This window comes from Microcoleus sp. AT8-B5, assembly GCF_036705565.1.
Classification (GTDB): domain Bacteria; phylum Cyanobacteriota; class Cyanobacteriia; order Cyanobacteriales; family Microcoleaceae; genus Microcoleus.
This window is the reverse complement of record NZ_JAUBUY010000006.1, coordinates 115344-173014: the sequence shown is the minus strand read 5'-3', so window position 1 is coordinate 173014 and position 57671 is coordinate 115344. Positions and strand designations below refer to the sequence as shown.

The following is a 57671-nucleotide window of genomic DNA, read 5'->3' as shown; positions in this document are numbered from 1 at the left end:
CTGGTTGTTGACATCAATGGTGGGCAATGCCCACCATAAAATTAATTTTGACTAGCTAGAGAAGTCGGCGCTATTTCGCTCTTTTCTTCCTCTTGTTTCGATTCTGCCAACTTGTCCAAAATCTCCACAACTTCTCTTTCAAAAGTCACCTGAGCGCGATTTGTGCGCCCGCCGACGTATAGTTTGCCGTCCTTTTCCAAAGCCCAAATCTGCGAGTGAGACAGATAGCTCATCAGCACACTAAGCATTAGCAACCCGAAGCCAGTATAAACGATCGGAATACCAGGATCGGCTTTAATTTGCAATCCCGTACTGCCTACAACTTCGTCAATTGTCAGCATGACTCCGTTAACTTCCACCGCCGTGCCGGCGCGAACTGTAGTTAACAATTTGCCATCCGTACCGTACACTAAAATCGTTCCTTGCAAGTCTTTTGCTAGCAGAGAAACTCCCGCACTCAAATCTGGTTTTGTGGGAATCCAAGCACCCCAAATTCGGCCTTTACCTTGGGTGTCTAGCTGAGCCATTGGCAATTGTAAAACCGGGCTTTTGTTGAGGCGAACTCGCACGGCGGCTATTGCCCAATCTGCTTGATAAAATGTGACTCCCCGATATCTGAGGGGCTCGTTAACGTGAATGGTTTTACGATCGACCTCTTGGCCTGTTTTGTCCAAAACTGACAGATCAGAGTAAAATTGGTCGATCGCACCGCTCGGACTATAATCAATCCAGAACCGATTAACTCGCATCGACCAATCCTTCGGTATTTGCGGCCCCGCCCAAGGCCCCGCATCCAAGATATTCTGCACCTGAAATGTTTCGCCGCTGGCAACCATTTCTTGACCGAGAAATCCCGTCATTGCGCCCCATATCGACCCAGTTAAAATAATTAGCATACTGGCGTGAACAATAATCGGGCCGACTTTGCCAATTATTCCCTTGCGGGCATAAACTTTTTCGCCTTCTCGAAATATGCGGTAGTTTTTTTGCTGCAAAAGTGGTTCTAACGAAGTTAAAGCAACTGTTTCTAATTCCGCACTGAGAGCTAATTTTTCAAACTGCTTTGGTTCTTCATAAAATTTCCAGCGGCGGGCGGCTTTTAGTGCGGGAAATTGTCGGGTAAATGTACAAGCTGTTAAGCTGCTGCCAAACAAAATTAGGATTGACAAAAACCACCAAGTGCGGTATACGTGGTCAAGTCCTGCAATTAGCACAACTTTCCAAGTTAGGAAGCCGAACAAAGCAGGGTGTTCTGGATAGTTAGATTGGTAAAAGGGTACTGATTGGCCTTGTTCGATGACAGTGCCGGAAATGCTGAAAAATGCGATCGTCAGCAGCAAGATAATGGCCAGCCGCAAATCTGCGAGCACCGGCAAGATTTCTCGCTTGAAAAACTTTTGAGGGGCAGTCGCCCAGCTTGAGAGTTTTGATAGAAATACTTCTTTTGATGTCATTGGTAATTATGGAGGAAGTTCGGCAACGAGCAATGTACGGGATGTAACGGATGTCAGCAAGTTCGGCAACCAGCACTGTACGAGATGTAACGGATGGAAGAAGGGAGAAGGAAGAGAAAGGAGGGAAAAAAAAGATGAACAAAATATTATTATGTTTATTGAAAAAGTCTCAATCAATTTTGAATTCTTTCTCTTTTCTTTCTTTCTTCCTTCGTGTTCTAGCGCTTACGCGCGGCTTCGCCTAACGCGTCTTCGCGGTTCGTTAAAAAAAACTTAATTCACGCATTCCATAGTGATTGCTATATCTCTCAATAAGGACTGAATTCCTGAGAACGAAAGTTACGCGGGAAGGATGCGGGAAAGCAGAGAGAAAACGCCAAATCCTACTAGCAAAACGCCGCTAACAGGCGTAATCCAACTCGACCACCGACGTAATTCTAACAGCTTTTTTATGCTAGCAGTGAAAGTGCCTGCTATGATTAGCGGAGCGACGTAGCCAGCAGCGTAAAACAGCAGTAACACACCACCTAAAACTGTATCTCCCGTTTTGGAAACCCAAGCTAAGAGTGTAGCTAAAACCGGCGTGCTGCAGGGAGAGGCTACTAAACCAAAAGTTAAGCCCAATAAGTACGATCGCACACCCGCCGGCAAATCTTTCGGCACCCACCCCACAGCGTCGAAAGACGGCATTTGTAAGGGTAAAGCTTCGAGTAAATTCAGCCCCATTAGAATAGCAATAATGCTGACAAGAATCGGTAAACCCAGGCCAATTTTGCCGTAAACTTGTCCGGCAAATGATGCTACAATGCCTAAACCCGCAAGGGTAGTGGCCAATCCCAGGGAAAACCACGCAGACTGGGCTGCTGCTTGCAGGCGACTTTTTGCTTCGTATCCACCGATGTAGCCGATCGTGATCGGCAACATTGAAAGCATACAGGGCGTTAAGCTCGTTAGCAACCCTGCCAGAAAGATGACTCCGACGCTGACTAAACTGAGGTTTGTCAGTTGCGTATTTACTAAATTATTAGCAAATTGTGCGAGTTCGTAAAGTTGAGTTTGCAGGGTTTCCATCAGTCGATTCTAGATTTTAGATTTTAGATTTTAAATTTTAGATTGAGTCCACAGCCCATCGATTTTAGATTTTAGAGAGACTCTACAGATGAATTTGGGAGTTTAAACTAAATATCTAATATTTTTGTTATTCACGACTCCTGTCGGGGGCTGGTATCCCTAGGCAGGCGACTTCAGGTTCGGGGCTGTTCTGGCTTTGTTGAAAATTGTAACAGATGCGCGCAGGTTCGGTTTGAGATTTAAGATTTTAGCGAGATTTACTGGTTGGGAGTTAAAAGGTCGATCGCACCCTGGTTTAAATTGATATCTTGACCGCAAGCATCCAGGATACCCGCCACGTGATTCATTCCTTCGGAGACTCAGGAGGGAGAAATAAAAACCTGTATCCGATGAAACTTGCCGAACGTATTTATCTCGCGCAAGTCAAGGCTTCAATCTAAAATCTAAAATCTAAAATCTAAAATCGATTGACAGCATCCTCAACAAGCTGTTGGCAATGGGCGCAGCTACACCCGATAATGCGAAATCAGCCCGAAAGCCTGTTGTTGAAATTATTCAAGCAGACTTTAATTTTACTCTACTGTAAATTAAACCCACTTTCTTCATTAATAGACCCGTCCGGCATTATTGCCCCAGCCAGCACCGCACCTCTGAGATTTGCTCCCGTTAAAGTAGCGCCTTCTAAATTAGCATTGCTCAAATTTGTGACTTGTTTGGAACCTCGGAAAAAGAAGCTGTGCAAGTCAGCACCTGTTAAATTAGTGTCTGCCAAATTAGCATATTGCAAGTCAGCACCGTGCAGCGTCGCATCCGTTAAGTTAGCTTGGGTAAGATTGCTTCCCCAAAGTCGAGAATCTAAGACATTAGCATCTTGTAAATTGGCGCGGCTCAGATTTGCCAAAGTCAGATTAGCATCCCACAACTTGGTACCGTTGAAATTAGCTTCTGTCAAATTGGCTCGACTGAGATCCGTGCCTAGAATATCAGCATTTGCTAAATTAGCGCCGGTGAGGTCTGCGCCAGAAAGATCCGCATTTTTTAAGTTAGCACCGGACAAATTAGCGCCGGACAAATTAGCGCCGCTCAAATTGGCTTCTTGGAGATTAGCGCCCCGCAAATCGACAGCGCTCAAATCGCATTGCTTCCACAAAAAACTGACGCACCAATTATCCTTTAATAGGTGACTCAAATCCTCCCCATTCGCTGCCATCACAGGAGGAGTTAAGTAGAGAGTGAACAGGACGATCGCCAACAATGCAGCGAAGAAAATTTTCAACCTCATAACTTTTTTCATTGACACTAATTTGTGCCATAAATTATTGATGTCTAATCAAAGCATAGCAAATAATCGGCAACTTTCCTCAGCAATATTACTCAAAAATATTAGTAATTTGTGGAACAGGCCGTCGGGCCTGTTAAGCGAGAATGGTGCTCGGGGCGTGAGTAAAAACCGGGTTTAAGATGGCCGTGTCCGATGGACAAATCCCGATCGAATATCGCTACAAAGTAATACTTGCTGCCGACAGTTGCGATCGCTCTCCCAGGGGCATACCTGCCAATAATCCCGGTAGGAACTGCTCAATATGGGAAGAAAGAAACCGCCAATCTAGGCGGAAAACCTTATATTTAAAGGGTTCTAGACGCATTTGTTCTGAAGTGCGATCGGCATCACTAACTAAGCCCAACTTTCATCACACAAGTCAATGCCCCAGCATCACCAAATCTCATCAAAGTTATCACGTTCCTGACACTACGGATATCACTGTCAGTAGCTGAAGTATGGAGGAAAATGACAGCATACAGTTGAACACCACTCCTCCCATGCCTACTATCCCCCTTCTCCCAACCCAATTAGTTGTCACAACTATTTTCAATTCAATCGAATCTTTGGGATTCACTAATATTTCCGGGGTATTTTCGGGGGAGCAAGCTGAATCCCGACAAGAGGCAAATTTAAAAGTTAGTACCAAAAAGTTTTACACTCAGGGTTTAAGAAATCTCGAACAACAAAACTTGGACGGCGCTATTAAAAATTTTACTGCCACAATTAACATTAATCCGCAATTCGCGTCAGCTTACAACGATCGCGGTGTGGCCCGCTACAAATTAGGCTATAAGCAATCGGCGATCGAAGATTTAACTACAGCCATCGAACTCAATCCTTACCGAGCCAAGTATTACAGCAATCGGGGGTTTATGCTGACTCGTTTAAAACATTATACTGCGGCGATCGCAGATTACAACTCGGCACTCCTGCTCAACCCTAATCTAGCTCAATCTTACTTTGACCGAGGTGCTATCCGCCTGCAAATGGAGAATTCCCTAGCAGCACTAGCTGATTTTGAGTCAGCAATTCGCCTCAATAACGATTTTGCTAAAGCTTACTTTAACCGAGGAGTGATTAGATATAAATTGAGAGAGGTTCATGGAGCATTTGAGGATTTCCAGAAGGCAGCAGGGCTTTTTAAGCAGCAGGGGAGAATGGATTCTTATCAAGATGCGGTTTCTAAAATTAGTCAGCTATGGTATTAGTTGAATTTGGAAATTGGGAATTGATAATCAGGTAAGGTGCACCGAAGAGCACCCTACACCTATAATTAGGGCGTGAGTCTTGTTAAAGTTAGCCAACTCTCAAGGCGGCGTCTCCGGGGGGCAAGTTATCGACAAGGAAAGCAGTAGAAAAGTTAATTGCAAAAGCAGCATTTTGAACTGCTGCAGGGGCGGCATTTTGAACCACAGCCAAAGTCACTCCTCCAAATTGAATGAGTGTGTTGCTGCCTGATTGGGTGAATGAGGTGTTGGATAAAGGGCTGGTTAAGCCAATACGATCGCCCTCTCCAGGCCTAAAATCAAGAATTATATCGCTCGCCCCATCCAACTCCAGATTTTCACCCGTAACCAGAACAAACGTATCAGTACCGCCACCACCAGTGAGAGTATCGCTGCCAGTATCGCCAATCAAAAAATCGTTACCATCGCCACCGATTAAAACATCGTTTCCTCTGCCGCCTCGCAAAAAGTCGTTACCAGCATCGGCATTGATAATATCGTCGCCGAGATTTCCGTTGATAATATCGTCGCCAACACCTCCGCTAATGGAGTCGTTACCTTTGCCGCCTCTAAGAAAGTCGTCACCCGCTTCGCCCGTGATAGTATCGTTGCCTTGGCTGCCGTTAATTGCATCATCAGTCGGTGAACCGATGATGCGATCGTTTGCACTACCTCCCAGTACACCGCTGGGATTTTGCTGAGAGTCTTGGGAAGTGACTTGATAGTTGTTGGGGGTGTTTGGCAATCTGAGCGCTCCCAAAGATAGATTTACGAAATTGGTACTATTGATTAAAGCGTTGAGCGCATTAACATCGCTAACTATGCTAGAAACCCGACTGGGAACGATTCCTTGAACGACTTTTGCAGTTGAAATGCGATCGCCCTGCTGCACCGCATTCACCGTTTCAAAACCTTGAATAACGTTACCAAAAACAGCATAATTACCATCCAAAAATGGCAAATCATCCAAAGCAAAATAAAACTGCGAAGAAGCCGAATCCAAAGCATTAGAACGAGCCATTGCCACAGCCCCTCGATTATGCTGCAACTGCGGCGTCTGGGTTACAACTTGGCTGTAAACAGGTTGCGCGGCCCCTTGCGGCGTAATTTCCAAAGGAATAAAACGCGCCTGATTGGTATCAGGGTCAATAAAACTACCCGTTCCCAATTGACTCGCTGGAATTGTCCTATCTCTGCTGCGCGGATCGCCTCCTTGCACTACAAAAGGCTCTGGCTGGCGCACAACTCGGTGAAACATCACCCCGTCGTAAATGCCTCGTTCAACTAAGTCAACAAAATTTCCCCCAGTAATCGGGGCATTAGTGCCGTCTACTTCGATCGTAACGGGTTGACCGTTAATTATCTGGACTACTATAGCTTTGCCTGTTAACGGGAGTGCAGCGCTCATGGGTAAATTGCTATTTGAGTGAGTGATCGTTGGGTTTTAGAAGCAATCCGCGAATTGCCCCTACCCATTTAATCAGAAAACTGTAAACTTGTGTTAAGTACAGTTCTACTTCTAAATTTATGATGCCCCGTCGCAAGTTTTTTACCACTTTATTGGCAATTTGTCTAGTTTTTCTAAGTTTCAATTTTGCCACACCTGCATTTGCCCTAGGTGGCAAGCTTCCGGCGGTGAATCAACCAGCCCCGGATTTTAGTTTGCCGACAAACAGCGGCGACGGACAAGTGTCCCTGTCCGATTATCGCGGTAAGTGGCTGGTAGTCTATTTTTATCCGAAAGACTTTACTTCGGGATGTACGATCGAAGCGCGTCGATTTCAGGAAGACTTGCCGAAATACTTGGCAAAAAATACTCAAATTATCGGTATTAGCGCTGATGATGTCAACTCGCACGCGGAATTTTGCGATTCGGAAGGTTTGAAGTTTCCACTGTTAGCTGATACCGACGGTAAAGTGAGTAAAGCTTACGGTTCTTGGATGAGTTTTATCTCCGCGCGACACAGTTTTATTATTGACCCTGAAGGTATTTTGCGGGAAACTTTTGTGAAGATTAATCCGGCGATTCACTCTAAAGAAGTGTTTGCCCGCTTGCAGGAATTGCAGGCTAACGGGTAATACCATTTTAGATTTTAGATTTGAGATTTTAGATTTGAATAATTGGGAATGACTGATGAACCTTGTCTTGGTAGTGAAGACTACATTCCTCTGAAAATACAGAGGAATGTAGTCTTCACTGCCAACGTTATCAGGTTGATTTGAACTCACATCTTGCACCATTCTCAATAATTCTTTTTTGGGTGGATTCTCCTGCCCAACCCCTACTCCCCACAAGAAAATCTACTCTTTGTGGAACGGGCCCCAGAGCCCGTTCTTGACAATGGTGCAAAATCTCAGTTTTACGCGAAATGATAGCTGTAACGTGACAAGCGATAAAAGACTAAATCTAAAATCTAAAATCTAAAATCGCCTGTCATGACATATTCAATGAGAATTAAACTTGCTATTGACTGCAACAGATGCGACAGAAGATTCATTGTCTGAAAAATTTTTCTTTCTGCTAGCCATGCGACGTTCCGGGTCAATTCCCTCGAAGGTTGGCGGCAACCAAACTCGGACTACCAACAACACTGCCAAAACCAGCAAAAATGCGCCTGTTGATAATATTTGAACCGAGGGAGTTTCCAGCACTCCCCGCACTATCACTTCTCGCAAAACTGATACAATACAAACTTCCACAGCTACGCCGATCGAAACTCTTTTTTCTTGCAAGTAAATAATTAGCAGCCGAAATAATTCCACTAAAACTAATAGAAATAAAATATCTGCCGTGACTTCCTGGAAATTCAAAGGAGGTAGCAGCGAGAAGAACATTTCTCGCAGTTCTAGCACCATGAAACAAAACAAACCAATACATAGGGAAATTACAATTAAGTCTTGGACTGTTTCCAGACCGGTGACGATTAATTGCAAATTCAACCATTGAGGGGGGTTACTCGACGAGTTGTTTAAACGCTTTTCCATTGACATATGCTGCAACTTGTTTGGCTTTCTTACAGCTTAATTGAACTTAGGTTAATCTATGGCAATTTACAGGTTTAATCTCTTTATCAGTCTCATAAAATTTCGATTGGTTGACAATTTCACACACACTTTTATTTGCCACCCAGGTGGCTTGACATTTAGTGATAGTTTATGCTATGTGAATGCTGCAATAAGTAGCTTTGATATCTAAAAAATACAAGTCTGAATGCTGAAATGCCCCAACTGCTATAAAATATGAAAATTGTAAAGAATTATTTACCACAGCTTGATAAACTCAAGCTAGGGACTCTCGGCTTTAATCATACAAAAGCCGGAAAGTTAGCCCAAAAACCAAAAGTAATCCAGAGAGGATTGAACACAATGGCATTTGAACTTGCACCGTTACCCTTCGCCGCTGACGCCCTAGAGCCAGCTCATATGTCGGCCAACACTTTTTCGTTCCACCACGACAAGCACCACGCTGCTTACGTGACCAATCTGAATAAACTGATTGAAGGAACTGAAATGGCGAGCAAATCCCTTGAAGAAATTGTCAAGGAATCTGCTAAAGACCCATCCAAAGCCGGCATTTTCAACAATGCAGGTCAAGTTTGGAACCACAATTTTTTCTGGAATTCCCTCGCACCGGGCGGCGGTGGCACTCCGACAGGAGCTTTAGCTGAGAAAATCAACGCCGACTTCGGCAGCTTCGACAAATTCAAAGAAGAATTCAAGACTGCTGCGACAACTCAGTTCGGTAGCGGCTGGGCTTGGCTGGTTTTGGACAACGGCACTTTGAAAGTTACCAAAACTGCTAACGCTGACACCCCGGTAGCACACGGCCAAACTCCGTTGCTGACTTTGGATGTGTGGGAACACGCTTATTATTTGGATTTCCAAAACCGCCGTCCCGACTACATTACTAATTTCTTGGATAATTTGGCTAACTGGGAGTTTGCAGCAGCAAATTTGGCTGCGGCTTAGTAGCATCTTAGTTTGAGGACTAAAGTCCTCACTACAAACTTTATCGGTTTGTAGTGAGGACTTTAGTGGTGATGAATGAGAATTATTTAACCTGACATCTTGCAGCAATATCAATAAGAGGATTTTTCGTGGGGTCGGGCGGGTTTATAGAACCTATTTGCAAGCTTTAAGGCTGTTGGCGAACCCGCCCCTAGGGCTAATTGAGAATGGTGCAAGATATCAGTTTAACCACACTTGCTATTAAGGATCGCGAATTAAATAACTTACAATTTTAATTGTTATTGTGGGATGGGCCTAAGAGCCCGTCCTTTTTGGACGGGCTCTTAGGCCCATCCCACTTTCAAGAGTGGAAGTTATTTAATTCTCATTCCTAAGCTGTTCGGCATTTAAAAGACGATTGTAGGGTGCCCAGCGTACAGAAGTGTTTCCCGCATAAGCGCGTAAGTGTTCACTCCTGACGCACCATACAAGCCTCGTTAGTGGTTTAAATGCTCCACAGCTTAGCAGACAAAAACAGCTTTCAACATTCCTTCGTCTCGGTCTGGGTGGAGTTCAAATCCTAGTTTTTTACAGAGGCTCTGCATCTTGTAGTTGCTATTAAGAATGTAGCCAACGATCGCCTCTAATTTCTCTTCCTGACCAATTTGCAACATCCGCCTCAATAATTCTGTTCCCAAACCGCGCTGCTGATAGCTATCGCTAACGATGAGGGCAAATTCGGCTTGGTTTGTGCCGTGGAGTTTGCTCAGACGCGCTATTCCCAAAATCCGGTGTGCTGAGGTTTCCGGGTCTGGACGATCGGCTACTAACACCATTTCGCGATCGTAGTCAATAAAACAAATCCGGGTCAAACGTTCGTGAGCAATGCGGTGCTTTAACTTTACCATGTGAGCGTAGCGCAAATACACGCTCTCTTCGGAAAGTTCTTTGTGGAAGAGCACCATCAGCGGCTCATCTTCTGGGCGAATCGGACGGATGGTGATGGGACGATCGCCCTCCGTTGACCATTTTTGAACGTATTGCGTAGGATAGGGGCGAATCGCCGTTGAAATGGGGTTTTCCGTTGTTTGCAGAACAACACGGGCATCAAGAGCGATCGCACCTTCAGGAGAAACCAACAGCGGATTAATATCAATCTCGGCAATTTGAGGTTGCTCTACAATCAGTTGACTGAAACGAACTAATAACTGTTCGAGTTGTACCAGGTCAATTGCCGATCTGCCGCGCACTCCTTGCAAAGCTTTATAGATGCGAGTTTGCTCCATCATCCGCCGCGCTAAGGTGGTATTTAAAGGCGGAAGTGCGAGCGATCGATCTTGAAAGACTTCCACTAATTGTCCGCCGGAACCAAACAGCATCACCGGCCCAAATTGTGGGTCAATACTGCTACCCAAAATTAGTTCATAGCCTTCCAAATGCACCATCGCCTGCACGGTTACGCCAAGAAACGCTGCAGGATCGATCGCCCGTACCCGCTGGGCGATCGCCTCAAAGGCACTAATTACAGCCTTAGCATCGCCTAAATTTAGTTGGACGCCCCCCACATCGGTTTTGTGAGTAATCGTCTCAGAATGGAGTTTTAGCACCACTGGATAACCGAGGATCTCGGCAATTTCCACAGCTTCGGCCGCACTCGCTGCAATTTCTGTCGCTACGGTGGGAATCCCGTAAGCTGCTAGCAACTGTTTTGATTCGTACTCGGTTAATAGAGTGCGATTGTTTTGACGGGCGGCAGTCAAAATCTTCGCAGCAGTAGCACACCCGGAAGTATCGAGTTCGCAATCAGCGGGGAGAGATGGCGTTTCGTAGATAGCGCGCAGGTTGTATGTGTACCGCCACATATAGTTGAATAACCTGACGGCGGTATCGGGATAAGGGAAAGTCGGAATATTTGCCTGATTGAGAATTTGCGTTCCCGCTGACACTTCCACACCGCCCATCCAGCTTGCTAATAAGGGCTTTCCGAGTTTGCTGTAAGACTTAAGTTTTTCTGCGGTTTGGGTGGGATTTGTCATCGCTTGTGGCGTCAGGATGACCAGCAATCCGTCACTATTGGGATCGGGAGCGACAACTTCTAAAGTTTTGGCGTAAAGATCGCTACTAGCATCGCCCAAAATATCGATCGGGTTGTGATGACTCCACTGAGGTGGCAAAAACTCATCAAGTCGCTGCAGCGTCTCCGGTGCCAAATCTGCCAGGGCACCGCCGTCGCTAATTAAGGCATCAGTGGCGATCGCCCCTGGGCCTCCGGCATTGGTGACGATCGATAGGCGGTTGCCCTGCGGTCGCGGTTGCTTGGCCAGAATTTCTGCCATGTCGAACAAATCGGAAATCGTATGTACGCGCAACGTGCCACAGCGGCGGAAAGCAGCGTTAAGCACGTCATCGCTGCCGGTCAAAGCTCCCGTATGGGAAGCGGCGGCTTGGGCGGCGGCGGCGGTACGTCCTACCTTGAGAATGATGATCGGTTTGTCGATCGCCACTGGGCGGGCGGCGGACAGGAACGAACGAGCATCACCCATAGATTCCATGTACAAAACGATACTGTGAGTATGGGGATCGTCCCCGAAATACTCGATCAGATCGCCCCAACCGACATCGAGCATAGAGCCGATCGATACAAAGGCGCTAAAACCGACATTTTCCCCCAAACTCCAGTCGAGAATCGAAGTACAGAGGGCGCCGCTTTGACTGATGAAAGCGACATTACCCGGACGGGCGATCGTACCTGCAAAAGTAGCATTGAGCCCAACCACAGGATTCATCACACCGAGGCAATTTGGGCCGATAATCCGCATTCCGCCCAGACGCGCTTGGGCGAGAACTTGCTGTTCTAAAGCCTCCCCAGCCGCACCAATCTCTTTAAAGCCTGCAGAAACAATAATTGCTCCTTTCACCCCAGCAGCGATACATTCGCGGATCACTTGCGGCACCCCAGCAGCCGGCGTAGCAATCACCGCCAGATCCACTACTTCCGGGACGCTAGCAATGTCAGGATAAGACTTGAGCCCCAAGACGCTGTGGCGCTGCGGATTCACTGGAAAAACTGTGCCGCCAAACGGATTCCGAATCAAGTTCCACAGGAGAGTTCGTCCAACGCTTCCTTCTCTCTCTGTTGCGCCGATTACAGCCACGGAGCGAGGCCGAAAAATCCGATCGAGCGGATGACGCTGTTCTTTCCAAATATCGTGAGCCCGATCGCTCGCAGTGCTTTGATTCATTGAATTTATCTGCATAGTACCCTACTTCAATTAATCAGCAATTAATATTGCTCTGCTTTCGATAACTATCACCGAATCAAATCCGAACTCTTTTTCTGCTTTTTTTCTGCTTTTTCTTCATCTTCTTCGGGTGTTTGCGGTTCCTGAAAAAAAAAATCTCATTGCCCGTTTCCGACACGCCCGCCCTTAAACAACATTTGGGTTGTCTAAGTGTTAGTTCGGGAACCCCTTTGGTCAGAGCTTCCTCAACAATTCACGAGGAGGTTCTGCCTACTATCTATCTTAATTCTTCCCACCAAATTAGCAAGTCAACTTTTGTAACAAATAGCGAACCGGGTATTTAAAATATTGAAATTAAATATATACTAGATATAGTGGTCGAAGCAAAAAAGATCGATCGCTAATAAAAAATTGAGGTGAAAGCAAGCTATGTTTGCAGAATGGCACGGCTTTACTGAAGGCAACTGGACAAACGAAGTCAACGTCAGAGACTTCATCCAAAAGAATTACACCCCCTACGAAGGGAATGCAGAATTTCTCACAGCACCAACCGAAAAAACCCAGCAACTTTGGCAAAAAGTTCTGGAATTAATGAAGCAAGAGCGCGAAAAAGGTGTATTGGATGTTGATACAAAAGTTCCCACATCGATCACGGCTCATGCAGCAGGATACATCGATCGCGACTTAGAACAAATAGTAGGTTTGCAAACAGATCGACCTTTGAAACGCGCGATTATGCCCTTGGGCGGGATTCGCGTTGTCAAGGCCGGTTTAGAAGCTTACGGCTATCAGCTCGACCCGCAAACTGAAGAAATATTTACGAAATATCGCAAAACTCATAACGATGGTGTATTCGATGCTTACACGCGCTCGATGCGTCTGGCGAGACGTTCGGGTATCATCACAGGTTTGCCAGATGCCTACGGACGCGGGCGGATAATTGGTGACTATCGGCGCGTTGCTTTGTACGGTGTCGATCGCCTAATTGAGGATAAAAAAACACAGCAAGAATCACTCGAACTAGACGCGATGGACGAGGGAACAATTCGCTTGCGCGAAGAGTTATCCGAGCAAATTCGGGCATTGTTTGAGTTAAAAGAAATGGCTGCTAGCTACGGCTTTGATATTAGCCGTCCGGCAGCAAATGCACGAGAAGCTGTCCAGTGGCTGTATTTTGGCTACTTGGGAGCAGTGAAAGAACAAAACGGGGCAGCGATGTCTCTCGGCCGCGTATCGACGTTTTTAGACATTTATTTCGAGCGCGATTTACAAAGTGGCGCGAGTTCCGAAGTGGAATTGCAAGAACTGATCGACCATTTTGTAATGAAACTCCGCATGGTGCGGTTTTTGCGAACTCCCGACTATAACGCTCTGTTTTCTGGCGATCCAACTTGGGTAACAGAGGCGATCGGCGGTATCAGCGATGACGGTAGAACATTGGTAACTCGTAACAGTTTCCGATTCTTGCACACCCTGTCAAACCTCGGTACTGCACCCGAACCAAATCTCACCGTTTTGTGGTCGGAAAACTTGCCGGAAAACTTCAAAGAATTCTGTGCGAAGGTATCCAGCGACACAAGTTCTATTCAGTACGAAAACGACGATTTGATGCGTCCTCAATACGGCGATGATTACGCGATCGCCTGTTGTGTTTCCGCCATGCGAATTGGCAAGCAAATGCAGTTTTTCGGCGCGCGAGTTAACTTAGCTAAGACTTTGCTCTATGCGATTAACGGCGGTAAAGATGAGAAGTCCGGCGACCAAATCGCGCCGCAGTTCCCACCGATTACTACCGAATATCTCGATTATGACGAGGTAAGAGCCAGGTTCCGCGACATGATGGCGTGGTTGGCAAAAACGTATATCAATACGTTGAATGTCATTCACTATATGCACGACAAATACTGCTACGAACGCCTGGAAATGGCACTGCACGATCGCGATGTTTACCGGACAATGGCCTGCGGAATTGCCGGATTGTCGGTGGTGGCGGACTCCCTGTCGGCGATTAAAAACGCTAAAGTTAAGGTGATTCGCAACGAGCAAGGTTTGGCAGTGGATTACTCGATCGAAGGAGAATATCCCAAATATGGCAATAATGACGATCGCGTAGACAGTATAGCCATCGAACTTGTGCAAAGCTTCATGAACGAAATTCGCCAGCACAAAACCTACCGCGGCGCTGTAGCGACTCAATCGGTACTCACAATTACCTCTAACGTAGTTTACGGCAAAAAAACTGGTAGCACTCCCGACGGACGTAAAGCCGGCGAACCCTTTGCTCCCGGTGCTAACCCGATGCACGGCCGAGATTCCTGTGGGGCGATCGCATCCTTATCTTCTGTAGCCAAACTGCCTTACAGTGATTGTCAAGATGGCATATCGAATACTTTTTCGATTCTACCGCAAGCCTTGGGCAGAATGGAGAGCGATCGGACTAACAACCTAGTTAGTCTTATAGACGGTTACTTCCACGATGGCGGCCATCACATCAATGTTAACGCCCTCGATCGGCAAACATTACTAGATGCGATGGAACATCCAGAAAACTATCCCCAGCTAACAATTCGCGTCTCCGGTTATGCGGTTAATTTCATCAAACTTACCCGCGAACAGCAATTAGATGTGATTAAACGGACTTTCCACGAACGCGTCTAAATCCCAGCAGAAAAAACTCGGCGATTGAAACCGCTCAAGAGTCAAACGAAGTCCGAGCTGAGGGGGACTCAAGAAGCGCCTACATAATTGGTTCTGCATAAGTCTTTTTTCGTCTAGTTTCGCTGTTAAACCATGAGGCCAGATCCCCCCTAACCCCCCTTAAGAAGGGGGGAACAAGAGTATTCTTGAATTCCCCAGACTATCTGGGGATTCAAGGGGAACCGTCCACTTCTCAAAGTCAACCCCTACTCCCCTTTTTAAGGGGGATTTAGGGGGATCGAGCCTCAGCAACCAAACGAACAATCCGCAAGTTTCCCGGCTTAAGTTAACACCGAGATTCCCTCATCTCAAATCCGTTAGCATCGTCCTGTATTCATCTCTCTCTTCTCTTCCTCTGCGTTCTCTGCGTACTCTGCGGTTTAATCATTCCAATGCAACCGGAATTGATATCATCCCTACTCTCAAAATCCTTACCAACAAACAGCAAATTAAATGTCTGGAATTGGTCGCATTCACTCAATCGAAACATTTGGTACAGTAGACGGCCCCGGAATCCGGTTTATCGTCTTCACCCAAGGCTGTCCGTTACGCTGTCTGTACTGTCACAATCCCGACTGTCGCAATTCCCACGATGGTAAAGAAGTAACCGTCGATTATTTAATCGAGCAAATTATAAAATGTAAATCCTACCTACGGAAAGGAGGCGTTACCGTCAGCGGCGGCGAACCATTGATGCAGCCGGATTTTGTCAAAGAAATCTTTACCCGCTGTCATCAAATGGGTTTGCATACAGCGCTGGACACATCAGGCTTCTGTGTTTTAGACGTTGCTAAACCGGTTCTGGAAATGACCGATCTGGTTTTGTTGGACATCAAATCCTACATTCCCGAACTCTATTACAAAGTCACCAATGTTTCCATCGAGCCTACTTTAGCAATGGCCAAATATCTCAGCGAAATTGGCAAACCGACGTGGATTCGCTTCGTTCTAGTTCCTCACCTCACCGATCACATCGAAAACGTAGAAAAATTAGCGGAGTTTATTGCCAATCTGAACAATGTGGAAAAAGTCGAAGTATTACCATTTCATAAAATGGGAGAATACAAATGGGAGCAATTAAAATTGGATTACGAACTCAAGGATACACCTCCAGCTTCACCGGAACTCGTGCAACAAACAGTTGATATTTTTCGCAGTCGCGGGGTCAATGCGATCGGAGCTAGCGGTATATAATAATTAAAAGGCCACGTTCACAAGTCACCCACAATCTTGAAATTATCTGCGTCGATCTGCAGGTTCCCTACCAATCAAAGATTGAGGCAATAATTTTTCCGAAATCCACATCACGAAAAATCACATGAAAGTTACCAATTTAGAAGAATTAGAAGTCCTAATTCAAAAAGTAAAAGCAGCCCAAGCTGAGTTTGCCACCTACACTCAAGAACAAGTCGATCGCATATTCAAGCAAGTAGCTTTAGCCGCTAATGCCGCCCGCATTCCCTTAGCCAAAGCAGCAGTCAAAGAATCGGGAATGGGAGTCATCGAAGATAAGGCAATCAAAAATCATTTTGCCTCGGAAATGATTTACAACAAATATAAAAACGACAAGACTTGTGGTATCATCGAGTCCGATCGGCATTTTGGCTACGAACGCATTGCCGAACCAGTGGGATTGCTAGCGGGAATCGTTCCTGTAACTAACCCGACTTCCACCACCATCTTTAAGTCATTAATCGTGCTCAAGACGAGAAATGGCATTATATTTTCGCCCCATCCCCGCGCCAAATCCTGCACGGCTGCGGCGGCAAAAATCCTCCTCGATGCTGCTGTAGCAGCCGGCGCACCACCGGATATTATTGGGTGGATTGATGAGCCAACTGTGCCACTTTCCCAAGCTTTGATGCAGCACCCCGATATCAAACTAATTTTGGCAACTGGCGGGCCGGGAATGGTAAAAGCTGCCTACTCTTCAGGACATCCCTCCCTCGGTGTCGGCGCTGGAAATACTCCCGCCATCATCGATGAAACCGCTCACATCCAAATGGCTGTCAGCTCAATTTTGCTCAGCAAAACTTTCGACAACGGCACGATTTGTGCTTCGGAACAATCGGTAGTTGTTGTGGATGAGGTGTACGATGCCGTGCAACTGGAATTTATCAAGCGCGGTGCTTATTTCCTGAATGCTGAAGAACGAGAAAAAGTGCGGCGGGTAATCTTAATTGATGGTCGATTGAATGCCGAAATAGTCGGACAATCGGTGCAAAAGGTGGCGCAGATTGCGGGTTTTGTAGTGCCGTCAAACATCAGGGTTTTGATTGGAGAAGTGGATACGATAGGTAAAGAAGAACCCTTTGCTTGTGAAAAACTTTCGCCGATTCTCGCCATGTACCGCGCCAAGGACTTTACTGAAGCAGTAGACAAAGCTGAAGCGCTGATAATTTTTGGCGGACACGGACATACTTCTGTACTCTACACCGCCCCCCACAATCAGGAACACATTCGTTATTTTGAAAGCAAATTAGAGACTTCGCGGGTGCTGATTAATACGCCTTCTTCTCAAGGTGCGATCGGCGATTTGTACAATTTCCGCCTCGATCCCTCCCTTACCCTCGGTTGCGGTAGCTGGGGCGATAATTCGATTTCTGTCAACGTGACACCCCATCACCTGCTCAATATCAAAACCGTAGCAGAGCGACGCGAGAATATGCTCTGGTTCCGCATTCCTCCCAAGATTTATTTTAAGTCGGGTTGTCTTCCTGTAGCTTTGAGGGATCTTGCAGGTAAGAAACGTGCTTTGATTGTGACGGATAAACCATTGTTTGAATTGGGATTGACTAAGGAAGTCACAGAGAGTTTGGAAGAAATCGGCATCGATCACTACACATTTTACGATGTGGAACCCGATCCTTCGCTGGCTACTGTTCGCAAAGGTTTAGAAATCTGCAATAGTTTCCATCCAGATGTGATTATTGCTTTTGGTGGTGGCTCGCCGATGGATGCTGCTAAAGTAATGTGGCTGATGTATGAGCATCCAGAAATTGAGTTTGAAGGATTGGCGATGCGGTTTATGGATATCCGCAAGCGGGTATACGAACTGCCGCCTTTGGGTTCAAAGGCAATTATGGTGGCAATTCCAACTACTTCGGGAACGGGTTCGGAAGTCACGCCTTTTGCGGTTGTTACGGATGAACGATCGGGGATTAAGTATCCGCTGGCAGATTATGCTCTGACTCCGAGTATGGCGATCGTCGATCCAGAACTTACGCTGAATATGCCCCGGAAACTGACTGCTTACGGCGGCATTGATGCGCTAACCCACGCTTTAGAAGCTTATGTTTCTGTGTTGGCTTCTGAGTATACAAATGGTTTGGCTTTAGAAGCGATTCGTTTGCTGTTTAAATACCTGCCCAGCGCTTACAAAAATGGTGCCAACGATCCGAAAGCGCGGGAGAAAGTACATTATGCTGCTACGATCGCCGGCATGGCATTTGCCAACTCTTTTCTGGGGGTTTGTCACTCAATGGCTCACCAATTAGGTGCAACTTGCCACGTCCCTCACGGTTTAGCGAATGCGCTGATGATTTCTCACGTAATTCGCTACAATGCAACGGATGTTCCGTTCAAACAAGCCATTTTTTCTCAAAACAAGTATCCTAACAGCAAGTGGCGTTATGCTCGAATTGCAGACTATCTGAATTTGGGTGGGGATACAGAAGATGAAAAAGTGGAGAAGTTGATCGCAGCGGTGGAAGATCTGAAGCGTGAGGTAGATATTCCTAGCACGATTCAGGAGGCGATCGCCAGTCAGGGAATGAGTGATGATTTCTTTTTTGCTCGCGTTGAGGAAATGGCCGATCACGCTTTTGACGATCAGTGTACCGGAGCGAACCCCCGCTATCCGCTGATTGAAGATTTAAAGCAACTTCTGCTGCAAGCGTATTCTGACGGCGACACTTCTGATCTCAATCGAGTGTTAACTTTAGTGTAATCGGCGCGGTGCCATAGATTTCTCCTCAAAAGCCTGTCAATGGGGGGCAGGATACCTAACTCCTACTCCCCACAGTTTCTGGAGAAATCTAACGCAGGGCCCGGTGGTGAAAATAAACCCCGAAGCGGATCAAAATACCAAGTAGGGGTTGAAAAAATATGAAATTGTGTTATAATTTTAGAGGTAACTTTTTTACGAATTTTGTAGTTTTAGTGGCTGTTCGCGCGATGACCTCTTCACCAACCATAGCACCCGTTCGATCGAGTCAAGTTACCCGCAAACCTTATCCCAACTATCGGGTAATAGTCCTCAACGACGATTTCAACACATTTCAGCACGTTGTGGAATGTTTGACGAAATACATTCCAGGGATGACGAGCGATCGAGCTTGGAAACTCGCCAACCAAATCCACCACGAAGGCCAAGCCACCGTGTGGGTTGGCCCGCAAGAGCAAGCAGAACTTTATCATATGCAATTGAGCCGTGCTGGACTGACAATGGCTCCGCTAGAGTCTACTTGAAAAGTGTCTAGAGGGCCGAAAGTTCGATGAATTTTCGGTAATTAATCTGAAATTGAACGCAGATTGGGATTTAAGAGGCGATCGTGATTTTGCCAATCATCCCCGCCTCTGTATGTCCGGCTACCGTACAGCGCAGGTTGTAGGTTCCCGATTTCATCGGCACAAACACCCATTCTGCCATAGCGCCCGGTTTAAGTTCTAGTTCGTGAATCGCTCCTTTAATTTCCACTTTCCCAGCTTCAACTTTTTGAGTCCAACTCGCATCAGCAAAGTTTTTAGCAGTAAAATAATGTTTCTGCGAACTGGGATTTTTTAGCACTAATTTATAGCGCTTGCCCGATTCAAATTCTAGCAGATTGGGAAAGAATTTGAGTTCCCCAGCTTCGTTACCTAAACTAACAGTAATTTCGGTAACAGGTTGGCGAGACAAATCACCGGCAGCACTAGCAATTGTCGCTGGCATCAAGATTGTGCTCAAACATAAAATTAGTCCCAAAATCACCTTGAAAGTTTTTTGTAACCCCTGGCTGCGGTAGAATTTGCCTAATTGCCAACCGAGTAAATTGATCATGGCTGTTCTGACTACTGTTAACTATTAACTGACTAATGACTAATGACAACTGACAACTGACTACTGACTACTGACTACTGACTACTGACTACTGACTAATGACTTAATTCGATCGCCAAACTTCATCCCAAGGCCCGCCCCCAACTTCCAAACCCGATAAAGAGCTTTGAGCCTCTAAGATAATTCTAGAACGCTGCTTGCCATTTTTTTCCACATTTCCCCCCAACAACTCTCGCAGTTGCAAGCGCAATTCACCGTGCGTCGTATCCCGGCAGCAAAAAGCCATGCCTTTTTCGGTAGGAGTTCGCACATAACTACCAGGAATGTTTGTAGTGCCAATCAACTCAACTTCAAACTGACTGTTTCTAGCCTGCATTTTCCAGCTTCCCCAAGGTTCAATAGTCCAACTAACTTGCGAATTCCAAGGCACAAATTCGTAAAATTTGCCTCGGTAATGCAGACCAATCATTGCTACCGATTCCATCCACCACAGCACGCCCCGCTTGCCACCACCTGCGGTTAAAGCTAAATCATTTTCGCCTTGAAAACAATTGCAATTAATCCAAAACCACTTTTGCGGAAAAGCACCGCCCCAGTTTTTTTCGCTGTAAGCGGGAGCATCTTTAAATTCGTAGCGATCGCCATTCCAATCGATCCAGCCCGTGGCTAAACCGTGAGCCATTAAAATTTGCCATCCAGGCTCAAAAACGGGCAGTAAAGATAGCATTCCTGCGGTAGATTTCTGGATTTCTTCAGAGTTTCCCCAGCCATAGATAGGTTGAATTTCGTACTGCCAAAAACAGTGGCTGCCGCTTCCCGGATCGTGCAAATAACCTTGATTTAAAGTAGCAGTAGCTTGATAGCCTTCTTCGACGCTGCTGTCGAATACTGCCGGCTCTAAATATTGGGGTTTAATTTGTAAATCTGTTTTGCCCCAATGTCCGAAACCTAAGCTTTCTCTGTGCGCCCAAAACTTATTTACATCTGGAAAGGTGCGACACAAATAGCTATCTTTCGGACCGAGAATCTGAGCTGCACCGCCACTGTAAGGTTGACCGCCTCTGGGGTCTTCGATGGAATACATGAATGCAAAGGATTGTCCGTGAATCGGTAATGTTATTCGGTAGTACCAGCCTTCAAAAAAGCGGCGTGAACTACCGTCCCAGTGGTAGCCACTGTGGGGAGTTTCAAGAGTTTTGAGTTTTGAGAGTGAATTTGACATAGAATTACCAATAGCATGACAGGGAATTCACGGATAACTGTTTCTTCCTTCTTCCTTCTTCCTTCTTCCTTCCTTTATGTCTCTAGCACTTTGGCGATCGCCCTTAGCTCGTGCCCTCCACCGCAACCGCAGTCTTGCTTTTGCCCGTTACTTGCAACTAGCAACTGTTCGGGCTACCGGGCGTCCGGCTAACCGCACTGTGGTGTTTCGAGGCTTTTTAGCAGATACTAATCAGTTAAAGTTTATTACAGATATTCGCAGTGAAAAGGCTGAGGAGATTAATCTCTATCCTTGGGGGGAAATTTGCTGGTATTTCCCGAAAACTCGCGAACAATTTCGGATTGCTGGAAAGCTAGTTTTGGTAGGGGCAGATTATCCAGATGCCCAGTTGTGTTCATCGCGGTGCACAACTTGGCAGGAGCTTTCTGAGGCGGCTAGATCGCAGTTTGCTTGGCCTCATCCGGGGGATGACAAAGCCGAGGCTAGTGCTTTTGATTCTGCTTCCCCAGATGCGATCGAGCCGCTGCCTAATTTTTGCTTGCTGTTGTTGGAACCGGAAACGGTGGATTTGTTGGAGTTGCGGGGGGAACCGCAAAACCGATCGCTTTATCGGCGCGACGGGGAGGGAAATTGGTCTGTGCGATCGGTTAATCCTTGAAAAAGAAGTCAACCGATTTTAGATTTTAGATTTTAGATTTTAGATTGAAGAAAGCGACTCCACTGATAAATCTGGGTAGTCATTAGTCAGTGATTATTGGTTATTGGTTATTTGTTACCAATAACCTTCCAGGCCCCATTGCCAATTCCCTGTTTGGCCAATTCCCTGTTTGGCCAATTCAAATTTTAGATGCCGCTGCCGTCGAAAAATTCTTGAATTGCTTTATCTTTTAACTTGCAGCTAGGGGTTGTAACTAGCTGTGTTTTTTCGGCTACGGCTACATTGCTGGCTTGGTTTAAAGCTTCTGATACTGAGTGGAAATTGTGGGAAGTGGGATCAGAAGTTAAGGAGACAGATGGTTGAGGAACCAAACTTTTTACTTGCTGTTCGAGGGATTCGATACGATCGAGCAAAGAGCGAATTACCACAGCTTCCGAATCCGGCAAACTGCCGTGTTCTAGGGGATTGACGCGCACTCCCGATCGATAGACGATGCGGCCGGGAATCCCTACCACTGTGCAGTCAGATGGTACGTCGCGGAGTACGACGGAACCGGCGCCGATGCGGACGTTATTGCCAATTTGCAGATTGCCGAGTACCTTGGCGCCGGCACCGACAACTACGTTTTCGCCGACTGTAGGGTGACGCTTGCCGCTTTGTTTGCCAGTACCGCCTAGGGTGACACCTTGGTAAATTAGGGCAAAATCGCCGATAATCGCTGTTTCGCCGATCACAACCCCCATACCGTGGTCGATGAATACGCTTTTGCCGATGGTTGCCCCTGGGTGGATTTCAATTCCGGTCAAAAAGCGAGCTATGTGGGAAATCAAGCGGGGGATGAAGGGAAGTCCCAACACGTAAAGCCAGTGTGCGAGGCGGTGCAGCACTAGGGCTTGAAGACCGGGGTAGCAAAACAAAACTTCCAGCCAGTTGCGAGCTGCAGGGTCGCGATCGAAAATTATACTGAAGTCAGCTCTAAGAGTCTTTAGCACTTTCGGAGTTACCTATTTTGGTTAAACACGCCACTTTCGATTTTACATTTTACTGGATGGGGAAGTGAGCGGTCGATCGGGAGATTGGGGGATATGACGGAGTGGAACCGTGGGAGAGTGGGAGATTGGGGGAGAATTTGATGATATTTTATTGTCTCCATCCAACAGCGCCGCTGCGTTCTATTCCTGTACTGAGATTGTATAGTTAGACTTGACTCCGGGTTCGACAGTACCTACCCAAATCCTGTAAGAGCCTGCTTGCCAGTCAGAATCAAGTATGCCAGCATCTTTATTCTGACCTATATCGTCTCCGCAGCGCACCGCATTACCGGGGCCTTGTACGAGTAAGGTTGTGTCCTTGCCTCCGCTGTTGATTTGGAGTGTGAGTTTTGAAAAGTTTTGCTGCAAGACTATGATGTGGTCGGGAGTTGGGGTGGCAAAACCCAAACATTTGTTTTTGTGGCGATCGGCGTTGGCTATGGCAGATAGAGAGTAGGATCCGCCTGTGGAACCTCTCAAAACTGCTGTTGGGGCTGCAAAACCTCGCGATAAACTTAAAGTGCCGAAATTGGCTGTTTCTGCTAAAACTGGTAGGGCGACGATCGCCGCGATCGCACCCAAGAGCGCACCGTTTTTGAAATTGGCTCCCTGATTAAACAACATGGCCATACTCCTGGCGTCACAACTTAAAATCACAACTCAGAATTTACCCATCGCAGCCCCTGGAATACAAACTATGGAGGAAGAATAATTTTTTTTAAATTAGTTCAACACCTCCTGGCTTATCTTCCTTATGTCTATCAGGACAATCCCTCTACGATCGCGCTCGCTTGTGCCACTCGGATTTCTGCCACAGGCGATCGACTCATATCCGAAATTGTACGGTGTCAAGATGATAAATTTGATACTTTTAGCCTTGCTGTTGGCCCTCGGTTCCCTATTGACACAGGTCTTGGTATTGTTACCTATAGGTCTATCTGGCTGGCTCCACCTGCCTAATTGGCTGAGCCTGACCTTGATTTTTCTGGCTATTTCTTGGTGCTTGGGGGATTAGTAAGCAGTCATGAGTTAATTAGTGATTAGTCAATAGCTAACGCTCAATCATTCCGCTTCCCCCAAGGGTCAAGGCCCGATCGCCCCGGTCTGATGATGTATACTTCACAATTGACAATTCAAGAATCTAAAATCTAGGATTTGACATCTACCTATAGAATGATGCAACGACAAGTTTATTCGATCTCAGCATTTCACTCTCCTGACAAAAGCCTGGGGGAAACTCCTAAAAAACAGGATCGTCCGATACACCGGGCGATCGTGTTAATGCTGGTGGCAACAGGTTTGCTGGGCCTGCACGCTAGTCGGCTGGTGGAATTGCAACTGATACAAGGGAAGCAACACCGGGAACGAGCCGAAAACAATCGCGTTCGCCTAGTGCCCATGCCGGCGAATCGCGGACACATTATCGATCGCAAAGGCAAGTTGCTAGCTGCAAACAATTTAGCTCGATCGGTATATTTGTGGCCGAAAGAACAAACGCCGGAACAGTGGAAAGTGACAGCAGAAAAGTTGAGTCCGCTGGTTAAAATTCCAGCAAAAGAAATTTTAAAAAAAATAAAAGAGGTCGATCCTCAATCCTATAGACCGGTGCGGCTCAAGCAAGCAATGCCGCCAGAGGTGTTCGTGCCACTAGCAGAAGAGGTGGGACAAATGCGGGGAGTGGAAGTGCGGCCAGAAGCGAACCGCTACTATCCCGAAGGCAGTTTGGCATCTCACGCGATCGGATATATCGGCGAAGCTACCGCAGCCGACTTGGAAGCTCATCCTGAATATCCGATGGGGATGATTGTCGGTCAAATGGGCATAGAAGCGAGCTCTAACGAGAAGATTGCGGGAGTGTGGGGCGATCGGCTGATCGAAGTAAATGCCCAAAATGAAGAATTGCGGCTGATGGGAGAGACACCGCCCAAACCCGGTGAGGCGGTGCAGCTAACCATAGACTTGTCCATGCAAAAAGCAGCCGAAAAAGCCCTGGGGAACCGCCGGGGAGCAGTAGTGGCGCTGGATGTCAACACCGGGGCGGTATTAGTTATGGCCAGCCACCCGACTTTTGACCCCAATCTGTTTACGCGAAAAATCACTAAGGATGAGTGGAAAACTCTTCAAGATCCGGAAAATCCATTTTTGAATCGGGCCACGCAGGGCTATCCCCCCGGTAGCACCTTTAAAATTGTGACTTCCGTCGCGGCCCTGGAGTCGGGCAAATTTTCGCCGGACTCAATTCTCGGTACTTCGTCTTACATTACTGTGGGGGGAATTGATTTTAACGAACACAGTGGCGGTTTCGGCGACATCGGCTTTCGGGATGCTTTGGCTTTCAGCAGCAATACGTTTTTTTATCAATTGGGGATTAGTACCGGGCCGGAGCAAATTTCTAAGTGGGGACAGCGCTTGGGAATTGGCAAGGATACGGATTTGAATCTTTTGGGGCTAGGCGGTGGCGATTACGGTCAAATCCCGACGCCGGAGGAGAAGGAGAAACTTTATAAAGAACCTTGGTATGCGGGTGATACGGTAACGATGTCGATCGGGCAGGGGTTGGTGTTGATGACTCCTTTGGAGGGGGCGGTAATGGTGAGTTCGATCGCTAATGGGGGTTATCGCGTGAAGCCTCATCTTTTGACTTCTATGACCGGCACAGCGGAGACTCAACGGGTACATACGGGGATGAAACCTTCAACAGTTCAGGTGATTAAGGAAGGACTGATCGCGGTAGTTGCCGAGGGTACTGGACAGGGATTGAATGACGGTTCGATTCCGCTGACGGCGGGCAAAACAGGGACTTCGGAGGTCATCGGACAGGAGGATCACTCTTTGTATGTCGCCTTCGGGCCCGCCCAGAAGCCGGAAATTGCGATCGCCGTGGTTGTGGAAAATGGCGGTTATGGTTCTGTTGCCGCCGCCCCGATCGCCAAAGAGGTATTTCAAGCTTATTTTGGGCCACAGAAAAATGTGAAGCAGCCAGTAGTTATTAGTCCTTAGTCCTTAGTCCTTAGTCAGTAGTCATTAGTCATTAGTCCTTAGTTATTGGGAATGGGGAATTGGGCATAATGTCTTGTTTTTCTTCTGACTTCTGACTACTGACTAATGACTACTGACTACTGACTACTAACTAATTGAGCCGCATAAATATAGTAGCTTTGCGAATTCCTGTTATTTCTCCCGTACTGGTGACAGTTAGCGATCGCAAGTGATCGAACAATGGTCTTGCCGAAAGTTCAATTAACCTCAACAGCGGGATTTGTTTTTCCCAAATTGCCCTGCTGGAGGGCCAGTCTAAATAAAAATAGCCGTCGTTAGAGGGCGGAAGCGGTTCAATGCTGGTTTGAAAATCTTGATTGGCAACTAAAGAGACTGTTTCTGCTGCTTCTAGTGCTGCGTCCATTGCTTCTACTGAAGTGGTGAAAATTTCGTATTTGCCGACGGTGGCTCGGACTCCTTTTGCCTCGGTTTCGATCGCACTTTTTCTATTATTTTCTTTACCATAATTCTGGCTAGTTGTCAACTGCGTCCAAGCGGTAATTTTCTGGTTTCTCAGAGTGAAGCTGCCGATGCTGTACTCTTTGCTGCGGGCAATTTCATCGAGTTTGTCGATCGCCTTTTGGGAATCAGCAGAGTTTTCGGCGGCAAAAATCCAGTCGGCACCATTTGACGAATTCGGAAGCACTGCTAAAGCGTATTCTCCTTGTACCCAGTCAAATATATCCTGCGGCAGGTTGACGCCCCAAAGTTGCTGAATATCTCCCAGGGTGCGATCGACTAAATTTGAGACTTCTGGATTAGTAGAAACCGCCGATGACAAATCAGCCCAAAAATTCCTTAAGTCGGTGCTGGCGACCGCGAAAGGACTCGCTGAGGGAATGTATTGCAAGGCTTGCACAGGTTCGGAAAGCGTTGGAGAAGCTGTGTTTTCTCGCGATGTCACTAAAGCAGTTTGAGCCAGCAATCCCCGTCGGTTGACTCCGACAGCAACTGCGAGGGAATTAAGAGAAACTTGGGGATTTTGCTCGGTTGCTGATTGCGGGAGATTGACAAATGCTAAAGCGATTCTGCCTTGAGTTAGCTGCTGCAAAGCTTTTTGATATTCCGGGGTATTGTTGAGATTTAGGTTTGCTGTTTCAAGGTTATTAATTGCATCTCGAATCACAATCGGGCTATTGGAAAATAAAACAAAACTTTGATTATTCCCAGAATTAAAATTACCGCCGATGGCTGCTGTTGCGAAGCTGGATGGCAACTTGGAAGTCGGCAGAGAAAACGGATTAAAAGGCGAAAGCGAAGCAGATTTTTTCTGGGATTTTGGTGCTTGTTTATAATTAATTCTCACGCCTTTATATATTTCCGACTGCACTGTTTTATCGCCACGAGATTGTTGGCGCCAGTAGGAGTCAAGAAATTTTTGGCTGCGATCGACCTTTTGGGAGGAAACGGCCAGCAAAAACCCGGCTTGTTGGCCGTTGCTGCTGTCGCCATCGAAATCTGGCGTTGTGACGGCGAGGGTAATTTCGTCACCTATCCAAGGTTGGATATCTCGACTGTAATCGAGGCCTGTATTGCCGAGGAAACTTTTTTTGATTTGCTCAAATTCTGCGTGCGATCGACTTCTTTCTTCGGGAGTGGCAAAAACTTGTCGCAATGCTTCGAGGCGATCGGGATTTACCAGCATTGATGCTAACAAAGGTGCTTGTTTCGAGACAAACACAGCCGCAGCCGGAGTAGTTGTCGGCCCGCCAGCGAGCAAATTCAGGGGAGTGTGAGTTGTCAGCCAGTAAAAACCACCGGCACTCAAGCCTAAGAGTGCCAAGACGCCAGCAAGGAGGAAAGAAAAGAACGATCGCAACTTCATACAACAAGGACTAATGACCACAGTCTATTATTAACTAGAGTAGCGCATGACCGTAGCTGTCGGCAGATACTTTTTGTGCTGTTCGCAAAAAAAAAGAATCAATTAAAATATTCTCAAGCTCTAAAACTCAAGTAAAATGCTAACAATATCAACGCCCCCCGAACAGCGAGTTTTACTGCAAAATATCAGTTGGCAGTTATATGAAAGCCTGCTAGCGGAACTGGGCAACCAACGTTCCACCAGAATTGCTTATCATCAAGGTCAATTAGAAATTATGGTGCCGCTACCGGAACATGAAAATCGCAACAGGCTGATCGATCGCTTAATTGTAACTCTCATAGAAGAACTCAATCTAGAGTACAACCCCTTTGGCTCGATGACGATCAAAAAACGCAAAAAAGCAGCGGGTAAAGAACCAGATTCCTGTTATTATATCCAGAATGAAGCACTGGTCAGAGGGAGAACAGAATTAGACTTTGCTCAAGATCCGCCGCCCGATTTAGCACTGGAAATTGATATTACCAGCAGTTCCTTAAATCAATTCGATTTATATGCAGATTTAGGCGTACCCGAAATTTGGCGGTACGATGGACGAAGCATCAAGTTTTATCAATTGCAAAATGGCGAATATGCCGAGTGCAATTTTTCGCGGGCTTTCCCGATGCTACCTACTGCAAAAGTTGAGGAATTTATCGATCGCACTCAAACTACAGGCGCAACCACAGCAGTGCGAGAATTACGGGAATGGGTCAATCGATTTTAGATTTTAGATTTTAGATTTTAGATTTTAGAATTGAAGCATTCACCCCACGAATAAATACGTTCGGCAAGTTTCATCGGATACAGGTTTTTTATTTTTCCACGGATGAATCCGGGGGCTTGTATCCTGGATGCTTTCGGTAAAAAATCAAAAAAATCAGTAATTGTGCAGTCTACCACGGCACTCCTCGCGCATCGGAAAAATCTGCATCTAGAACCACCCCCGCATCGAATACAGCATCAGTTAAATCAGCTTTTCTAAACGACGTTATCGACAATTTTTCTATCTGTTCAACAGCGATAAAAAAGCCGATCGCAGTTAACCCCAGAATTACCCCAGAAACCAAAAATAAGACAATTCCCCTGAGAGTATCTCCGCCCAAAAATGTCACAATACCGCTAGCGCCGATCGCAGCAGCAGCCCCAGCCACAGCCCCCGCCACAATCCCAGCCTCGCACCGAGTCGCAGCAATCGCCGTCGCAGCGGTTCCAGCCACAGCCACAGCCCCCGCATCCGCCCCGGCTATCAGTCCCGTCAAAGCCCCAGCAGCCGTCACTGTCACCGCTGTCACCCCAGCCCTAGCAATCAAATTTCTCACCCGCCTGCGGCTTTGTCCGGTTCTGACACCCTGAAAATTTGCCCCCCTCAAAATCGCCCCGGTGAAATTGCAGCCTCGAATGTCGCAACCGCTGAAATTCGCCCCAGATAAGTCAAGCCCTTTAAAAGAACGGTTCCGCAAGTTTTGGTTAGCAAAATTGAGATTTTGAGGTAAAGTCATTCGATTTTAGATTTTAGATTTTAGATTTTAGATTAACCAAGCAAGGATCTGGGTTTTTAGATTTTAGATTATAGATTTTAGATTAACCAAGCACAGGGCATTTAGAATAAAGCCTGTGGTTTATAACGAGTTTCCATGTCTCCCATCTCCGAATCCCCATTTTCCCCCGAACAAATTGCTGCTGAAAGACTCAAACCAGAAGAATATCAAGAAATCGTTCAGCGTCTTGGCCGCCATCCTAATAAAGCTGAATTGGGAATGTTCGGCGTCATGTGGAGCGAACACTGCTGTTACAAAAATTCGCGGCCACTATTAAAACAGTTTCCCACAGAGGGCGATCGAATTCTCGTCGGGCCCGGAGAAAATGCCGGCGTCGTAGACTTGGGAGAAGGCTTGCAACTCGCCTTCAAAATTGAATCCCACAACCACCCCTCAGCAGTCGAACCTTTCCAAGGTGCAGCAACCGGTGTCGGGGGGATTCTCCGCGATATCTTCACAATGGGTGCTCGCCCGATCGCACTTTTAAATTCCCTGCGTTTTGGCAACTTAGACGATGCTAAAACTCAGAGATTGTTCAAAGGCGTAGTATCAGGAATTTCCCATTATGGAAATTGCATCGGCGTACCCACAGTAGGCGGCGAAGTTTACTTCGATCCTGCTTATTCCGGCAACCCATTAGTTAACGTCATGGCCTTGGGTTTAATGGAAACTCAAGAAATCGTTAAATCCGGGGCATCCGGCATCGGAAATCCCGTGCTTTATGTCGGTTCAACTACCGGGCGAGATGGCATGGGAGGAGCAAGTTTTGCCAGTGCAGAATTGACAGACAAATCAATGGACGATCGCCCCGCAGTCCAAGTAGGAGATCCATTTTTAGAAAAATCCTTAATTGAAGCTTGTTTAGAAGCATTCAAAACCGGTGCAGTCGTCGCCGCCCAAGACATGGGTGCAGCCGGAATCACCTGTTCCACATCAGAAATGGCAGCCAAAGGCGGCGTCGGCATTGAATTCGATTTAGACAAAGTTCCCGTTCGAGAAAGCGGTATGGTTCCCTACGAATACCTGCTTTCGGAATCCCAAGAACGGATGTTGTTTGTTGCCCAAAAAGGACGGGAACAGGAATTAATCGATATTTTCCATCGCTGGGGATTACACGCAGTAGTAGCGGGGACAGTCATCGAAGAGCCGATCGTCCGAATTCTCTTTAAAGGCGAAATCGCTGCCGAAATTACCGCAACTGCTTTGGCAGATAACACGCCAATTTATCACCGAGAACTGTTGACAGAACCGCCAGAATATGCTAAAAAAGCATGGGAATGGACGGCGGATTCCCTGCCACAATCCACAGTTGCAGGTATCGAAATTAACGGCAATTTCCAAACTTGGAATCAGATTTTGCTGACGCTTTTAGATACTCCCACCATCGCTTCTAAACGCTGGGTTTATCGCCAATACGACCATCAAGTGCAAAACAATACTGTTGTTTTGCCGGGAGGCGCTGATGCTGCGGTTGTCAGATTGCGTCCGCTAGAACCTTGCCACTCTTCCCTTGCTAACGGGTTAGAAGTACACCCCCTTGCTAAGGGGGATCTACTGAGAGAAAATGCCGTTTCTCTAGCTTCCGAAAGCAAACAGGAAGAAGAGGTAATTCCTCTATTTACAAAGGCACAAGGTAGGGAAACTCCAAAAGTTTCTCCCCCCCTTAGCAAGGAGGAAGCGCCGCAGGGGGCTATTCCCGGAGTTGCTGCAACGGTTGATTGCAATTCTCGTTATGTTTATCTCGATCCTTATGAAGGTGCAAAAGCAGTCGTAGCGGAAGCAGCGAGAAACTTAAGCTGTGTGGGCGCTGAACCTCTGGCAGTTACGGATAATTTGAATTTTGGCAGTCCCGAAAAGCCGATCGGATATTGGCAGTTAGCGTCAGCTTGTCGCGGGATTGCTGATGCTTGTCGGGAGTTGGGAACGCCTGTTACTGGCGGCAATGTTTCTCTTTACAATGAAACGGTTGATGCTGAGGGGAATCCTCAACCAATTTATCCGACTCCGGTAATCGGAATGGTGGGGTTAATTCCCGATTTGAGCAAGCTTGCTGGCCAAGCTTGGCTAAAGAAAGGTGATTTAATTTATGTGCTGGGAATTGGTGAATCCTCCCAAAACTCCGAACTTTCATCTGAAAGCTCAAAAATCACAACTTCTCCTACTTTGGGAGGTTCGGAATATTTAGCGGCAATTCACGGGATTGTAGCTGGGAAACCGCCAAGGATAGATTTTGAGTTGGAAAGAAAAGTGCAATCGGTTTGTCGCGATGGAATTCGCCAAGGTTGGGTATGTTCTGCCCATGATTGTGCGGAAGGTGGAATTGCGATCGCCCTCGCGGAATGCTGTATTTCTGCTAAAATGGGTGCGGAAATTCATCTCAGTTGCAATTCGGCAAATGTCAGTCGCTGGGATGAAATTTTGTTTGGTGAAATGGGCAACTGCATTGTAGTTTCAGTCGCACCGAAAAATCAAGAAATTTGGGAAGCTTACCTGCAAGAACATTTGACCAAAATGTGGCACAAAATCGGTTTAGTTGGGGGTACTGAATCGCCTTTGCGGGTGTTGAGTGCTGACAATCAAGTGTTACTTGAGGTTGGGATTGGTGATATGGGCGATCGGTACTGGAGTGCGATCGAGCGTCGGATTGGATCTGTCTAATCGCCTTCCATGCACACGGCGTTTGAAACCGCGTCTTGTCAGACACTCACCCGCACAGCAAGGGTTGAAGCCGTAGGGTGCGTCGCCCGAAACAATCTGTAAGGAATATCGACAATTTCACAGCGACGCACCACACAATAGTAAGGTGCGTCGCATTAAAAATCTGCAAATTGCCTAGAAAATTTCACAGCGACGCACCCTACAAATTAGGCTAATTTTTTCAATCGCCCTATCAATCGTCGATTCAATCGCCCAGTCAATCTATACAATATAAACAATATCATTCATACAATAAATGATTTGCTGTATCAATCCCGACTGCCCCAATCCTCAAAACCCGGACGGGCAAACATATTGCATCAGTTGTGGTCTTCAACTCGTACCCATCCTGCGAAATCGTTTCCGCACGATCGAACTCCTCGGTCAAGGTGGCTTCGGCAGAACCTATTTAGCAGAAGATATCGATCGACTAAATCAACGCTGTGTCGTTAAACAATTAGCACCAAATGTCCAGGGAACTTGGGCGATTAACAAAGCGGTAGAATTATTTCAGCTAGAAGCTAGACAACTGCAACAGCTAGGACAACATCCCCAAATTCCATCCCTTGATGCCTACTTTGAAGACAACAAATATTTGTATCTCGTACAGCAGTTTGTGGATGGGGATAATTTGTTGACGCTTTTCCAAAATCAGGGAATTTGGCAAGAAAGCCAAGTTAAGCAACTATTACTCGAACTTCTACCTGTTCTCAAGTTTGTTCACGAACAAAAAATTGTTCACCGAGATATCAAGCCTGAGAATATTATGTGCCGTCGCAGCGACGGTGTGTTAGTGCTGATTGATTTCGGAGTTTCTAAACAGTTGTCGGGAACAGTGATATCGCGACAGGGAACGCAAATTGGTTCCCATGGTTATGCACCGCTTGAACAAATGCAAGGGGGTGAAGCTTATGCAGCCAGCGATTTGTTTAGCTTGGGGGCGACAGCTTTTCATCTACTGACGGGGTTACATCCTTATGGTTTGTGGACGGAACACGGTTATAGTTGGACTGCAAATTGGCAGCAACATTTGAAAAAGCCCATAGACAAGGAATTGGAATTGATTTTATCTAAGTTGTTGGCAAAAGATATCCAGCAGCGCTATCAATCAGCAGAGGAAGTTTTAAGAGATTTTCAAGGTCAGTCAAGACAAACTCCCGCACCGATACCAATTCCCACAATTCCTGTGATTCCACAGCACTCTTTGCCGTTACGAACTAACACAACAAGGCGAGGTTTCTTGCAATTAGCGGGTTTTGCTGGAGGAGGATTTGCATTAGCTGTGCTGGGTCAAAGTTTGTTGAACAAAAAATCTTCTTCATCTTCACCAAATCTTCCACCTTCATCTAACAAGGCGGCCCCATCTCCTAAATCATCAGCTCAAAAATCATCTCCAAAAACTACAGCAAAAAAATCATCGCCAAAACCATCTCCACAATCTGTAGCAGAAAGTCCATCGCCCAAACCATCTCCAAAACCCGCACCAGAAACTCTAAAACCTACGCCATCTTCCAATGCTTTAAAAAGCTTTACTTTTGAAACAGTGACAGTCAACTCAACGGGGCAAATTGCCAACCGCCGTCAAGGAAAAGCACAGGCTTTTATAGAAAATATGGGGAATGGTATTACTCTAGACATGGTAGCAATTCCTGGCGGTAGTTTTGTGATGGGTTCGCCCGATACGGAAGCCGGACGAAGTAGCTATGAAGGGCCGCAGCGTACCGTGAATATCCCTGCTTTTTTTATGGGTAAATATGAGATAACTCAAGAACAATACCAAGCGGTGATGGGAAATAACCCTTCTGAGTTCAAAGGTGCGAAACTTCCTGTCGAAAAAGTAAGCTGGAATGACGCTGTGGAATTCTGCAAGCGGCTTTCTAAAAAAACAGGCAAGACTTATCGCTTACCTTCACAAGCGGAATGGGAATATGCTTGCCGCGCCGGAACTAAAACACCTTTCTATTTTGGCGAAACTATTACCCCAGATTTAGTTAATTATAATGGCAATAATCCCTATGGTGGGGCACCGAAGGGACTTTACCGCAAACAAACAACTGATGTCGGGAATTTTTCACCCAATGCTTTTGGACTTTATGATATGCACGGAAATGTTTGGGAATGGTGCAGTCATCCCGACAACGATCGAAGCGATCGCCGGGTGCGGTGTGGCGGTTCCTGGAAGGACGCTGCGGTGAATTGTCGCAGTGCGTATCGTCTTAGCAATTTGGCGGGCGATGGTTACTCGGACATCGGTTTTCGCGTGGCTTTGGTTTCCGCGTAGTCTCTGGTTTTCGGTTCTTTGCTGTAGTCTCCCGCGAGGACTTTTCTTTTAAGGCTGGGCGGTTTCAACCTGGTTGATAAATATAGTCCTTGACGCATCAAAACCTTCATAACCGGGTTTTTTGGGGTTTTTGCGGTCTGTAGCGCGTCTTCTGGGCAAAAAAAACCGGTTTCTGGCTACCCGTGCAGAAGTCCTATAATAGTTAAAATATGCCACGGTCACATATTAGGAAGGATAAAAAATATGACCCTCAATCTTCCTCTTCCCGATTCAATTCAAAATTTTATTAACGAACAAGTGGCAATCGGAGGCTACAGTAATGCAGCGGAATACATCTTGCACCTAATTCGCCAAGAACAAGCAAGAGCCGCGCGGGTTGAGTCGTTATTGTTGGCTGGTTTGGATAGTGGCAATTCTATAGAGATTACCGATGATTGGTGGGAGCAAAAACGGGCTCAGTTGGTGCAGAATCTTGACCCACACCAGCAATGACTAAACGGATTGTCATTACACCAAGAGCAAGTCAAGATTTAGACGAAAATTTTGCTTATATTGCTCAAAATAATCTTGATGCTGCATTGCGTTTTTTTGATGCAGCACGTCAGACATTTGCGAGATTGGCTCAAATGTCGGGAATGGGTCGCCTGTATCCGGTTAAAAATCCACGGTTGGAGGGTTTGCGAAGATTGTCAGTTAGGGGGTTTGAGAATTATCTGATTTTCTATCTGTCTTTTGATAACTATATTGAGGTAGTGAGAATTCTGCACGCAGCGAGAGATTTAGAGGAAGTTTTGTCAGGAGATGAAGCTGATTGACTTTGTAAAGTAGGAAAATTTTTCAGGCTGCCAAATCTCCATCCCACGGTTCACTCCTGTCGGTATTACTTAATACTCGATCGCCCCCAAAATGACATTACATGGCCGCACAGATTCCCATGATGATATAGTATGTCAATCTCACAGAAAAGTCAAGCTCGATCGCCCTTAAATTCTAATATTTGAAAAAGCCCATCAAGCAAGTTTCTAATTTATTTGCCATTGCACGATCGCCAATCTATTCAGTCTGGCGTTGCGCTGACTTCGTTTGACAATCGCCCCAGCCATCGCCCCAGCCATCGCCCCAGCCCTCGCCCCAGCCATCGCCCGCTGTTAATTAAGGTTAATATAGGATTTGGGGGCGATCGATACTACAATGCCATTAAACGCCGCATCGCTTCTGTCTGAAATGCTACACGATTTGGAAATAATGACAGATCCGTGGCAAGATTAAGGGAATGTTAAGTTATGCGACGCCTTCGCAAACAAGATTTCCCGCTGAAACTGTCCCCCTAACCCACCTTCCCCATTAGGAACCCACCCATCTATGATTCCCAACCATTCCTTCGCGGCTGACGAGCATTCTAGCAAACCCGACAAGCCCGAGGAAGCTTGTGGCGTTTTCGGTATCTACGCACCGGGTGAAGATGTCGCCAAGTTGACCTACTTCGGTTTGTATGCTTTGCAGCACCGCGGTCAGGAATCAGCAGGGATTGCTACCTTTGACGGTGAAAAAGTCCACCTGCACAAAGATATGGGACTGGTTTCCCAAGTCTTCAACGAATCGAGTTTAGGTCACTTGCCCGGTAACTTAGCCGTAGGGCACACTCGCTACTCTACTACGGGCTCCTCGCGCGTGGTCAACGCTCAGCCTGTGGTTGTCGAAACTCGTTTGGGAAGTCTGGCCCTAGCACATAACGGTAATCTTGTCAATACTAAAGAATTGCGCGAAGAATTGCTGTCTCGGAAGTGCGAATTTGTCAGCACGACGGATTCAGAGGCGATCGCAGTGGCGATCGGTTCCGAGGTAGACAAGGGCAAAGACTGGCTGGAAGCAGCGATCAGTGCCTTTGGTATGTGCCAAGGAGCCTTTAGTTTGACGATCGCCACCCCTAAAGGCGTGATGGGAGTCCGCGACCCCCAAGGCGTCCGCCCGTTGGTAATTGGCATCCTCCCCACAACTCCGGTACGATACGTTTTAGCATCGGAAACTTGCGGCTTGGATATTATCGGTGCTGAATTTTTGCGGGACGTAGAACCCGGGGAATTAGTTTGGATTACAGAGGAAGGTATGGCTTCCTTCCACTGGAGCCAGCAACAGAAGCGCAAACTTTGCATCTTTGAAATGATCTATTTTGCTCGCCCCGACAGCCAGATGGAAGGTGAAAGTTTGTACAGCTACCGACTGCGGATCGGGCGTTTGTTGGCAGCAGAATCTCCGGCTGATGCTGATATAGTTATCGGCGTTCCCGATTCTGGAATCCCGGCGGCGATCGGCTTTTCTCAAGCTTCCGGCATTCCTTACGCCGAAGGATTGATTAAAAACCGCTACGTGGGGCGCACTTTTATTCAACCGACTCAGACAATGCGGGAGTCAGGAATCCGCATGAAACTCAACCCTCTCAAAGATGTGTTGGAAGGAAAGCGGGTAATTATTATCGATGATTCGATCGTGCGCGGCACTACCAGTCGCAAAATCGTCAAAGCCTTGCGGGATGCTGGCGCAACAGCAGTTCACATGAGAATTTCCTCGCCGCCGGTGACTCATCCGTGTTTCTACGGTATCGACACCGACAATCAAGATCAGTTGATTGCTGCTACTAAGTCAGTCGCAGAAATCGGCACCCAAATTGGGGTTGATTCCTTGGCTTTCTTGAGTTGGGATGGAATGCTGAAGGCGACTAACGAAGACCCGATGAGTTTTTGTTCGGCGTGTTTCACCGGTGATTATCCGATCGACGTTCCAGAAATGGTAAAACGGTCTAAGCTCATATTAGAAAAAGCTGGAACCTAGAAAATCCCAAAGCGAGAAAGCGATCGCCCGTCACTTTCCGCAATTTATGGATTTTCAAGTTTTTCTGGTAAGTCATTGCCAGAATGTGTGTAGAAATGTTACATTAACTTAGCTTTAGCAATTCTTGCAGAATTGGTGAACTGTAGTGAACAGTCGCTTGGGTAGAACTTGTGCGAAACCCAACCCTCGGATTGGAGATGGGAGATGGGAGATTTGAGACTTGTGCTTGAATCTAAAATCGGCAATCTAAAATCGATGGTTTTTCCCTACACTCTCGTTCACAATTCCTGCTCGAAACGCTGTATGCTACCTGCAGACTGGAGGTAGTTCCTCCAGATGTCCACTCTCAGATGGAAGTCGCATTTCGCACCAACAACGGGCACATGAGATTTTTTCAGATAACAGGGTCGATCGCACTAATTTTTCCGACACAAGTATTCGACAAGCCAACTTGCTTGAGAATCGCGGACGGGCTATTCATGCGAACTAAATAACTTTAGAAACCCTTGCAGAGTAAAAAGATGGCTCCTTGCAGGTTGAATGTTACCTCACCTGCATAGGGCATACAACCCCCCGACTCCTGTCCGGGAGAGCCAAAAATTTAGATATTAGTTTAAGCCCCCAGATTCATCTGTGGAGTGAATCTAAAATCTAAAATCTAAAATCTAAAATCGATTGACTGTTAAAAGAAGGCGGAATGCGGTTTCTCAAGTCAGCTTAAATCGGAAACTTCGTGCAATCAAATACTGTTCTCAATCAGCCGAGCAATCAAGGCTCATCCTCTCGTACAGCAGAGTTACCTTTTACTCTTCAAGATATCAAGGCAGCCATTCCAGCCCACTGTTTTGAGCCATCGGCATGGAAATCTCTGGCTTATTTCTTTTTAGATATTGGCATCATCGCAGGTTTGTATGCGATCGCCTACACCCTGGATTCCTGGCTCTTTTATCCAATCTTTTGGTTGATGCAGGGAACCATGTTTTGGGCATTGTTTGTAGTGGGTCACGACTGCGGACACGGTTCATTTTCTAAGAGCAAATGGCTCAACAACCTGATCGGACACCTGTCCCACGCTCCAATTCTCGTGCCCTTCCACGGTTGGCGGATTAGTCACAGAACCCACCACGCAAATACAGGCAGCTTAGATAACGATGAAAGCTGGTATCCGGTATCGGAAAGCAAATACAATCAAATGCCTTGGTACGAAAAGCTAGGACGCTTTTATTTGATGTTATTTGCCTATCCAATTTATCTATTTCGCCGATCGCCCGATCGAGTAGGTTCTCACTTCATGCCCGGTAGCCCGATTTTCCGTCCGTCCGAAAAATGGGATGTGTTGACAAGTTCCGCATCCTTGGTACTGATGGTAGGCTTTTTAGGCGCGCTAACCTATCAGTTTGGTTGGCTGTTTTTACTCAAGTTCTACTTGGTTCCCTATGTAGTGTTCGTGATGTGGCTGGATTTGGTAACATTCCTGCACCACACAGAAGCCGATATTCCTTGGTATCGCGGAGATGATTGGTCTTTCTTGAAAGGTGCATTGTCTACGATCGATCGCGACTACGGAATCATCAATTCCATCCATCACGATATCGGCACCCACGTAGCCCACCACATTTTCTCGACAATGCCGCACTATCACTTGAAGGAAGCAACGGAAGCCATCAAGCCAGTGTTGGGCGATTATTATCGCAAGTCAACCGATCCAATTTGGAAGAGCTTTATTCGCTCTTACTGGGATTGTCATTTTGTCTCCGATACAGGTTCTGGAGTTTACTACGAATCACCTAACAGTCGGCGATCGGCTGAAGTTAAGTAGTTTAAATAAACAATAGAATACGCAAAAACCCGGCTTCTTTAAGAAACCGGGTTTTTCTTTTTTGTGCGTGTTTGATCATAAGATATTCCACATTTAACCTGCATATTGGGGGCGGGCAAGATGCCCACCCACAATAAATTTACAGATTACCTTTAAGCCCGATCGCCGTAACAATAGTCCACGCATCCACCAACAGCAGCAGCAGCGTACATCCCAGCAAAATAAGATACATCCAAGGCTGCGACAAAGGGCGGACATCTCTAGTATCAATACCTGTTTTTGCTTCCACCAAACCGACTAATTTACCAAATCCAGCCACCCGCATTGGCAACAAATAACCTTCACCCGAATGACTCAAAAAATAGTAAACTAAACCTCCTTGACCGGTCGATCGAGGTTTGAGAGCTTTTACCTCAGTCCAAGGTAGGGACCAACCCTTGCGAAAAAAATGCGGAAACCACTTGGGATATGTGACTTCAATCCCTTCCTCGCTCAAAATTACCCTTTCACTGAGCACGCCGTAGAGGCCCACAGCCCCAACAACAATTCCCGCCCAGAGTGCGGCGGGAGGAACCGGTGCTTTCGTTACTTCCGACAAAAACGGCAATGGAATTGTCAGGGCTGTGTACAAGCTCAACAGCGTGATTCTAATCAGGGGAGAAAGCCGGAATACCGCCGGCTCAAATACTGGGGCAGAAGATGGGGAAGAAGCAAGAGGTTGTGCTGACATGGCTGAATTCGAGAAGCTGTTTAAGGATATTTTTGCACAGCTTTTGGGCCCGCCAACCAAACTCAGAGAAATACGAAAAACCGGACAATATTTCCAGTTGTGAGTTTTGATCTAAAATTCATTTCACAAACTTTGATTCTTAACTGTTGAGTTTTTACCGCTTTGCAGAAGTTGGAATTTTGAGCGCGGAGTTATCAATTAACTGACAATTATATAACTCAAAACTCACAACTGGGATTAATCAACGGCGGTTAGCGCCGGTACAGTCAAAGGTTCTGAGATTTCTCTGGATTTGGGGCGGCCGGCCATGATTGTTCGATCGCCCTGAACTGCCTCTGGGGATCTGCTAGGATTGACCTTTGAATAGGGGCCTTCGTTAATCTGCAAGCGATCGCAAGGAATTTTATCCGACAAAATTGCACTAGCCATCATCCCGGTGTGAATTTCCAATGCTGCAGCGGGCATCGCTTCAAACACTAAGCGCTGTCCGGGAAACACCACTCGTTCAAAGTACCAGTTAGGAATGTTGGCGATGCGAGCAATCTGAATCTGACTGGTGGCGTTGACGTAGCAGCACAGAATCTTGCTGTCAATGTTTGAGGGTACGGGGTCAAGAATTTGAGCCATAACTGCTGAGGGAGCCTTGCCTAAAAGTTTTAGTTATCTTCTCAGGCTAACACTAGGCGATCCCGCCTACTGTAAAGCCGACTACCAACTCCCTAATACATGAGAGACCGATCGAACTTCTATTAAAATATAACCGGATAAATATCGGCTTTTTGACTCCTAGCAGAGATTTTTTGTCAAAATAAGCTGTATTCACTTAAAAATTAGCTTTTTTCTGCTGCTGTCGCCGATCGACACCAACAAGCTCGGCTTTTAGCCAGTTTAAAAAAATTTAAGAATATTTAATGTCAAATTGCGAAAATTAGACATATTGTAAAGTTATATTAAAAGAATATTAACATAGCTGAAAAAGTTCCACTTTAGGATATGGCAATCATGGAAAACCGAGAAAACCGAGTCCTGTACGTTCGCCTCCCTTGCAATCCGATTTTCCCGATCGGAGTTGTCTATCTTTCGGATCACGTACACAAGCTGTTTCCCGATGTCGAACAGCGCATTTTCGATTTAGGTGCCGTACCCCCCCTGGATTTCGCTAAAGCTTTAGATGCCAGCATAGACGAGTTTAAGCCGACTCTGCTAGTTTTCTCTTGGCGGGACATTCAAATTTACGCCCCCGTGGGCGGCCGGGGCGGCAACCCGCTGCAAAATGCCTTCGAGTTTTACTACGCCAAAAATCCCCTGATCAAGTTCCGGGGAGCACTCGGAGGACTGCGTTTAGCCGCGTCTTACTACACCGAACTCTGGCGCAATTTGGGACTGATTAAGCGCGGATTGAAGCGGGCCCGGAAATACCGCCCCGAAGCTCGTGCAGTGGTCGGAGGCGGTGCTGTGAGCGTGTTTTACGAGCAGTTGGGACGCAGTTTGCCCACGGGCACTGTGGTTTCGGTGGGGGAAGGTGAAGCTTTGCTGGAGAAGTTGATTAAGGGCGAAGATTTGGCCGAGGAAAGGTGTTATGTGGTGGGAGAAACTGTGCCGCGCGCGAAGCTAATTCACGAAAAACCAGCCAACATCGAGAAAACTGCTTGCGATTACAATTACATCGAAACGATTTGGCCAGAATTTTCCTATTATCTACAGGATATGGACTTCTACGTGGGAGTCCAAACCAAGCGCGGCTGTCCTCACAATTGCTGTTACTGCATTTATACGGTGATTGAGGGGAAACAAGTGCGGATCAATCCGGCGGATGAGGTGGTGGCGGAGATTCGGCAATTGTACTCGAGAGGTATCCGCAATTTCTGGTTTACCGACGCTCAATTTATCCCAGCACGCAAATTCATCGATGATGCAGTTGAATTATTGCAAAAAATCATCGCCGCCGGCATGGACGACATACACTGGGCCGCTTACATCCGTGCGGACAATCTCACACCAGAGTTGTGCGATTTGATGGTAAAAACGGGGATGAATTACTTTGAAATCGGCATCACCAGCGGTTCCCAAGAACTGGTTCGGAAAATGCGGATGGGCTACAACTTGCGAGTAGTTTTGGAAAATTGTCGCGATTTAAAAGCAGCAGGTTACAACGATGTGGTTTCCGTTAATTACTCGTTTAACGTCATTGACGAAACCTTTGAAACCATCCGGCAAACTATTGCTTATCACCGAGAACTAGAGCGGATTTTCGGAGCAGATAAAGTAGAACCAGCTATTTTCTTTATCGGGTTGCAGCCGCACACAATTTTAGAAGAATACGCCTTTAAAAAGGAGATTCTGCAACCGGGTTACGATCCGATGAGTTTGATGCCTTGGACAGCGCGCAAATTGCTATGGAATCCCGAGCCTTTGGGTTCCTTTTTCGGGCAAATTTGTTTAGAAGCTTGGCAGCGTAATTCCAATGATTTCGGTCGCGAAGTGATGGCAATTCTGGAGGAAAAACTCGGCTGTGCGGATTTGGAAGAAGCATTAACCGCGCCAGTGGAAATCAAAGACAAACAATTGGCAGCAGTTAATTAATTAATTACCAGGTTCGCAGTCAGGAAGACGGTTCTTTTCAAAAGGGGAAATGGGAGGAAAAATCTATCTTCTGTTTCCCTTTTTATTATTTAATAAATAGGTAAGTGCAAATAAACATTACCGTGTAATATCAAATCCGCCCTTCCGAGTCCTGTATTCATCTCTCTGTTCTCTGACCGAAAGCATCCAGGATACAAGCCCCCGGATTCATTCCTTCGCAGACTCAGGACCCAGAAATAAAAAACCTGTATGCGATAAACAAGCCCCCGAATTTATCCGTGGGGTCAATTCTTTAATCTAAAATCTAAAATCTAAAATCTAAAATCTAAAATCGATTGACTCTGCGTTCTCTGCGTTCTCTGCGGTTTAATCATTCCAATGCAACCGGAATTGATATAAAAGAGTCCGTTCGCGACATGGGGGCGCTGATTCCCGGTTTCTACGAAAATCAAAGGTTTAGTAACGAGAAATATATGAAGAAACCCGGTTTCTCAAATCGGCGTGAACAAGTCATAAAATCTTAAAAATGTCATAAATACAAGAGATTGCTTGCCTGCGATCGCATTGACATACTTGTGTATTTTCACGGGTGTTAGGTGCACAGTTCGCACCTTACTTAAACCGAGGGTATACCGGGTTCCCTGCACCTCTCACCTCTGAGATTAAATATTATTAATATCCAGCAAAGATAGCTTAAGATGTAATTATATAGTTAAAACCAGGAGTAACAGGATGTTTTATAAAGATACAGTTAAGGACATTAAAGCAGTAGTTCTAGTTATGGCGGGGATTAGTGCGATAGGCTTTTTGACCGCCTCAGCAGAAGCAACTGCACTAAATCAACCCGCACCCAACACTTTGGGCAATAATCAACCGCTGCAAATTGCTCAAGTTGAGGGATGTCCGAGGGCCGAAATGGTGCAATTTTTCGCAACGCCCAACTTTTCTATATACATTTGCAAAACCCAGGAAGGCGATATTTTTTACCGCGGCCTTAGCAAAATAAATGGCACCCAAATCAATGTCATGCAAGTAACAGCAGGTGATGACGGAAGTTATGAAGCGACTAACGGCAATATTATCTATTCGATTAATCCCCAACGCCTGCAAGTCCGCCAGAATGGTAAGGTAATTTTGACCGAAGCTGTCATTAAGTAACACTAACTGTTATTTAATGATAAATTCACTAAATTTAGGGTGTATTTTATTTAATATCATGTCCGATCGATTAACCATAATATGCCGATGGGGGCGGGTTTTTAATATTGTCAATTATTGGCAGGTATTGTTGGTGAACCCGCCCCTACAAAAATTGCGATGGCTCGACCGGACATGATTTAAGTTAAAAATTTAATGCCCACCAAAACATATTGATTCCTTAATAATCCAAGAGAATCAATGGTAACGGTTATAAGATTGACTAACTTTTGTTCAAATATCTCTCAATCAAGACGATCGCCACAATATCGTCCACTGGCTTCGGTGGCGTCCGCATTCCCTGGGGAATCAAGCGCGAAAGTCCCGTGGGAGGGTACATTTGCCAGTAGCGTTCCCTCGCTTCTAAACTGCTGTACCTCTCGTCCACCTGAACAATTTTGAGCGCTGGCGACAAACTCTGCGTCAGTTTTTGTTTCCAACTCTTAGAAGTCGTTTGATCTCCGATTACCAATAACTCAATGGGAAACTGTTCGCACAAAGATTGAATAGTAGATATCGCTGCTTCCGACAGCACAACTTGATGGTAGCAGACCTTCTTATCTCTACCCATTACAGCTATGCCGCATTTGTCTTTACCTGGATCGAAACCTAAAATCATATTTATGAGTCCTGTGTTAATAAGTTTGTAGTTGCGATCGAGCGCCAGTCAACTCAATCGCCAACCTATATCTAATCTGATACTTGCATTCTTGAATGTCTCAAAATCTTTGCGGGCGATCGTACTTATTTTGCTTGACTTTTTTGCAGGATTGACATATTATATCATCATGGGAATCCCTGCGGCCATATAATGTCTAAAATCAGAAACCGGGTTTTTGCCATAATCTTTACTTCCAGTTTTAATTTATCGAAAAAACCCGGTTTCTTTTGCCCCCCCGCAGCAATCAGAAACCGGGTTTTTGCCACAATATTTGCTTCCCAGTTTGGATTTATCGAAAAAACCCGGTTTCTTTTGCCCCCCGCAGCAATCAGAAACCGGGTTTTTGCCACAATATTTGCTTCCCAGTTTGGATTTATCGAAAAAACCCGGTTTCTCACAGCAACGCGCACAAATCAGAAACCGGGTTTTTGCCACAATATTTGCTTCCCAGTTTGGATTTATCGAAAAAACCCGGTTTCTCTCACCTCTGTGCAGGCGGTGCGTCGCTGTGAGATTGTCGATTTGATTTGCAAATTACTGATGGCGACGCACCCTACTATCTTGAATCGGGTGCAAAGATGAGTGCAAAAAAAAAAAATTAAAGCGGGCGCAAGAGGGTAAACAGGAAACAGGGAAAAGGGCTAAAGAGTCAAGAAGAGTCCTCACAGATAAGACAGGGAGAAAGGGACAGCCAAAGCAACCGCTACACGAAAACCCCTGCACGGGCCCAAAAAGCCCGAGTAGCGCCGAGGGAAGAAGCTGCGGAAGGCAGCACGGCAATTGACCGCACCGCTCCTCCACGAACCTCCACGCAGCACTCCGCCACTACTTGTTCCAGTTTCCCAAGAACTTCCGTCAATCGGTGCGCCGTCATAGTTAATGTGCACCTTATCGCTGCACCATTCGCTGACCTGACCGTGCATATCATAAAGTCCAAAGGCATTCGGGCCAAAACTCCCTACATCTATCGTTTGTCTGCGAACAAGTCCCTCGGGCGCTGCACCATAGGGTTGATAACCGTTATAATTAACTAAATCCGTGGTAATTGTCTCGCCAAAATAGAAAGGTGTTATAGTTCCGGCGCGACAAGCATATTCCCATTCTGCTTCCGAAAGTAAGCGATAAATCTTGCCTGTTTTTTCAGAAAGTTTCCGGCAGAATTCTACAGCCTGATTCCAGCTTACGTTTTCTACAGGAAGTTTTTCACCTCTAAACTCCGATTGATGATTTCCCATAACTGCTTGGTACTGTGCTTGGGTGAGGGGGTATTTTCCTGCATAAAAAGCTGGTAATGTTACTTGATGCTGCGGACTTTCCTTATCTTTTCTATCTCGCTCTGTTTCTGGCGAACCCATCATAAATGTGCCTCCGGGAATGTAAACCATTTCGAGCACAACTCCATTACCTAAGTCTTCCGGGAAGTAATGAGCCGCATACTTTCTACGACTGTTTTCTTTTCCTTCAGCATCCACTGTGATGACATCAAATTCAAATGTAGGGAGATAGTCTTGAAACTGCGGTTTTATCTTTAAATCATCTCTATCTTTCAGGAGTGAATAGGCAGCAAGTTTCACCTGCATTGATTCCTCGCGCAAAGCTTGCATTATCACATCTAAGCCAGCTTCTCCATATTTGAGTGCTTCGGAGAGGGCGGCGATTCTCACTTCGACAATGGGTGAGGCTAATCGGCTTTTAACACCAGGAATGCCTCCGAGTACCGCAGCATTGACAGGAATTGAATTTTGACCGCCACGGACGGCATCGTATTCTCTGGGTTGATTTTGATTGTCTGACATTACACCGCACGATCCTGCATTTTAATTGAGCAAAATTTTGTTTTGTGATGTCAATATCTCAGGGTTCGATTCTTAGTTTCTTTCTTTGCGCTCTTAGCGGTGCGGTGCGTCGCTGTTAGATTATTGGTGGTGCTTCCAGATTTTTGGTGGCGACACACCCTACTAATTGGGTGCGGTGCGTCGCTGTGAGATTGTTGGTGGTGCTTCCAGATTTTTGGTGGCGACGCACCCTACGATTGCTATATATATGGCGGCACGGATTCCCATGATTTAATGATATGTCAATAGCGCGAAAATGTCAAGCAAAATTGTCATTCGATCGCCCAAAATTTTTCATCAAATTCGATATGTCGATCGCACTTATTTTTTAACTTTCAAATCTCCTGGGCCAGCTTTTTGTTGTCCGGTGCGAAAAACAACGACTCCGTTTTCACGAGCAACTAAATCTATTTTAAGCGGGCCGGCGATGTAAGTGACATCTGCCGCGATCGCCTGAACGTCCAGCGGTTTCTCGTACTGCTGCAATCGCTCGATAAAACCAGCTAAAGTTTCAATCTGACTGTCGGCCACTTGAACTCTACCGCCGACAACGCCGATTAGGCGAGCGCGAAATTGACAAGCTTCTATCAATTGCAGCAACTGCTGCCGCACCTGTTCGTCAGTCAAAGTCACCGGATCGACAGCAACCCCTGCAATCACATCTCCAGCGCGGAACACAACTCGATTGATTTCTGCTTCTGCAAATACCTTAATTAGCTTTTCTTCCCGCAGGTAATTAGCGCCGGCAACAATTCGCACCACGTAGTCTTGACCGTCTTTAATCTGACTAATTAGTTGATCGATTTCTGCTTTAGTAATTTGAATAACCTGATCCCTAACCTTGGTATTTTCCGGCTGCATCAGTCCGACGGTGGTTTTATTTGCTTCTTGCAAAAGCCGATCGATCGCGCGACTCGCCATACCGGGTTCAATAATGCGAACCACGCCAGCAGCTAAAATTTGACCGCGCCTGATAGCAACTGTACCCTCGCGGATTGCCTGAAAGTCGCGTTCCAAAATTTGCACTTGCTGCTGCAAGACAGTTTGTTGCTGTTCGAGTTGAGCTTGTTGCTGTGCCAAGGTTTCTAACAGTGCTTCCCTCTCGGCAATTACTTTGTCGCGCTCGATAATAGTTCGATCGCGCTCGGCGAGATTTTGCATTCGCTGGGCAATTTCCTTGTCTCGCTGGGCAATTAGTTCGTTGCGATCGACAATTTCCTTGTCCCGCTGGGCAATTTCTGCGTCTCGCTTGGCAATTTCTGCGTCTCGCTGGGCAATTTGAGTTTTTACCTGCTCTCGCTGCTCGATTAACTGTTGCCGTTCCTCTTGCAGTTGGGCGATTTCCGATCCTAAAGCCGTTTTTTGAGCAGAAACTGTTTTCAATTGGTTCTGGGTGCGATCGAGCTGAGCTTGTGTAGTCGATCGAATCGTTTCCACCAGTTTCAATTGTTCTTCGGTGCGGGATTTAGCTGCTTCCACGCTCCTGAGCTGTTCTTCTGTCTTAGATTTAGCCGCTTCTACCTGACTTAACTGCTCTTCAGTTTTAGACTTAGCTGCTTGCACGCTGTTGAGCTGGGCCCGCAGCGAGTTTAATTTTGTTTGCGTCAGAGCTTGCTCAGCATTAGCTGCTTGGAGGGATTGATTTATTTGCTCTAAATTGGCTCTAGCTTGCGCTTGAGCGGCTCTGGCTTGAGCTAATTCAGTTTCAACTCGATTTTTTTCTTGAGTGGCTTGGTTGATTTCTCTGCGGGCGTTGTTGAGCCTTTTTTGAATCTCGTCTATTCTAAAAACTCCCGTTCGCAGCGGCTTGCTAGTAGCAAACAAAATGCCCAGAGTCAGTGCTGACAAGATGCTGCCAGCCATCACTGTCACAACAACAGCAGTATCGCGGGGGCGAAGTTTGAACAAGCTCAATCTTGCCTTGCCAACTTTCGTCCCAAGGCGATCGCTGACAGTGGCGATCACACCCCCCAACACTAAAATTACAAATACCAGGATGTATCCAGCAGTCATTCCGATTTTAGATTTTGGATTTTGGATTTTGGATTGAATCTAAAATCCAAAATCCAAAATCCTATACTTTCTCGGCATCAAGTGAATTGCTGGCTTAGGGCCACCGGGTTGTGGACTGTGATCTTTTTCTTGTGGATCGAGATCATGGTTTCTTGCCTGAGATCGCCCAGCAAACGAGTCACCGTTACCCGCGTCGAGCCGATCGCTTCGGCGATCGCCTGGTGGGACAGCTTCAAATCTATCGTAATCCCCTCAGCCCCCGGCACGCCAAAATCCCGGCACAGAATCAGCAAAAAGCTGACGAGTCTCGAACCCATATCTCGGTGCGCCAGCGTTTCAATCATCATCTCGGTTTGCAAAATCCGAGACGACAGTCCCCGCAGCATCACCATCGACAGTTCCGGGTCTTCCTTGAGCGCTTTCTCGACTTGTTCGATCGGCAGCGAGATCAATTCCACCGGCGTAAAGGCTACCGCGTGGTAAAACCTGTCCGATCGGTGTCCCGTAATCAGAGACAGCACCCCAAATACGCTATTTTCGCGCAGGAGGGCGACTGTAATTTCTTCCCCTGCTTCGTAAACCCTGGAGAGCTTCACAGCACCTCTAATGAGAACGTAGACGCGCTCAGCCGGGTCTCCAGGGAAAAAAATTGTCTTGCCCCGTTCAAAGGTTTCCACAATGGGTGGAAACGCCCCGCCGCTGATTTGGCGGAACACGGCTGCTAGCGGTCTATCATGCGTCACGACTAGATCCTTTGTACTAATCAATACTTTATAACTTGCCGATTAACCTTATTGAGTAAATATACTTCCCAACCTCCAATATGCAAGGATTCGGTTACTTCCATCTAATATTAAGGTAAACACACGCTGTATGATTAAATCTAGCCCTTCTCTTAACTTTTTCAATTCCGCCCCCATGTAGCTCCACAGCAAAATTAATATCAATTGTGTCTCAATTGTGTCTCAATTGTGTCTGAATCAGTTAAATCTGAATCAGTTGTGTCTAAACTGGCGGGGTTGTCGCATAGAGCCAATGAGAACGGTGCAAGTTGCTTCTAGAAGAAATACAGATGATAGATTTGACCGGAAAAAATGCTCTTGTTACGGGCATTGCCAACAATCGCTCGATCGCCTGGGGCATCGCTCAGCAGCTCCACAAAGCTGGGGCCAACCTCGGCATAACTTATTTGAAGGACGAGAAAGGCAAGCACGAGCGTAAAGTCGCTGAACTGGTGGAACCGCTCAATCCCAGTCTGTATTTGCCCTGCAATGTCCAAGACGAGAGCGAAATTGAGTCTACTTTTAAAACCATCGCCGACAAGTGGGGCAAGTTAGATGTCCTGATCCACTGTCTGGCTTTTGCCGGCAAGGACGAACTTTCGGGAGACTTCACCAACACTTCGCGCCAAGGTTTCTCCAATGCTTTGGATATTAGCGCTTACTCGCTGGTGCGGCTTTGTGCTGCTGCTAAACCGCTGATGGCCGAGGGTGGCAGTATTGTGACCCTGACTTATTTGGGCGGCGTCCGGGTAGTTCCTAACTATAATGTGATGGGAATTGCTAAGGCGGCTTTGGAAATGAATGTTCGTTATCTGGCTGCTGAACTGGGCCCGTTAAATATTCGGGTAAATGCGATTTCTTCTGGCCCGATTCGGACTCTGGCTTCGTCAGCAGTTGGCGGTATTCTGGACATGATCCACCACGTTGAGGAAGTGGCCCCGCTGCGGCGGACGGTGACTCAGCAGGAAGTGGGAAATGCTGCGGCTTTTCTGTGCAGCAATCTCGCTAGCGGAATTACGGGTCAAATTTTGTATGTCGATGCCGGTTACGAAATCATGGGAATGTAACAGTTGTCGAGAATTTAGAGTTATGTAGGGGCGGGTTTAGACAATAAACTTTAACTTTAACAAGTAAGTTTGATCTCGCATCTTCTTGCACCATTTTCAAGAACCTGTAGGGGCGGGTTCACCAAAAACTTTCTCCGGTAACAGACAGGTTAAATAAACCCGCCCCCACCCACTAGCATCTTCTTGCACCATTTTCAAGAACCTGTAGGGGCGGGTTCACCAAAAAGTTTCTCCGGTGACAGACAGGTTAAATAAACCCGCCCCCACCCACCAAAAATCCCTTGATTGACTGCAGGTGTCTGATGTCAGTTGTATGCACAACCCGCCCCTTGCTTGAGACTCAACACTAAAAAAATCCCGTTCTCAAATTACTAATTATCAATAACTAATGAATGACCAATTGCGAATTATGGAAATAATCGATCGCCCTTCTCTTCCTCCTGCAAATTCAGTTCAACCAGCTAGGGCCGCCCTGGTGAAACGCACGACACTAGAAACGGATGTCACGGCCAGCCTCAATCTAGACGGTGTGGGAACCTGCAAAGCGTCTACGGGGATTCCATTTTTAGACCATATGTTGCACCAGATTGCTTCTCACGGATTGATCGATTTGGACGTGCAGGCGATCGGGGATTTGGAGATTGACGACCACCACACGAACGAAGATGTGGGAATTACCTTGGGCCAAGCCCTAGCAAAAGCTGTCGGGGATCGATCGGGCATTTCTCGCTTCGGACATTTCATCGCCCCTCTCGATGAAGCTTTAATTGAGGTAGTGCTAGATTTTTCGGGACGCCCTCACTTAAGTTACAGCTTGGAAATTCCCAACCAGCGGATCGGCACTTACGATACTGAATTAGTGAGAGAGTTTTTTTCGGCGGTGGTGAACCACACTCAAATGACACTGCACATTCGACAGTTGCAGGGCGGAAATTCTCATCACATTGTAGAAGCGGCGTTTAAGGCATTTGCGCGAGCTCTGCGGATGGCGGTAGAAATCGATCCCAGGCGCGCCAGTCGGATTCCGAGTTCTAAAGGAGTTTTGTAGTATGGGGTTTGCAGTAGCGTTTGGGCGCTACTACGAACTTGTAAATTAAAATAGCCCTATTACTCTGTGATTTTTGAGCATTACTCAGTTAATATCTTTCGCATTGATGAGGTAAAGCTACAAATATTTCTGAAAGTAACGGCTCCTTTAACACCTATAAAAGGTTTCACAATGCTATGTCTAGAATTCGCTAAAGGTAGCATAAAATTCACAATAGCATACTTTTCATTGTCTGAGGTAATATCTGTTTCTAAAGTATGCAATTGAAAAATGCTACTATTAAAAATTTGAAAAGGGCTTTCTAAAGCTGCAAACTCTTGGTCAGAAAGTTCAATGTATTGTTCAAAGGTTTTGATAAGAGCGCATAAATCTTCAACCTCAATTGGTTTGGGCGCAGAACTAATGGAAAATGCAACAAGCTGAGTGGTGCCAATCTTTAAGACGATAAATAGATTAACAACATTTTTAGAAGACAGAAGTTTTCTTATATAAAAAGTAATCAGGTATCCGTCAGCCTCAAGGCAACATTTATTCGCCTCCTTTAGTTTCGGTAGATTTGAAGGAGAGGGCATATATGAAGTTCTTCTGGCTTCCTTAAGAGCTTCCATCTCTTTTGTCACATTACACACCCACTCTAAAAGTTCTTTTGCTTCTTGTTGAGACTTCCCTAATTTTATTTCAAAATCATTGATGACTATCGCGTGACAAGCTTCATTCAATAAGTTCTGCAATAGACATATTTCCTGAAACAAAAAGCTAATATTCATCAAGCTTTCACCGGACTGTTTAATATCTTGAAGAATAGATTCAAAAAAACCTCTAGCTTGTCTGGGAGAGGTATTCACTCTTGTTGTAAAACTATTTGGTATTACCTGTTGCACTTCCTGAACAAGTTGCAGGAAAAATTCTACTTCTTCGATCGACAACTGAATCGCAACGTTGTTATCTGCTATTGTAGAAACATTCATCATAATTTTTTCTATCTTGAATTGACTAGACTTGTTGGAAAAGTGGAATAGATTTGTAGTTAGGACAAAAGTCTTTGCTGATGAGTTGGCAATGAAAGGACTGAAGTCCTTACTACAAACAGGTCAATCGAGACTTGTATTAACCACCCGCCCTCAATCTATCCAAACTTTGTCAAGAATCTGAAAGCATCGAGTACATGACTCGCGCAAACGTAAGGCGAAGTATTGTAAAAAGCTTGCCAAGCCGCCGCTTTATCTTCGTCGTATTTATCGGCTCTTTCCGGGTGTTTTCCTTGCCAATTCAGCCGCACTGCGTGACCGACTAATACATCTAAAACGATGTATTCTTCTACTTGCAATTCTGGGTTGCGCTGGGCGATCGCGGCCAACTCCATCAGCGCCTCAATATTTACTTGCCGGTATTCCGGCGCCACAATCTTATTCAGCAAATGCTCGATTTGTAGCGCAAAATTCTTTTCGCCTGGTGTCATTTCCGATAAAATGATATGGCTATCTAACCGATTGCGCCGCTCTAATTTGTCGCCAATTATCAAGCCTTTGCAGTGCCGCAGCAGTCCCCAAACACTCGGATAAAAATCCTTCGGTACGCGATTGACAGTACCTTCCATCTGCCGCTTCCGACGCCATCCTCCCCCAGGCATTGTTGGTTCTTCAGAAACTGGCGCTACTACCCATTCAATATCTTTTTCCGGCTGTTTGACGCGCAGGGATTCTTGCTGTTTGAGGATTTGATTCATTTCCTCGTATTCCGTCAACACTTGGCGCAGGCGATTTTTGATTTCAAAGGGGCTTAGCTGCATTAAATGTTCGTAAGCTTCATTTTGCGTAACTCCCAATTCGCGGGCAAACTCGCTAGTCAGCAGCAAAATAAAGTAGCTAACTCTCAGCGTCAGCAGGCCTTTAAATAACTGCGGTTCGGCTTTAATTAGCAGGCCAAGGTAGATGAGAATTTCTTGGGTGAGAACTCGATCGCGAATATCTTCTCCACAGAATTGGCGAATTTTGTCCATCACTTCCGTATAAGATCCGGGTCTCGAAATTATCGAATCTTCGCTGTAAGCTTTCCCCACAGCAATCTGTTTTTGTCGCACCAAAATATCTGTCACCGCATCGGATAAGCTGATATCAACTTTGTCCAGCAAACCTGCGGCATGGCGGATGACTGCCCATTGGATTTTTGATTGCGAACTTTCTCCAGCTTTTGTATAAACTTCGTTGAGCAAATCCACAACTTTAACTGTTTCTTCCGCCCCTCCAAATCCTGTATCAAAGTTTAACCCTTTGAGGCGAACCAAGGTGTGCAGCAGCTCAATTTGTTCGTACAAATTTTCTGATTCGCGCAGGCTAGTCAGCAAAAATTGAGTATTAGTTTCGCACTCTAATTTAAATTCTTGCGTATGACCCAGAGGCCAAGTTTTTTCAGGATTGTAACCGAGATATCTGGGAGTTTCGACTGCACCTGTAACTGGAGATTCTGTGAATTCAAAATCGTGCATGAAATCAATTCTCTCCGTGCCAGCGGTCAGCATTAACTGCTTAATATTTCCAAGTTTAACTGGCGTATTGTTACAGTGTCCATCCCGGAATTCCTTCATTAATTCTAACAACACTTCCCGACCGGTTTCCAGCATCGTGTGAGTCAGCATCAGCGTTACCGTAGGGCGTCCCAACTGATACCAGTGGCGGTGAATGTGAGCTATTTCGCTCTTGATTTGAGCTACTAAAAAATGGTAATCTAAAGTTAAGTAAAACTCTTGTCTGTTCAAAAATGAGGGAAGAAATACGATCGCCTCTTCGCGAATTTTAAACACCCGAGAAGTTGTTAAACTCCGCAAACGGCGCACGGGGCGGCCGGTTAAGCCTAATTGGTCGTTTCGTCCAATTTGCGTGTAAATAGCTGATAATTCTTTAGTCTGGCGGACTTGAATAGGTTCTACCTGTTTTGGGGTTTGCGCGGCAATGCCGTTAGCGGCTAATTCTGCTTGCAAATCTTCGTCTTCAGCTAACAGTGCAATTTGCACTAAAGGTTCTCTGTGTTGGTCCACTGACAGATGCCTTCCCAGCGGATCGATATCGCCCACTGCGATTAATCCTTCATTTAGCAATTGACCGAGAAAATACAGACTTTGGGCCCAAACTAGGGGAATATTTTCATTGGGTAAGCGCTGCTGGCTGCTGGGATTTAGCTTTTCTGCTTCTATATTTTCGGCGGGGACGTAGTACAATTCTGGTAGTAGTGGCAAACCAGATCGATCGACTGCTAAAGATTCCAAACGCTGCTGGTACTCTTGCACTTGGGCTTGATTTCCCTGAAATATGCCGTCCAAGAGCAAATAAGTGAAAAATAGCGGCCACTCGCATTCAATGTGCTCGAACTGCCTTAATTCTGTGGGTTCGTAGTGCAGGCGATCGGCATCTTCCAACACTGTTTGGTGTCCGTCCCGCAGAAACCGCTTGCAGCCGTAATTTCCTTGCAATTTGTCAATAATCTTATTTCGAGTCCGTTCTATTAATTCTCGATCTTCCACAGCAAAAGCCGGAAAGCTAATCACGCTCAATAAAGCGGCATCTACTTCTTTTGAGCTAGATTCGCGAGGCAAAAGCGATTCCAAAGTTATGCGACTTCGGGCAATTTCGTCTGGCAAAACGTGAATCACCGATGCTTGAGAACCTTTAATCCCGAACAAATCCAACCCATTTATTGCTTCCAGCGCTGCTTTTGCCATGCCAACTGAACTGGCGTTCAATTCTGCATTGCCGCGATTAATTTTATGACCTCTTTCCCAAATTCCGTAATCCGGCGTGCGGTAGGCTCTACCGATGTAGTAAACTAAATTTTGCACGAAATTGACTTCATCAATTGTAAAAATTACGTGCAGCCCGGAAGCCGTCATTTGAGCAAGAATTAATAAGAATATAGATGTAGCGTCTAACTGTAAATGTCCCCACTGGTCATCACCGACAACAATACTTCCCGTTTGAGTATTGTATTTAGCGTGCAGGGCGTCTAGCGGCGACTGAGTATTTTTAAAACGTTCTACTTTGCTCGATTGCTGCATCATCGCAAACAGCAAGCCGCGCATCAGTTTGACTGTGCTGTGTTCGAGTTCAAATGTCCTGCCCTGATCTCCATCAATTTTGCGGTAAGCTAAACCCAAACCCCAAACCGCGAGAATGCTGTACACGTTGTCGCGCACCCAGGCATCGGTGTAGTCGCCGTGGGCGTTAACGGCGGTACTCGCGGGCAGCAAACCAGTAATTGGGTTCTGGCGCTTGAGGATGATGGTTTTGATTTGCTCGTAGTAATAATCTAACCTGGTTTGCCGCTGGTTTTTTGCGATCGCCATTTCGTTTTCCTTGTTTTTCCTGATGCGAGCCGAATTGGGGTGAATAGACTTTTAAATATATCAGAGATTAGATCATTTCTCAAGTTATCTAAACACAAAAAGGTAATTGCCATGTCTACGCAAAACCACAATAACAACAGCGTTCCTTTCGTGAAAGTTGTCTACTCCACAGTGAAAATTAATGGTAAAATTGAGCTAGTACCCATGGAATGGTACGCAGACGGCTCTGTCAAAAAAATCGAACGCTAATGCTCGATCGCACTTGGCGGGCAAACTCTAATGAACTTGCGCGACTCGTCGCTTACAAAAACCCGGTTTCTGGGCCACCGAACGATGACTTAACAGACTCTGGGTGGCACAAACCGGGTTTTTTGCGACCAAAACTGGTCTAGCGTCGATCGCCAATCTAAGCTAATTTAAATAACTAGGTGTGTAGGAATCTCAAAGAAAAAAATATGGATCGATCGCGCCCGCAATTTTCAGTGCTGGGACTACCAGTTCACATATTAGATGATTATGCAGGTTGGCTGATGGAGCGTCTGCATCAAGGGTTAGGAAGTCATGTGGTGACTTTGAATGCTGAAATGGCCATGCAAGCCGAGCAAAATCAGGCCTTAGCAGATGTAATCCGCAAAGCGGAACTCGTGATTCCCGACGGTTCGGGAGTGGTGTTGTACTTGCGGCTGCGTGGCAAACCGGCACAGCGCTATCCGGGGATTGAATTAGCAGAATCGCTGTTAGAAGCTGCCGGAAACTTGCCGAATTCTGAATCAATATTTTTCTTCGGAGGTCACCCCGGAATTGCGGAGGCGGCAGCAGAAAATTGGCAGCAAAAAGTTAAGGGATTGTCGATTGTTTCTCAGCATGGATATCTCTCGCCACACGAACAAAAAGACTTGGATCAAAGCTTGAAAGAAATGCAGCCAAAACTGATTTTTGTGGGCTTGGGAGTGCCGCGCCAAGAGTTTTGGATTGCCGAACACCGGCATCTTTGTCCTGATTCGATTTGGGTGGGAGTTGGCGGCAGTTTTGATATTTGGGCGGGCAAAAAAACTCGCGCCCCTGCTTGGTTTTGCGACAATCATTTAGAATGGTTGTATCGGCTTTATCAAGAACCTTGGCGGTGGCGGAGGATGTTGGCTTTGCCACAATTTGCCTTGAAAGCTTTGGGGGATTTTCGAGCTTAAAAATGCCACAATAAAATAGGTTTGTAGTGAGGACTAAAGTCCTCATAAAATTATCAGGAATTCAGTCCTCACTACGAACCGATCGCGATTAAACAATGTAAGGAGAATCGATCGCCTTTGCCCGATTAATCGCCACCAAAGTCTGGTAAATCAAAGCCGAAATCTCACCGCGGGTAATGTCCCGCAGCGGCGAAAGCCAATCGCGGGAAGGATAATTAACCACAATCTTCAAAGCAGTTGCTGTGCCGATCGCACTTAAAGCATAATTAGGAATTTGAGAGCGATCGGTGTAAACTTTCAAAGTATCAGGATTGCCGCCCTTAAGTTCCAAACCGTTAACCAAAGACACGATCGCATCAGCCTTAGTTAAATTCTGATTCGGGCCGAACTTCAACCCCGGAAACCCCGCCAAAAACCCCCCCCGATTTGCCCGTTCGATCGCACTTCTCGCCCAAAAAGTAGCAGAAACATCAATAAAATTTGTAGCCGGCACCCTCGGAATCGGACTAAACGCACTCACCAACAGCGCCGCATATTGAGCACGGTTTAAACTGTCATCAGGCCTAAAAGAACCGTCAGGAAAACCGCTAATTATATTCGCCGCAGCCAAAGCTTCAATAAACTTCTGTGCCCAATGTCCAGAAATATCGCTGAACACTGTACCCCCGATATTCGGATTGCCGCCGCCCTTTCTCACCGCAGCTTGCACAGCTTTAAAAGCATTCACTTTCCCGTAACCAAACCAATCGCTGCGGCCGTTGTTAGGATCGTAATTTCCCATGCGATTGCCCAACTGGGGATCGGGATCGGGATCGACAATTTTCTCAGCAGTTTGTTCGAGAATTCCCCGCACTTCCCGCGCCGTCAAACGGGGGTTAGCCGAAAGTATCAACCCTGCAACCCCAGCGACTACTGGAGTGGCGCTGGAAGTACCGCCAAAAGTATCAGTATAGTCCCCCCAGTCGTAGCCCCGATTGCCCACTCGATCGGCAGTAAACACCCCCAAACCGGGCAAATACTGCGTCACCTCCGGCGGCGTGCCGATAAATCCGGTTTCTGGCAACCAAGTTCCCGGCGGCGCGTTGTTGCTGGGGGCGCAAACCGAGATGCTGGTGCCCCAATTGCTGTAGGCTGCTTTTTTGTTGAGGGAAGTGGAAGCGCTGACGGCAATTACGTCGGGGTGGACGGCAAATCCTGCCAGCCATCTAGTTTGACCGCCCAGGACGTTGTTGGGCCAGCCTTTCTCGTTAA

At 46.4% G+C, this 57671-nt stretch carries 45 protein-coding genes (1 of these 45 only partly in view); 23 read left to right on the top strand and 22 right to left on the bottom strand.

Annotation, left to right across the window (positions count from 1 at the left end; translation table 11 throughout):
* Positions 1–41: 41 nt before the first annotated feature.
* The 4 genes from QUB39_RS06845 to QUB39_RS06830 all read right to left on the bottom strand — a co-directional run bounded on the left by QUB39_RS06845 (position 42) and on the right by QUB39_RS06830 (position 4210).
* Positions 42–1454 carry a cytochrome c biogenesis protein gene (locus QUB39_RS06845; RefSeq protein WP_333208428.1) on the bottom strand — a complete coding sequence of 471 codons (1413 nt, stop codon included), beginning with the start codon at positions 1452–1454 and terminating at the stop codon, positions 42–44.
* 339 nt (positions 1455–1793) lie between these two features.
* Entirely contained in the window at positions 1794–2525 is a 732-nt protein-coding gene (locus tag QUB39_RS06840; protein WP_333233091.1) for a cytochrome c biogenesis protein CcdA, read from the bottom strand.
* A gap of 577 nt (positions 2526–3102) precedes the next feature.
* A complete protein-coding gene (locus QUB39_RS06835) occupies positions 3103–3819 on the bottom strand; it encodes a pentapeptide repeat-containing protein (protein ID WP_333208427.1) in 717 nt (238 codons plus the stop codon).
* A 205-nt stretch (positions 3820–4024) separates the two neighbouring features.
* Positions 4025–4210, bottom strand: coding sequence for a hypothetical protein (locus QUB39_RS06830; RefSeq protein WP_333052424.1), 186 nt, complete (start codon positions 4208–4210; stop codon positions 4025–4027).
* 136 nt (positions 4211–4346) lie between these two features.
* Here QUB39_RS06830 and QUB39_RS06825 point away from each other — a divergent pair, with 136 nt between their 5' ends.
* Positions 4347–5057 (top strand): tetratricopeptide repeat protein, encoded by a 711-nt coding sequence (locus QUB39_RS06825; protein WP_333208426.1) that lies wholly within the window; start codon positions 4347–4349, stop codon positions 5055–5057.
* Positions 5058–5145: 88 nt separating this feature from the next.
* Here the strand turns inward: QUB39_RS06825 and QUB39_RS06820 are convergent, their stop codons facing one another.
* Complete coding sequence (locus tag QUB39_RS06820) at positions 5146–6483, bottom strand: peptidylprolyl isomerase (RefSeq protein ID WP_333208425.1); 1338 nt, start codon at positions 6481–6483, stop codon at positions 5146–5148.
* Positions 6484–6602: 119 nt separating this feature from the next.
* On the opposite strand from QUB39_RS06820, the gene QUB39_RS06815 reads away from it, so the two are divergent.
* Complete coding sequence (locus tag QUB39_RS06815) at positions 6603–7154, top strand: peroxiredoxin (RefSeq protein WP_333052432.1); 552 nt, start codon at positions 6603–6605, stop codon at positions 7152–7154.
* Positions 7155–7520: 366 nt separating this feature from the next.
* On the opposite strand, the gene QUB39_RS06810 is transcribed toward QUB39_RS06815, so the two are convergent.
* A complete protein-coding gene (locus QUB39_RS06810; RefSeq protein WP_333052434.1) occupies positions 7521–8060 on the bottom strand; it encodes a phosphate-starvation-inducible PsiE family protein in 540 nt (179 codons plus the stop codon).
* Positions 8061–8441: 381 nt separating this feature from the next.
* On the opposite strand from QUB39_RS06810, the gene QUB39_RS06805 reads away from it, so the two are divergent.
* Positions 8442–9044: a superoxide dismutase gene (locus QUB39_RS06805; RefSeq protein ID WP_333052685.1), complete on the top strand. Its 603-nt coding sequence runs from the start codon at positions 8442–8444 to the stop codon at positions 9042–9044.
* A gap of 500 nt (positions 9045–9544) precedes the next feature.
* Here QUB39_RS06805 and QUB39_RS06800 read toward each other — a convergent pair whose 3' ends face one another.
* Positions 9545–12265, bottom strand: a complete 2721-nt coding sequence (locus QUB39_RS06800; RefSeq protein ID WP_333208424.1) for a bifunctional acetate--CoA ligase family protein/GNAT family N-acetyltransferase — start codon at positions 12263–12265, stop codon at positions 9545–9547.
* 429 nt (positions 12266–12694) lie between these two features.
* Between QUB39_RS06800 and pflB the strand changes: the two genes are divergently transcribed.
* The 4 genes from pflB (at position 12695) to clpS (ending at position 19432) form a co-directional block, all read left to right on the top strand.
* Entirely contained in the window at positions 12695–14923 is a 2229-nt protein-coding gene (gene pflB, locus QUB39_RS06795) for a formate C-acetyltransferase (RefSeq protein WP_333208423.1), read from the top strand.
* A 492-nt stretch (positions 14924–15415) separates the two neighbouring features.
* The gene (gene pflA, locus QUB39_RS06790) at positions 15416–16156 is read left to right on the top strand and encodes a pyruvate formate-lyase-activating protein (RefSeq protein WP_333052442.1); all 741 of its coding nucleotides are present in this window, start codon (positions 15416–15418) and stop codon (positions 16154–16156) included.
* Positions 16157–16280: 124 nt separating this feature from the next.
* The gene (gene adhE, locus QUB39_RS06785; protein ID WP_333208422.1) at positions 16281–18911 is read left to right on the top strand and encodes a bifunctional acetaldehyde-CoA/alcohol dehydrogenase; all 2631 of its coding nucleotides are present in this window, start codon (positions 16281–16283) and stop codon (positions 18909–18911) included.
* A gap of 227 nt (positions 18912–19138) precedes the next feature.
* The gene (gene clpS, locus QUB39_RS06780; RefSeq protein ID WP_172185659.1) at positions 19139–19432 is read left to right on the top strand and encodes an ATP-dependent Clp protease adapter ClpS; all 294 of its coding nucleotides are present in this window, start codon (positions 19139–19141) and stop codon (positions 19430–19432) included.
* Positions 19433–19502: 70 nt separating this feature from the next.
* Here clpS and QUB39_RS06775 read toward each other — a convergent pair whose 3' ends face one another.
* Together QUB39_RS06775 and QUB39_RS06770 are read right to left on the bottom strand one after the other, a co-directional pair.
* A complete protein-coding gene (locus QUB39_RS06775) occupies positions 19503–20003 on the bottom strand; it encodes a plastocyanin/azurin family copper-binding protein (RefSeq protein WP_333052448.1) in 501 nt (166 codons plus the stop codon).
* 103 nt (positions 20004–20106) lie between these two features.
* Positions 20107–21225: a tocopherol cyclase family protein gene (locus tag QUB39_RS06770; RefSeq protein ID WP_333052451.1), complete on the bottom strand. Its 1119-nt coding sequence runs from the start codon at positions 21223–21225 to the stop codon at positions 20107–20109.
* A 76-nt stretch (positions 21226–21301) separates the two neighbouring features.
* Between QUB39_RS06770 and QUB39_RS06765 the strand changes: the two genes are divergently transcribed.
* Positions 21302–21883 carry an Npun_F5749 family FMN-dependent PPOX-type flavoprotein gene (locus QUB39_RS06765; RefSeq protein ID WP_333052453.1) on the top strand — a complete coding sequence of 194 codons (582 nt, stop codon included), beginning with the start codon at positions 21302–21304 and terminating at the stop codon, positions 21881–21883.
* Positions 21884–22068: 185 nt separating this feature from the next.
* Here QUB39_RS06765 and cysE read toward each other — a convergent pair whose 3' ends face one another.
* Complete coding sequence (gene cysE, locus QUB39_RS06760; protein WP_333052456.1) at positions 22069–22875, bottom strand: serine O-acetyltransferase; 807 nt, start codon at positions 22873–22875, stop codon at positions 22069–22071.
* Positions 22876–23055: 180 nt separating this feature from the next.
* The gene (locus QUB39_RS06755; protein ID WP_333052459.1) at positions 23056–23538 is read right to left on the bottom strand and encodes a hypothetical protein; all 483 of its coding nucleotides are present in this window, start codon (positions 23536–23538) and stop codon (positions 23056–23058) included.
* A 549-nt stretch (positions 23539–24087) separates the two neighbouring features.
* Here QUB39_RS06755 and mrdA point away from each other — a divergent pair.
* Positions 24088–25914 (top strand): penicillin-binding protein 2, encoded by a 1827-nt coding sequence (mrdA, locus tag QUB39_RS06750; RefSeq protein ID WP_333052688.1) that lies wholly within the window; start codon positions 24088–24090, stop codon positions 25912–25914.
* A 130-nt stretch (positions 25915–26044) separates the two neighbouring features.
* Here the strand turns inward: mrdA and QUB39_RS06745 are convergent, their stop codons facing one another.
* Entirely contained in the window at positions 26045–27799 is a 1755-nt protein-coding gene (locus QUB39_RS06745) for a DUF3352 domain-containing protein (RefSeq protein ID WP_333208421.1), read from the bottom strand.
* A gap of 115 nt (positions 27800–27914) precedes the next feature.
* Here QUB39_RS06745 and QUB39_RS06740 point away from each other — a divergent pair, with 115 nt between their 5' ends.
* Positions 27915–28541 (top strand): Uma2 family endonuclease, encoded by a 627-nt coding sequence (locus QUB39_RS06740; RefSeq protein ID WP_333052464.1) that lies wholly within the window; start codon positions 27915–27917, stop codon positions 28539–28541.
* Positions 28542–28710: 169 nt separating this feature from the next.
* On the opposite strand, the gene QUB39_RS06735 is transcribed toward QUB39_RS06740, so the two are convergent.
* The gene (locus QUB39_RS06735; protein WP_333052467.1) at positions 28711–29316 is read right to left on the bottom strand and encodes a pentapeptide repeat-containing protein; all 606 of its coding nucleotides are present in this window, start codon (positions 29314–29316) and stop codon (positions 28711–28713) included.
* A gap of 135 nt (positions 29317–29451) precedes the next feature.
* Between QUB39_RS06735 and purL the strand changes: the two genes are divergently transcribed.
* The 6 genes from purL to QUB39_RS06705 all read left to right on the top strand — a co-directional run bounded on the left by purL (position 29452) and on the right by QUB39_RS06705 (position 38981).
* Positions 29452–32013, top strand: a complete 2562-nt coding sequence (gene purL, locus QUB39_RS06730; protein WP_333485040.1) for a phosphoribosylformylglycinamidine synthase subunit PurL — start codon at positions 29452–29454, stop codon at positions 32011–32013.
* Positions 32014–32308: 295 nt separating this feature from the next.
* On the top strand, positions 32309–34333 hold the full coding sequence (locus QUB39_RS06725) for a bifunctional serine/threonine-protein kinase/formylglycine-generating enzyme family protein (RefSeq protein ID WP_333485039.1): 2025 nt from the start codon (positions 32309–32311) through the stop codon (positions 34331–34333).
* A gap of 243 nt (positions 34334–34576) precedes the next feature.
* Complete coding sequence (locus tag QUB39_RS06720; protein ID WP_333052475.1) at positions 34577–34825, top strand: type II toxin-antitoxin system ParD family antitoxin; 249 nt, start codon at positions 34577–34579, stop codon at positions 34823–34825.
* Entirely contained in the window at positions 34822–35148 is a 327-nt protein-coding gene (locus tag QUB39_RS06715; RefSeq protein WP_333052477.1) for a type II toxin-antitoxin system RelE/ParE family toxin, read from the top strand. The genes QUB39_RS06720 and QUB39_RS06715 overlap by 4 nt, the downstream gene beginning before the upstream one ends.
* A 547-nt stretch (positions 35149–35695) precedes the next feature.
* Positions 35696–37162, top strand: coding sequence for an amidophosphoribosyltransferase (gene purF / locus QUB39_RS06710; RefSeq protein ID WP_333241685.1), 1467 nt, complete (start codon positions 35696–35698; stop codon positions 37160–37162).
* A gap of 733 nt (positions 37163–37895) precedes the next feature.
* Complete coding sequence (locus QUB39_RS06705; RefSeq protein WP_333052482.1) at positions 37896–38981, top strand: DUF3474 domain-containing protein; 1086 nt, start codon at positions 37896–37898, stop codon at positions 38979–38981.
* A gap of 139 nt (positions 38982–39120) precedes the next feature.
* On the opposite strand, the gene QUB39_RS06700 is transcribed toward QUB39_RS06705, so the two are convergent.
* Positions 39121–39711, bottom strand: a complete 591-nt coding sequence (locus QUB39_RS06700) for a hypothetical protein (RefSeq protein WP_333259650.1) — start codon at positions 39709–39711, stop codon at positions 39121–39123.
* Between the two features lie 237 nt (positions 39712–39948).
* A complete protein-coding gene (locus QUB39_RS06695; protein WP_333052487.1) occupies positions 39949–40338 on the bottom strand; it encodes a DUF1830 domain-containing protein in 390 nt (129 codons plus the stop codon).
* Positions 40339–40713: 375 nt separating this feature from the next.
* On the opposite strand from QUB39_RS06695, the gene QUB39_RS06690 reads away from it, so the two are divergent.
* From QUB39_RS06690 to QUB39_RS06680, 3 genes are all read left to right on the top strand, one after another.
* Positions 40714–42294: a photosystem II high light acclimation radical SAM protein gene (locus QUB39_RS06690; protein WP_333052489.1), complete on the top strand. Its 1581-nt coding sequence runs from the start codon at positions 40714–40716 to the stop codon at positions 42292–42294.
* A 335-nt stretch (positions 42295–42629) separates the two neighbouring features.
* Positions 42630–42818: a hypothetical protein gene (locus QUB39_RS06685; protein WP_333208418.1), complete on the top strand. Its 189-nt coding sequence runs from the start codon at positions 42630–42632 to the stop codon at positions 42816–42818.
* A 208-nt stretch (positions 42819–43026) separates the two neighbouring features.
* The gene (locus QUB39_RS06680; RefSeq protein WP_333052491.1) at positions 43027–43452 is read left to right on the top strand and encodes a hypothetical protein; all 426 of its coding nucleotides are present in this window, start codon (positions 43027–43029) and stop codon (positions 43450–43452) included.
* A 262-nt stretch (positions 43453–43714) separates the two neighbouring features.
* Here the strand turns inward: QUB39_RS06680 and QUB39_RS06675 are convergent, their stop codons facing one another.
* The 4 genes from QUB39_RS06675 to ntcA form a co-directional block, all read right to left on the bottom strand.
* Positions 43715–44110, bottom strand: a complete 396-nt coding sequence (locus QUB39_RS06675; RefSeq protein ID WP_333052493.1) for a pre-16S rRNA-processing nuclease YqgF — start codon at positions 44108–44110, stop codon at positions 43715–43717.
* Positions 44111–44814: 704 nt separating this feature from the next.
* Complete coding sequence (locus tag QUB39_RS06670; protein WP_333052498.1) at positions 44815–45948, bottom strand: formylglycine-generating enzyme family protein; 1134 nt, start codon at positions 45946–45948, stop codon at positions 44815–44817.
* A 360-nt stretch (positions 45949–46308) separates the two neighbouring features.
* Positions 46309–48000 carry a DUF3084 domain-containing protein gene (locus QUB39_RS06665; protein ID WP_333052501.1) on the bottom strand — a complete coding sequence of 564 codons (1692 nt, stop codon included), beginning with the start codon at positions 47998–48000 and terminating at the stop codon, positions 46309–46311.
* Between the two features lie 77 nt (positions 48001–48077).
* Positions 48078–48743 (bottom strand): global nitrogen regulator NtcA, encoded by a 666-nt coding sequence (gene ntcA / locus QUB39_RS06660; protein ID WP_333272220.1) that lies wholly within the window; start codon positions 48741–48743, stop codon positions 48078–48080.
* Between the two features lie 329 nt (positions 48744–49072).
* Here ntcA and fabI point away from each other — a divergent pair, with 329 nt between their 5' ends.
* Entirely contained in the window at positions 49073–49849 is a 777-nt protein-coding gene (gene fabI, locus QUB39_RS06655; RefSeq protein WP_333140249.1) for an enoyl-ACP reductase FabI, read from the top strand.
* A gap of 409 nt (positions 49850–50258) precedes the next feature.
* A complete protein-coding gene (hisB, locus tag QUB39_RS06650) occupies positions 50259–50897 on the top strand; it encodes an imidazoleglycerol-phosphate dehydratase HisB (RefSeq protein ID WP_333102034.1) in 639 nt (212 codons plus the stop codon).
* Positions 50898–50977: 80 nt separating this feature from the next.
* On the opposite strand, the gene QUB39_RS06645 is transcribed toward hisB, so the two are convergent.
* Together QUB39_RS06645 and QUB39_RS06640 are read right to left on the bottom strand one after the other, a co-directional pair.
* The gene (locus QUB39_RS06645) at positions 50978–51868 is read right to left on the bottom strand and encodes a hypothetical protein (protein WP_333208415.1); all 891 of its coding nucleotides are present in this window, start codon (positions 51866–51868) and stop codon (positions 50978–50980) included.
* Between the two features lie 155 nt (positions 51869–52023).
* Complete coding sequence (locus tag QUB39_RS06640) at positions 52024–55233, bottom strand: glycoside hydrolase family 15 protein (protein WP_333485038.1); 3210 nt, start codon at positions 55231–55233, stop codon at positions 52024–52026.
* 111 nt (positions 55234–55344) lie between these two features.
* On the opposite strand from QUB39_RS06640, the gene QUB39_RS06635 reads away from it, so the two are divergent.
* Together QUB39_RS06635 and QUB39_RS06630 are read left to right on the top strand one after the other, a co-directional pair.
* A complete protein-coding gene (locus tag QUB39_RS06635) occupies positions 55345–55482 on the top strand; it encodes a hypothetical protein (RefSeq protein WP_333038037.1) in 138 nt (45 codons plus the stop codon).
* A gap of 206 nt (positions 55483–55688) precedes the next feature.
* Positions 55689–56420 carry a WecB/TagA/CpsF family glycosyltransferase gene (locus QUB39_RS06630; RefSeq protein ID WP_333052515.1) on the top strand — a complete coding sequence of 244 codons (732 nt, stop codon included), beginning with the start codon at positions 55689–55691 and terminating at the stop codon, positions 56418–56420.
* An 88-nt stretch (positions 56421–56508) separates the two neighbouring features.
* On the opposite strand, the gene QUB39_RS06625 is transcribed toward QUB39_RS06630, so the two are convergent.
* On the bottom strand, positions 56509–57671 hold the end of the coding sequence (locus QUB39_RS06625; RefSeq protein ID WP_333485037.1) for a S8 family serine peptidase. It continues 1165 nt past the right edge of the window; 1163 of the gene's 2328 nt are visible here — the last part of the coding sequence; the start codon falls outside the window, past its right edge; the stop codon is at positions 56509–56511.

Excerpts from the sequence above, each read along its gene's own strand:
- QUB39_RS06845 (WP_333208428.1), bottom strand. The coding sequence starts at position 1,454 with ATGACATCAAAAGAAGTATTTCTATCAAAACTCTCAAGCTGGGCGACT.
- QUB39_RS06840 (WP_333233091.1), bottom strand. The coding sequence starts at position 2,525 with ATGGAAACCCTGCAAACTCAACTTTACGAACTCGCACAATTTGCTAAT.
- QUB39_RS06835 (WP_333208427.1), bottom strand. The coding sequence starts at position 3,819 with ATGAAAAAAGTTATGAGGTTGAAAATTTTCTTCGCTGCATTGTTGGCG.
- QUB39_RS06825 (WP_333208426.1), top strand. The coding sequence starts at position 4,347 with ATGCCTACTATCCCCCTTCTCCCAACCCAATTAGTTGTCACAACTATT.
- QUB39_RS06820 (WP_333208425.1), bottom strand. The coding sequence starts at position 6,483 with ATGAGCGCTGCACTCCCGTTAACAGGCAAAGCTATAGTAGTCCAGATA.
- QUB39_RS06815 (WP_333052432.1), top strand. The coding sequence starts at position 6,603 with ATGATGCCCCGTCGCAAGTTTTTTACCACTTTATTGGCAATTTGTCTA.
- QUB39_RS06810 (WP_333052434.1), bottom strand. The coding sequence starts at position 8,060 with ATGGAAAAGCGTTTAAACAACTCGTCGAGTAACCCCCCTCAATGGTTG.
- QUB39_RS06805 (WP_333052685.1), top strand. The coding sequence starts at position 8,442 with ATGGCATTTGAACTTGCACCGTTACCCTTCGCCGCTGACGCCCTAGAG.
- QUB39_RS06800 (WP_333208424.1), bottom strand. The coding sequence starts at position 12,265 with ATGAATCAAAGCACTGCGAGCGATCGGGCTCACGATATTTGGAAAGAA.
- pflB (WP_333208423.1), top strand. The coding sequence starts at position 12,695 with ATGTTTGCAGAATGGCACGGCTTTACTGAAGGCAACTGGACAAACGAA.
- pflA (WP_333052442.1), top strand. The coding sequence starts at position 15,416 with ATGTCTGGAATTGGTCGCATTCACTCAATCGAAACATTTGGTACAGTA.
- adhE (WP_333208422.1), top strand. The coding sequence starts at position 16,281 with ATGAAAGTTACCAATTTAGAAGAATTAGAAGTCCTAATTCAAAAAGTA.
- clpS (WP_172185659.1), top strand. The coding sequence starts at position 19,139 with ATGACCTCTTCACCAACCATAGCACCCGTTCGATCGAGTCAAGTTACC.
- QUB39_RS06775 (WP_333052448.1), bottom strand. The coding sequence starts at position 20,003 with ATGATCAATTTACTCGGTTGGCAATTAGGCAAATTCTACCGCAGCCAG.
- QUB39_RS06770 (WP_333052451.1), bottom strand. The coding sequence starts at position 21,225 with ATGTCAAATTCACTCTCAAAACTCAAAACTCTTGAAACTCCCCACAGT.
- QUB39_RS06765 (WP_333052453.1), top strand. The coding sequence starts at position 21,302 with ATGTCTCTAGCACTTTGGCGATCGCCCTTAGCTCGTGCCCTCCACCGC.
- QUB39_RS06755 (WP_333052459.1), bottom strand. The coding sequence starts at position 23,538 with ATGTTGTTTAATCAGGGAGCCAATTTCAAAAACGGTGCGCTCTTGGGT.
- mrdA (WP_333052688.1), top strand. The coding sequence starts at position 24,088 with ATGATGCAACGACAAGTTTATTCGATCTCAGCATTTCACTCTCCTGAC.
- QUB39_RS06740 (WP_333052464.1), top strand. The coding sequence starts at position 27,915 with ATGCTAACAATATCAACGCCCCCCGAACAGCGAGTTTTACTGCAAAAT.
- QUB39_RS06735 (WP_333052467.1), bottom strand. The coding sequence starts at position 29,316 with ATGACTTTACCTCAAAATCTCAATTTTGCTAACCAAAACTTGCGGAAC.
- purL (WP_333485040.1), top strand. The coding sequence starts at position 29,452 with ATGTCTCCCATCTCCGAATCCCCATTTTCCCCCGAACAAATTGCTGCT.
- QUB39_RS06725 (WP_333485039.1), top strand. The coding sequence starts at position 32,309 with ATGATTTGCTGTATCAATCCCGACTGCCCCAATCCTCAAAACCCGGAC.
- QUB39_RS06720 (WP_333052475.1), top strand. The coding sequence starts at position 34,577 with ATGACCCTCAATCTTCCTCTTCCCGATTCAATTCAAAATTTTATTAAC.
- QUB39_RS06715 (WP_333052477.1), top strand. The coding sequence starts at position 34,822 with ATGACTAAACGGATTGTCATTACACCAAGAGCAAGTCAAGATTTAGAC.
- purF (WP_333241685.1), top strand. The coding sequence starts at position 35,696 with ATGATTCCCAACCATTCCTTCGCGGCTGACGAGCATTCTAGCAAACCC.
- QUB39_RS06700 (WP_333259650.1), bottom strand. The coding sequence starts at position 39,711 with ATGTCAGCACAACCTCTTGCTTCTTCCCCATCTTCTGCCCCAGTATTT.
- QUB39_RS06695 (WP_333052487.1), bottom strand. The coding sequence starts at position 40,338 with ATGGCTCAAATTCTTGACCCCGTACCCTCAAACATTGACAGCAAGATT.
- QUB39_RS06690 (WP_333052489.1), top strand. The coding sequence starts at position 40,714 with ATGGAAAACCGAGAAAACCGAGTCCTGTACGTTCGCCTCCCTTGCAAT.
- QUB39_RS06680 (WP_333052491.1), top strand. The coding sequence starts at position 43,027 with ATGTTTTATAAAGATACAGTTAAGGACATTAAAGCAGTAGTTCTAGTT.
- QUB39_RS06675 (WP_333052493.1), bottom strand. The coding sequence starts at position 44,110 with ATGATTTTAGGTTTCGATCCAGGTAAAGACAAATGCGGCATAGCTGTA.
- QUB39_RS06670 (WP_333052498.1), bottom strand. The coding sequence starts at position 45,948 with ATGTCAGACAATCAAAATCAACCCAGAGAATACGATGCCGTCCGTGGC.
- QUB39_RS06665 (WP_333052501.1), bottom strand. The coding sequence starts at position 48,000 with ATGACTGCTGGATACATCCTGGTATTTGTAATTTTAGTGTTGGGGGGT.
- fabI (WP_333140249.1), top strand. The coding sequence starts at position 49,073 with ATGATAGATTTGACCGGAAAAAATGCTCTTGTTACGGGCATTGCCAAC.
- hisB (WP_333102034.1), top strand. The coding sequence starts at position 50,259 with ATGGAAATAATCGATCGCCCTTCTCTTCCTCCTGCAAATTCAGTTCAA.
- QUB39_RS06645 (WP_333208415.1), bottom strand. The coding sequence starts at position 51,868 with ATGATGAATGTTTCTACAATAGCAGATAACAACGTTGCGATTCAGTTG.
- QUB39_RS06640 (WP_333485038.1), bottom strand. The coding sequence starts at position 55,233 with ATGGCGATCGCAAAAAACCAGCGGCAAACCAGGTTAGATTATTACTAC.
- QUB39_RS06635 (WP_333038037.1), top strand. The coding sequence starts at position 55,345 with ATGTCTACGCAAAACCACAATAACAACAGCGTTCCTTTCGTGAAAGTT.
- QUB39_RS06630 (WP_333052515.1), top strand. The coding sequence starts at position 55,689 with ATGGATCGATCGCGCCCGCAATTTTCAGTGCTGGGACTACCAGTTCAC.